The organism is Pantoea sp. X-Soil-TKNS-1211 (genome assembly GCF_059730495.1).
In genome coordinates this window covers 286,581-343,815 of the sequence record NZ_AP035957.1, presented here as the reverse complement: position 1 = coordinate 343,815, position 57,235 = coordinate 286,581, and the positions used below count along the sequence as shown (strand labels likewise).

Sequence of the window (57,235 nt, the reverse complement as noted above, 5' to 3'; positions counted from 1 at the left end):
GAAAACAACCTGAGCGCCATTCAACGCATGGTGGATAACGCTCGTCAGGCGGGAACTTATGTGATTGTGAACCCGGCCCCGTGGCAAAAAGTGAGCGATACCTTTCTGTGTCAGGTTGACCTGCTTACACCGAACAGCACGGAAGCCGGTCAACTGACCAACACCAACGTCACCGACCTGGTTTCCGCTCAGGTCGCGGCGCAGATTCTGCATAACAAAGGGGTGCGTCAGCTGATCATCACCCTCGGTATTCAGGGCGCGCTGCTCTCGACCGGTGAACGTATGTTGCTGGTGCCGGTTTATCCGGCGCAACCGGTGGACAGTACCGGCGCGGGAGATTCGTTTAACGGCGCACTGGCGGCGCGTCTGGCGGCCGGTGAGCCGCTGGAGCAGGCGGCGTTATTCGCTTCGGCGTATGCCTCGGTGTGCGTCGAACGTGCCGGGGCAGCGAACTCCATGCCGCGTTATGACGACGCCGTAAAACGGATGCAGCAATACCCGGAGCTGGCGATCAGCGAGATCGGTGTTTCTGCTGCCGCTACACCGTAGAACCCGCATCGATGGGCAGAAGATTGTGAATGATATTGTGCGGGTGATAGTGGGGTGAGAGGAGGGGGCGTATACCCCCCGGTGAAGTTGCTAAAACGGGCTGTATCAGACATGCGTTTCCATAAGTGCATAATGCTGTGTAAACTACACATGTATCGATGTAGACGGAGGTGCAGCATGCCAAACATTTCACAAAAAACACGCAAGCAGAACGTCACCCTGACTCTGGAACCGTTGCTTCTCCAGCAAGCCAAAGAAGCCGGGTTTAGTTTGTCTCAACTGTTAACCAATGCGATTGCCGAGAAGCTGCGTGAAAATGCGGTTGAAGAATGGCAGCGGGAAAATGCAGAGGCCATTTCAGACTTGAACCGGCACATGGCAGAAAACGGTGTATTTTCAGACATGCACAGGAAATTTTAACTGATGCAGTATCGGGTATATAAAAACAAAAATGCGTCTAAGTTTTATCCGCTGCTGCTGGATGTGCAGAGCGATATTATTGAAAGTATTGATTCGCGCATCGTGATCCCACTTACCCCAATTGAACTCTATCAGGGAAAAGTTGTGCAGCGTCTAAACCCAACTCTACATGTTGAAGGTAATGATTATCTGATGATGACGCATGAGCTGGCAGGTGTTCAACTCACTATACTGGGTACAGAAGTCTGTAGCCTTGCCAGCCAGCGTGAAACGATCAGGACCGCTCTGGATTTCATTATTGACGGATTCTGAACCGCCCGAATTACGGTGTTCCCGGCTGCCACGTCCCCACATCCTGCGCATCAACCTGCTTCGGCAGCAGAATCTTCCACACAGCCAGGGAAAGGCACCAGTCAGCTTCTCCCGATCAAAAGCAACTATTTTCCCGGTATAACGAACACGCCCAATCGTTCTGCAAGATTTAGTACTTCATTATAGGTTGTTGTGTCGTTAATCAGGCTCACTGAATGACCAACAGGACGAAGCGTTTTAGTCGATATACGATCACCAAAAAGAACAACTGCTCGTGCAGAGTCGTCTTGCCTCGAAATCCAGGAAAGTCCTTGTGCATTATGACAGCAATGATGCAATTCTTTTGTCCATAGATGAGTTAAAGGGTACTGATCTTTTTCGGTATCAATAAGTTGCTTACGCGTGATGCCTAACTGACGTAAAGCGATACTGCTTAAGTCAACAAGTTCCAAATCTTGTGTAAGTTCAACTTTCGAGTGGACTTGCCCCTCAAACTTGTTTTTGTCGAGTGTTTTGAGTCCGGGTGACCAGGGCACATCGTGGAAAATTGTTTCCATTAATGCGCAATCTTTGGTCGCGCCACCATAGAGCGTAGGTATGGGCTCACCTTTATTATTTTGTATAGGGCTAAAACGCGCATTGCCTCGCGTTCCAGGATTGAACTGGTCGGCATCATACTTTTGATTATGAATACGATGCAGGATCGTTCCTGACTTTATGGTGATCGTGGAGGTCTTCAGGGGATGATGGGGGACGGGGGTGATTGCTACCCCTACCGCAACTGCGGACAGGGGGGATGCGGTAGTTTTATGATTTTCATCCATGTGTAATCCCTTCTGCTTCATCTTTGGCAGCAGCAATGACGCGAGCAGGTTCCGTCAGCAGAAGATCCTGAGGGCGTTTACCACCCAGGAAGCTATTACTCGACAGAAACCAGAATGCCATCCCCCAGCCATCCTTATGTCCTTGCAGTACGTTGATCACCTCACTCATGGACTTCAGGGGACGGAAATTGATGCTTCTGTCCAATCCATAATCCGGAAAGTAATCAATGCCATTGTGGTTGATGGCAAAGATTTGACGGTTTTTTTTCCATTTATTGGGTTGAGCACTGGGGTTATTGGTACTCAACCCAGCCAGTTGCGCGACCTCGGCTGCGGTAAGCCAATTTCCACTGTCCAAGACAGCTTTGCGCGCTTGCAACAGCATCACGGCCTCTTTGAGCAGATGCGGGGAGGCTGGGAGACGAGGTAGCATTGCACCCACTAAATGTTCCAGCGTCTCACGCTTCTGTCGCTCTTTAATAAGTTCAAACATTGATGAGGCAATTGTCGATAGGTTCTCAGTCAATGCGTTCAGAACCGATTTATTACTGATGTTCTCAAAGGCCACGGCTATGACCTGGCTGGCATGAGACTCATTCAGGCGGCTCTGAACTTCTTTTGGGGTACCTATCAGTGTGGAAACCCCTGGATGCTCATGGATGGCAGTCATAAATGATCTCCTCATGGGTTATGAAGATTATCAAATATTATCATATTCCATATAACTTACAATGAACCACCTAAAACAACGTTGAAATAAGGATGATAGTGTCACCGCTCACCCGGCTGCCACGTCCCCACATCCTGCGCATCAACCCGCTTCGGCAGCAGTTTTGCATCATAAAATGCATCAGCAATTTTTTGCTGTTCTGCCAGATCGCTATTTTTCACCGGTTCAATCTGGTAGCTACGCTGGGCATTCGCCTGCTCCACAGTGGCGACCGCGAGATTCCCCCATAACGGTGACAGGATTTTTGCCGCCGCCGCAGGATGGGCTTTCACCCATATTGCTTCCTGATTCAATGTGTTAAACACCGTGTTCAGTACCTGAGAATGCGCTTTGGCGTAAGGAGTCGAGACCAGATAGTAACGCTGATAGCTCGCCAGTCCTTTACCGCTCACCAACACACGTGCGTGCTGTTCCACCTTCGCGCTGGTGACATAGGGTTCCCAGCTCACCCAGGCATCAACGCTGCCATTCTCCAGTGCCGCGCGTCCGTCAGCGGGAGTCAGCCAGGCGGCGCTAATGTCGCCGAATGTGAGTCCGGCCTTTTGCAGTGCGGCGATCAGCAAGTAATGGCTGCCTGCCGCTTTGGTCACCGCGATCTTTTTACCTTTCAGGTCCTGCAAAGTTTTGATCGGCGAGTTGGCGGGAACCAGAATCGCTTGCGCCGTGGGTGAGGGTGTTTCTCGTGCGTAATAGGTGAGATCGGCACCTGCGGCCTGAGCGAACACCGGTACGGTATCGGCAACGTCAGCGGAGAGATCGACATTGTTCAGATTGAGAGCCTCAAACAGCGGCAGACCGCTGGAGAACTCATGCCAGCTGACTTTTATCCCCTGTTCGGCCAACGTCTTGTCCAGGTCGCCACGCTGCTTAATCAGCGTCAGCAGGGTGGAGGATTTTTGGTAGCCGATACGTAAGGTTTCTTCCGCCCGGGTGGTCAAAGAGAAAAGGGCAGTGAGCAGCAGTGCTCCTGCCAGCAATGGATGTCGCGTGTGCATGGCCGTTCCTTTTAATGTTTATCATTAAAAGGAGGGTAAGATGGTGACGGCAGTGCACCAACTGCCGTGTTTGCATAAGATTTGCCGGATATCAGCAATCAGTTGCCCGCAAGTTTGTTCAGCAGGCGTTTTGCTACTTCTTCCGAGCTGGCCGGGTTTTGTCCGGTAATCAGATTGCCATCCTCAACCACAAACGGCATCCAGTCAGCGCCTTTCTGGTAGTGCGCGCCAAGAGCGATAAATTCGTCTTCGATCAGGAACGGCACCACGTCAGTCAATTCCACGGCGGCTTCTTCACTATTGGTAAAGCCGGTGACTTGTTTACCTTTGATCAGCGGTTCGCCGCTGGTGGCTTTGACATGACGCAGCGCCCCCGGCGCATGGCAGACAAAACCAATCGGTTTCGCGGCGCGATCAAATGACTCAATCAGGTTAATCGACTGGGCGGACTCAGCCAAATCCCACAACGGACCATGGCCGCCGGGATAGAACACGGTATCGAAAGTAGCTTGATCAACGCTATCCAGTTTCACCGTAGTTGCCAGAGCCTGTTGCGCGGCAGGGTCGGTTTTAAAGCGCTCGGTCATCGCGGTCTGAAAATCAGGCAGATCGCTTTTCGGATCAAGCGGGGGCTGCCCGCCTGCCGGCGAAGCCAGCACGATCTCTGCTCCCGCGTCCTTGAACACATAGTAAGGTGCGGCAAACTCTTCCAGCCAGAATCCGGTTTTCTTGCCGGTATTACCCAGCGTTTCGTGGGAAGTCAGTACCATTAACACTTTCATGATAAATCCTCTTTTTACACAGTAAGTTACTGTTGTTGAGTAAGCAGTGATGTCAGTAACGCCATCTTGTCCTGATAAGGGGCGCGCAGTCGCAGGTTGGTGGTGCCTGCTTCGTCCTGAACGACGACGGGTTTGGCATGGCTGAAGCGGCGGAAACCGTGAATGCCATGGTAAGCGCCGATACCCGATGCCCCGACGCCGCCGAACGGTAAGCTGTCGAGAGAAGCATGGGTCATGACGTCATTAATCACCAATGCGCCCGAGGTGGTGCGCTGTGTTATCTGCTGCTGACGCTGCGGGTCGTTACCAAAATAGTAGGCCGCCAGCGGGCGAGGATGCGCGTTGATATAATCAATCGCTTCAGTCACCGAGCTTGACCAGGTTTTGATGGGCAACAGCGGACCAAAGATCTCCTCCTGCATGACTGCCATCTCTTCCGTCACCGCGAGAATCAAATGCGGGGCGATTTTTCTGCTGTGAGCATCGAAAGCCGGTTCACCTTCGGGGGCCAGACTGATAATGCGTGCGCCTTTGTTTTTCGCATCCTCCAGCAGATTGATCAGCCGTTGATAATGACGATCGCTGATGATGGCGGTGTAATCCGGGTTTGACTGCACGGTAGGGAACGCCTGATGCATAAAGCTGCGCGCGGCGCTGACAAAGGCTGCTTCAGCACCTTCAGGCAGCAGCAGATAATCGGGAGAGATACAGATCTGCCCGGCATTAAAGGTTTTGATGGTCAACGTTCTCGCTGCGGCCAGTGCCGGATCGGCATCCACATCAACCACCACCGGCGACTTACCCCCCAGTTCCAGCGTGACCGGCACGAGGTTTTCCGCCGCAGCACGCATCACGTGTTTGCCCACATTGGTGCTACCGGTAAATACCAGATGGTCGAAAGGCAGACGGCTAAAGGCCTGACCGACGTCAGCATCACCCAGCACCACGGTAAGCTCCTGAGGATCAAAGTAGCGGGCGACCAGTTCCGCCAGCAGTTCGGAGGTTTTGGGCGTCAGTTCCGAAGGTTTCAACATCGCGGTGTTACCGGCGGCAAACACGCCTGCCAGCGGTCCAAAGGCGAGGTTAATCGGGAAATTCCACGGGCTGATAATGCCAACCACGCCGAGCGGCTGGGGTGTAATCCACGCCTGCATGCCTGCAACCGGCACTTCCGCGTTTTCCGCTGCCATCCAGCTTTCAAGATTATCAGCGGAATGTTGCAGCATATTGATGGTGGTAACCAGGTCTGCCGCCATCGTCTGATAAGCGCTGCGATGGCCGAAATCGGCGTTAATCGCGGCCGCAATCGCCGCATGGTTGTCGCGAATCAGCGCGATGCTGCGCAGCAGGCGATCACGACGTAATGCCGCAGAGGCTGGCCCCGCCTGTAAATGGGTGTTTTTCATGCTGTGCAGGATGTGCAGCAACTGCTGATCGTGTTGGGTCGGGTTCATCATATTGTCCTGTCGAATTGGGTCACTGATTAAGATGCGACGAGCTTACCCGTGCTGGATTTTGCTGGCTAACAAGGCTATTTTCGTGGGGGTATAAATTTATTTATGGGGTCTTATGTCACTGGTCCGTTTGCGTACCTTTATGGAGGTCTACCGTCAGCGTTCGATATCTGGTGCTGCCAGAGCGCTCAACCTGACGCAACCTGCGGTTTCTCAGCACATCAGTGGGCTGGAGGTCGCTATCGGGCGACCGTTGTTTGAACGCCAACCGCAAGGGGTCATACCCACGCCTGCGGCGGAGGATCTGGCCGCGGATATCGGCAGCAGTCTGGATACGGCTGAGTCGGCGCTGGCGTCGGCGAGGGCGCGATCAATGGATGTCAGTGGTACGTTGCAAATTATCGGCCACGCCGATTTTATGGCAGATAAGCTGGCCGGTGAGTTGCTGCCACTGCTGGAGAGCGGCATCCGGGTGCATATGCATACCGGAGATGGGCCGATGGTGACGCAGATGGTGGTGGAGGGGCATTGTGATTTAGGCATCACCGCCCATCCGGTGACGGATAGCCGGTTAAAAGGCGAGGTGATTTTTCGCGATAAGGTGCTGGCAGTCGCTTCACCGGGCGTGGCGTCACGGCTGAATGCCAGCACCAACTTTGCCACTGATTTACTGCAAGAGCCGTTGCTGGCGTATAACCTGGAACTGTCGTTGATCGACCACTGGCTGGAAAAAAATCGCATCAACTACAAGACGCTGTTACCCGCAATGGTCGGCCAGGATTTACGCGGCCAGCGCAGTTTGTTGGTTCAGGGATTTGGCTGGTCGGTGATGCCGTTGTTTCTGTGCCAGCAGCAAATTGAAAAGGGCGATCTGGTCGCTCTTCAGGCTCCGGTGGGGGACACCGAAATCCGTTATAACCTCGTATGGTTAGCCAGCGCGTTGCGCCAGCCCAGAATTGCCCATGCTCGCCAGACGCTGGTGTGGCGGCTGAACCGGGCAGAGTGACAGCTCACCCGCTCGGTCAGGAGATCATTATGGCTGAATCTCCAACTTGCCGCCTTTGGCGACATAGTTCTGTTGATTATTGGGGCCAATAAAATCGCTGGCCGGTTTGCCCACCACCAGATTGTCATAGGCCGCCGATTTCACCGCCACATAATTCTCCGCCTGATCGACTGAGCCTTTCCCGCTATATTGCGCAATATACGGATAAGGGAATACCGGTCGGGTGGCTTTTAATGGCGGCATGATTGCTGCCACCGGTGAACTGGTACGTTGTACACCGTGGAAATGTGCTTCAGCCCCCGCCTCGCCAGCGGGCATTTTCCCTTGTGGTGGCATCGGCGGCATGCCCGCATTGGCCTGTTGAGCTGACTTACCTGCAATCAGCGCTTGCGGCGCAACCTGTTGCTCGGTCCAGGCCATCAGCGGTGTCAGCAAATCGATCTGATCTAACCCCTCGCCACCACCACAGTGGGCCACGCCTGGTAGCAGAAACAGGCGGATAAATTTCTCTGTGGCTTGCTTACCGAGATAAGCCTCAACGCCACGGTAGTAAGCGATGGAGAACGCCGGGCTGACAGAATCATCCGCCAGGCCGTGCCACATAATCAGCTTACCGCCGCGTTCCATGTAGCGACGCAGATTGGTGTTGGCGGCGTTATACAGCGGTGCCAGCTGTGCGACAGCCGTGAAGTTCTGTTTGTTCAGTTGGAAATCACGCATGGTAGTGATGTTCTGTTTGCCTCCCGGCAACAATACCGATTGCAGCGCAGGTAGCGCCATCATCTCCGACATTGAATGACCGTCTGCGGTCGCTGGCACTGGCCAGCGTAGCTCTGACCCCAGAGGCAAACCCGCCACCACAAATTGATTGCCTGCGCTGTCGTAAGCACCGCGGTAGAGTTTTTCCGCCACGCCAATTTCCTCGGCGGTCAGGCAATCTGATTTATCGCTCTGGTTGGCGGCACAAGTTTTCACCCAGTTGGCGGAGAAGGTGCAGGCATAGGGGTTAGCCAGCAGGCCATCATTGACACCCGACAGGGTAGGACAGTGAGCCAGCACGGCACGATGCAGAATTTGCAGACGGTCTTTCAGCAGGATAGCGCTGCCATCTGCGCGCTGATTGGCGACCACGTTCCAGCCGTGGAAAAAGGAGTTTTGGAACTGGAAAAACGCCGCCGGTGCTCCGGCGCTGATGCCATCAAAATCATCCGGGAAGCGTTGTGCTTCCATCAGCGCCTCACGCCCGCCATCAGAGCAACCCATAAAGTAGGCGTATTTTTGCGCCTGACCGTAATACGCCTGGATCAGGGTTTTTGCCAGCTGCGCGGTGAGATGATTGGCGCGATAAGCAAAATCAATGCGTTTTTGTGGGTCTTCCGCCCAGCTGGCATCCATCATGCCGCCGCTGTGGCCCATATCGGTGGCAGCGACGACAAATTCGCCCTGAGTGGCCGGTGCACAGCCGTTGGCATTCGCCGGGCTGAGGTTGATCTGGCCGCATAACCCGCCGCATCCCACTTGCAGGAAACGTTGCGTCCACTGCTGTTGCGGTAGCGCCACTTCCACGCCAATGGAAGGGGCGATGGTGGCTTTAACCTGGCAGAATGTCCCTTTAGCGGTTTTCAGTGATGTCGCAGAGGTTAGGGTGACTTTCTCACCAAGTTTGTCGCTGACATTGACGGTCGTTAACTGGCTACAGTCCATTACCGGTTTTACAACGGCTAAGTTCACATTCGCACTGACCTGCGTCGCAAGCAGCATGACGCCTGCGGCGACCAGCCATCCTAATATTCTGGTTCTTATTGCATTCATTGCATCGGTTCCTGTTTTATCACCGCGTTGCTGTGGTTTTAATCTGGAAATGATAGCCAGAAGCAAAATTTTAAAGTGGATATTTTCGGTATTTTAACGAATTAATCTGCGCGCTCAGTTCTGTTCCAGCCAGCCAATAAAAAAATCACTGAACGCCGCCACCTGTAACGGCTGAAAACGCCGCTGCGGGTAGACGAACTCTAATCCTACCTGACGGCTGTCATTACGACTGAAGCCGATAAAGTGATTGCCAAACAGCACCACCAGTTTCCCTTGTTCCACATCGCGCTTCACATCCCACCACGACTTGCTGGCGATACCTGCGCCAGCCAACACCCACTCACGGAGCAGCGCGCCATCATCGGTGATCATCGCCGGGCTGATTTCCAGCGTCCTGATCTCACCCTCCACTTCAAAGCGCCACACGTTCAGTAACGAACCACGCTGTTCCATGATCAGGCAGCGATGTTGGGGCAGTTCCAGCGGGTGGCCCGGCGTTCCCTGGGTGGAGAGATATTCCGGCGAGGCCACTAATACCCGGTGATTAGGTTTGATGTCGCGTTTGATCAGATTACTGTCGGGCAAATTGCCAAAGCGAATGCTCATATCCAGCCGTTGAGCAATCAGGTCTTCGATGTCCTCGCTCAGCAGCAAGGTGCTTTTGACGCCGGGGTGCAGGCGGGAAAACGCCAGCAATGCCGGGGAAAGGTACTGACGACCAAAATCCGACGGTGCCGATATGCGCAAAGTCCCGCTCAACACGCCCTCCTGTTGCGCCAGTTTTGCCTCGGCCTGCTCCATTTCTTCCAGCACGCGCAACGCCGATTGATAGAATTCCTCACCCACCCGGGTGAGAGAGATTGCGCGGGTCGAACGATGGAAAAAACGTGTCTGATAACGCTCCTCCAGCGCTTTCAGGCGTGCGCTCATGGTTGCCGGTGACAGGTTCATACGGCGGCCAGCCGCCGCCAGTCCTCCCGCCTCAACCACCTGCACCAGCAAGGTCAGGTCTTCCAGTTTGCCCATATTATTCAGCTTTTCCGAACAGAGATTCAGTTTTAATCGTTATTATCAAAATACCCGCAAAGGCTTAGTGTCAACGTTTTCTATTAACGAGGAACGTAGGGATGGCAGAGAAAATGTTGTTACAGCCAACTCAACTGGGCGGTATGACATTGGCAAATCGTATCGTCATGGCCCCAATGACACGGGCGCGCACCGCGCAACCGGGTAATATTCCGACGGCTCTGATGGCGGAATATTATCAGCAGCGTGCCACGGCAGGGTTGATCATCACCGAAGCGACGCAAATCTCACCGCAGGCGCAGGGTTACTCCTGGACACCCGGTATGCATACAGCGGAACAGTTGGTCGGTTGGCGTCTGGTTACGGATGCGGTGCACCACGTCGGTGGCAAAATTGTCTCGCAATTATGGCATGTCGGACGCATGTCCCATCCCTCCTTCCATCCTGATGGGCAGCCGCTTGCACCGTCGGCCATCCCGTTTGACGGCCAGGTATGGATCGTTAACGAACATGGAGAGGGGCAGATGATTGACTGTCCTGTGCCGCGTGAGATGACGCAGCAGGATATTCAAACGGCGATTAGTCAATATCGCCAGGCGGCGCTTAACGCTATCAATGCCGGTTTCGATGGTATCGAGGTACACGGTGGCAATGGTTACCTGGTGGATCAGTTTCTGCGTCGCACCTCAAACCAGCGCACCGATCAATACGGTGGCCCGGTGAGCAACCGTATCCGCTTTGCTCAGGAGGTGCTGATGGCCATCAGCGATGCGATCGGTGTGGAGCGCACCGGTATCCGTCTCGCTCCGTTTATTACTCAACGTGGTATGGATGATCCTGAAGCGGTGGATGCCATCCTCGCCCTGGCGCAATGGTGCGAGGAAAAAGGCATTGCCTTTATCCACCTGGCAGAAGCCGATTGGGATGATGCGCCCACCATCCCGGATAGCTTCCGCAAGTCGCTGCGTGCGGCGTTCAGCGGAACGTTAATCGTCGCCGGAAACTATACGGTGGAAAAAGCAGAAACCTATCTGCGGGCGGGGTGGGTAGATCTGGTGGCTTTTGGTCGTCCCTTTATTGCCAACCCTGATCTGCCCGCGCGTATTGCCAAGGGTCTGCCACGGGCGTCCGTCACCGATCCATCCACGCTCTTTGGTGGTTCGGCGGTTGGTTACACCGACTATCCGCGCTATGACACCGCAGCGGTTATGCAGTGAATATCTGACATGGTGTCAGATACAACAAAAGCGCCATCCGGCGCTTTTGTTGTAAGGATAAACACCCTACTTATTTCAGGTACCTAACCTTTTAGGCATATGTATTATGTTCAAAACAGGGAATATCATACGCGTTCGTTGCGAGAAACTTTATCAGTGGAGAATCAATCTTGCAAGATCAGACGACCGCCGCCATAGAAAAGTCCATTTCCCCTCCACGTTTACACTCTTATCAGCAATTGACCGGAAGTAAGAACCCCGAAAGGAATATTGGTGCGTATATCTGGAATAAACGCGTAGGTGCCGCACTTTACCCTCTGATTCAATGTCTGGAGGTGACATTGCGTAATGCAATTCATGGCGCTGCTACCGACCATTTCAATACAACCGATTGGTTTGACAGTGTTATACGACGAGCAGGTGATGATTACTTTCAGACAGAGCTGAAAAGAAATCCTGGAACAGATAATCATTTTTACCGTAAAGGTATCTCGACGGGCCCCCGATTGAATAGACGACGCTGGACTTCACGTCACGAGAACATGGTGGAACAAGCGCGAGACAAACTGACTAACCAAGGTAAGAAAGTCATTGCAGATGCAGTAGTGGCTGAATTGATGTTTGGTTTTTGGGTTGGTCTATTTGAGAAGAAATACAACAATATCAACAACACTGATCGCTTGTGGCCTCATCTTGAGTCGGCAGTATTTCCGTATTTTCAGCGGCATGAGCGTAGAGCGACCAGGGTATTTAAGCAGCTCACAGACATTAAAGATTTGCGTAACCGTATGGCACATCATGAGCCGGTGTGGAAGCATCCGACAGTTGGATGTGCGAGTACCGCAGTTGCGATGCTCAATAATCGTATTGATGGCATTAGGGCATAAGCCCTGAGCGAGCGGGTATGCTTTATGAATCCGGCATCGAGGGTATGGCGAAAGGCATCTGTAACCCAAATACGCTGGCATATTACCTCAAAGGACAAACCCACCGTGATGTCCCGATGAGAAGAATGCGGCGTGATGTTAAGCGCTATTTGCAGGGACATAAACTCGTACCATTTCGGGTTAGCACAGTAGGTAGAGAAATGGTGTTCATCGATCTTTGGTTACTGAGGCAAGGATAATGGGTTCGACTGCGCATTACGGCTGGCTAAACAATAAATTTTCAGGCGATACCCAGGCATTAAGCGCCAGCCTTTAGCTAAATCTAAGTTAACGAACGCAGCCAATCCGCCAGTACTTCGGCATGATTCTGTGCCGTATTCTTCGTTGCATATAACAGCGTGACATTACCTCTCGCTAGCAACTGACACCCTTTATCCCGAAGTCCGGCAAGCTCCTGTATATACCCTTCACGAAACGCGGTGAAATCGATCAATTCAGCGTGGAACGCTTTACGCAATTCTGTCGACGGTGCCAGGGTTTTGTTCCATTCATCGTATTGCAGGTCAGTTTTCTTCATTCCGCGCGGCCAGAGTCGATCGACCAACACCCGATAGCCATCCTCGGGAGAGGCGGGCTCATAAACGCGTTTACATTGGATCACGCTGATTGCTCCCTTTCTTTTTCGTATCTCCTTATTTTATCCATAATTTTAATAGTCCGGCGATTATCATCAGGATTGAGATAAAGGACGTAACCTAATGCGATTAGGTGTGTCAGTTTATTTCGGTTATGTCAAAAACAAGAATGATTATGATAATTATTCGCATGCTCATTTATGGGCGTGGAAAATAATAACTGGACGTAACAAAATGTCTCACTTAATTGGAAAAAGGAAAACGACCCTGTCATTACTGATTGGGCTGGTCATCCACAGTGGCTACTCTCTGGCAGTCGAAACACCATCGAATGTTTTATCGTTACAGGAGCAGGGGACGGTAACAAATACGGCATCTGACACCGCAAAGAAAACTACCACTGAACCGACGGTCAATCCGACCAACGAAGATACCATGGTGGTGTCGGCCAAAGCGGAAGAGAAACTCAAGCAGCAGCCCGGTGCATCGCTGATCACCAAAGACGATCTGGAACGCAACCCGCCGGTTAACGACCTGTCCGAAATCATTCGCAAGATGCCGGGCGTGAATTTAACCGGCAACAGCGCGACCGGCAGCCGGGGTAACAACCGCCAGATTGATATTCGTGGTATGGGGCCAGAAAACACCCTGATACTGATTGATGGTGTGCCGGTTTCTTCGCGAAGTTCTGTGCGTTACAGCCGTACCGGCGAGCGTGACACCCGTGGCGACAGCAACTGGGTGCCACCGGAGATGGTGGATCATATCGATGTGTTACGTGGCCCGGCCGCTGCGCATTACGGTTCCGGTGCAATGGGCGGGGTGGTGAATATCGTCACCAAACGCCCGACCAATGACTGGCATGGCTCATTGTCGCTGTACACCAACCAACCGGAAGACAAGGATGAAGGCGCGACTAAACGCATGAACTTCAGCCTGAGCGGCCCGCTGGTGGATGATGTGCTAACCATGCGCCTGTATGGCAACATCAACAAGACTGACGCTGACGCCTATGATATCAATACCAACGAAAACGGTTCCTATGCGGCAGGTCGCGAAGGCGTGCGCAACCGCGATATCAACACCGCGGTACAGTGGAAGATCAATCCGCAGCAATATATGGATTTCAACTACGCCTACAGCCGCCAGGGCAACATCTACGCGGGTGATACTCAGTACAGCAACAGCAACCTCAGTACCCTGGTGCCGACCTTATACGGTCAGGAAACCAATCGCATGTACCGCCAGTCCTACAGCGTAACCCATAACGGTATCTGGGACTGGGGCCAGTCAAAACTGACCCTGAGCTATGAAGACACCCACAACACCCGCCTGGACGAAGGATCCACCGGGAAAGTGGAAGGGATGATCAATAGCGACACCTATAACACCAGTCGTTATAAAACCTGGCGCGTCAATAACGAGTACACCATTCCCTTCACCCTGTTGGTGGATAACACCCTGACGCTCGGGGGTGAATGGAATAAGGAACAGTTGAACGATCCGGCATCGATGCAGGAAACGGACGCGACGGGTATCGACATCAACGGTGTATCCGGCGATCCTTCTCAGCGCAGCAGCAAAAACAGCCAGGAGCTGAGCGCCATTTATCTGGAAGACACCATTGATGCCTTCGACTCCACCACGCTGATTCCGGGGCTGCGTTTTGACTACAGCGATCGCTTCGGTAGTAACTGGAGTCCAAGCCTCAATATTCAGCAGGAATTGGGTGATCACCTCACGCTGAAAGCCGGTATCGCGCGTGTGTTTAAAGCGCCGAATCTCTATCAGTCCAGCGAAGGCTACCTGCTGGCGAGTAGCGGTAACGGTTGTAACATTGGGGGCAGCAACGGCTGTTACTTGATGGGCAACGCTGACCTCAAACCCGAAATCAGCGTCAACAAAGAGATCGGACTGCAATGGACGGATGAAGGTTACAGCGCAGGCCTGACGTATTTCCGCAACGATTATCAGAACAAAATCGTGGCTGGCGACAGCTCGCTGGGTACGGTAGAGGTTGCCAGTGCGCGTTACTCATCTGAGTACGACATTTATCAGTGGCAGAATGGAGGCAAGGCGCTGACCCAGGGCCTGGAAGCTAACCTGACCATCCCTTTGGTGGAAGACACCCTGAACTGGCGCACCAACGCCACCTATATGTTCACCTCGAAATATAAATCGACCGGGAATCCACTGTCTCTGATCCCGAAATACACGGTAAACAGCTGGCTGGACTGGCAGATGACCGATGCCCTTTCCGCCACCTTAAGCTGGACCATGTATGGTCGCCAGCATCCGCGTACCACGGCTGAAATTCGTAAGGAAGCCAGCGGGTTGTCGGAAAATGAGGTGGGGGCTTACGCCATCTTTGGTGCCGGGGTGAATTATCAGTACAACAAAAACCTGCGTTTCAACGTTGGTATCAGCAACCTGCTGAACAAGCAAATCTATCGTGAAAACGAAGGGGCTTCGACCTATAACGAACCAGGCCGGGCGTATTATGCGGGTGTGACAACCTCGTTCTGATTGCTTAAAGAACGTTTTAACAGTCTGTAAAAATTCGTAGCGGCGCGATTTATCGCGCTCATTTCCAGAAAACCCACGCGATAAATCGCGTCGCTACGATACATGCGCTAATCGATCTTCGGGGGTTAGCTTTTACGTTGCACTGCTACCAGCCAGTCGAGGGTTTTTTCCATGGTCTGGCGTTCCTGATCGGCCTGCATAATAAAAGCCGGTAACAGATTGGCACCTGGCGCGGATTGCGCCAGCACGGTCAGACTGTCCCCGATCCCATAGCCACCATGCGTGATAAAGGGAACAATCGTTATGCCTGACCAATCATGGCGCGTTAAAAAAGAGCGAACGATGGAAGGCAAACTCGTTCCCCAAATTGGGTAGCCGAGGTAGAGCGTTTTGTACGGTTTTATCTCTGCCAGATCATGCAGCAAGGGCGGATTAAATCCGCTTTTACGTTCATCGCTAGCCTGTGCAACCATCTGCAGATAATCAGCCGGGTAGGGTGTCTGTGGCAGGATTTCATGCAGATCGGCTTGCAGGGCGCGTTGAAGAATCCCGGCAATCACCCGCGTGTTGCCACTGCGTGAGTGATAGGCCACCAGCGTATCCGACTGACCGTCGATGATAGCCGCCGTTACAGGCTGTGCCAGCAGGGAAATACCCGCAAGGAAAGGCAGTAATTCCCTACGTGACAGATTAATTTTATCTTCCATACGGCCCCATCCAATTTGCTCAGTTCAGAACAACCTTAATGGTTAAGCTGCACGGATAATTACACGTTTTGCGGCATTATTGATGAACGGAGGTCATAGGCCTTATTTCATATTTGATGGTGAGCGAGCGGATGGGGGAAAAATGGCAGCACGCGGCTGCCATTTTTTTAATCAGAGAATGGAGAACGGATATTCAACAAATACGCGCACTTCATTTCCGCCGACATTATAATCAGCCGCGTCAGAAGAGACGCGCAGCGAGGAGAATCGCAGTTTAACTTTCAGGTCTTTAGCGGCACCATCAGGCACTTTGTACTGCACCTGATTAAAGAACTCATGCTCGTGCCCATTATCGGTTGCTGCGGTTTTGATATTGTCACCCCGCACATAAGCAACGTCATAGCTCAGTCCATCAATGCCGACACCGCTCAGGTCGATCGAATACGCAACCTGCCATGAACGCTCGTCTTCACCGTTAAAATCAGACCAGTAAGAGTTCGCCAGCCAGATAGTGCTGCCGCCATCCCCGACGCCGCCCTGGTTGCGATAGCCGCCATAATGGTAACCGGTGCTGCCACTGCTTTGCTGATATGCCACCTTGAAGGTATGAATATCAAAGGTATAGCTTGCCGCCAGACTCCAGATGGTATTGCTGCGACCGGTGTCGAGTTGGTTGGCGTATTCCTGATTCAGACGCGAATTGTAGCCATTGAAGTCGAGGCCAAAGGACTGATTGTCTGCCAGCGGAGTTTTGTAATTCAGCCCAAGGTATTGCTTATTAATCACGTCTTCAACATTCGAAGCGTAAAAAGCGCCGCTCAACTGATCGGTAAACTGATAACTGGCACCGGCAAAACTCAGTGACTTAAGACCGGTGTCATGGCTGTCGTCGCTTTTCTGCTGCTCATCGGTAAAGTAACCGGCGGTGACGTTTAACCCGGCGACTTCCTGCGAGTTCAGCATAAAGCCGGTATAAGTTTCATCAAGCAGACGTGAATCATCCGCCGTCAGAATAGGCAGCATCGGACGCTGAGTACCGTAGCTGAGTACGGTATTGGAAAAGCGCATTTTAGCGGTTGCGCCGAATTTCGCCAGATCAGATTTGGCTTTGCCATCGTTATCCTGGGCAAAGAAATCGATACCACCTGCACCGCTGCGGCCACGGCCGCCATCCAGTCTGACCGCATACTGCGCAAGACCGTCAACACCAAAACCTACTGGCCCTTGAGTAAACCCGGAAGAAAAGTTGGCGATGATGCCCTGGCCCCACTCGCGGCGCGTACGAATGCCATCGTCTTTGTAATCCCTGTTGATATAGGCATTACGTAAAAGTACATCAAGGTGACTGTCTTCCAGAAATCCGTTTGATTCCTGTGCCGCAGCGGCCGTTCCAGAGAGTCCAATTAATGATGCCACCAGTGAAAGTTTGAATATCTTTTTCACGTTATGTCTGCCTTATAATTTCGATATTATTTTGTTAATGCTGAAAGTGCGCGCGGGATATTAACATTTTACGCTTAACGAAAATGGGGTCTTTTTTATCGATTTATGCGGTTTTATTACGGTCAGATAATGACGGGACGTAATGATATTATTGCAGGCACCGCTGCCTGTTTGCGAATATAAAGCGAGCAGGCAGAAAATTATTTGGATTGTCAGTCGCGGCCAGACCTTGCCAGCGCATCGGAGGCAAGGACCACCATACCGTTGGTGGTGGGGAGGGTGTTGACCAGCGCCCGAGCCACGGCACGTGCCGATACCGGGCGATAAGCACCGGGCAGCAGTGGCGCGAGGAGCCTGGCAATCGGGCTGGCAATGATTTCACCAACGCGTCGTGGTTGTTGCAGGTGTTCCCGTGAGCCGAGCAGTAGCGAAGGTTGGGCAATCACCAACGCATCGAGATCCATCGCTTTGAGCGCCTGCTCCAGTTCTCCCTTCACGCGGTTATAGAAAACGCCGGATTGGGTATTGGCGCCAGCGGCGCTGACCAATCCCACCCGCCGTGCACCGGCCGCCCTGGCGACCGCGAGGTTGGCCTCGAAATCAACCGCACGAAACGCCGCCTGGCTGCCTGCCACCTTAATCGTGGTGCCGAGTGCCAGATAGACTTCATCCGTCTGTGGTAAAGCGGGAAGATGGTTGAAATCCACAATATGGACCTGAAGTTTCGGGTGCTGAAGCGCGAGTGGCCGACGGCTCAAAGCATGCACTGCCGAGACGTTTTGGTCTGCCAGCAGGGCTTCGAGGATCAGTCCCCCCACCAGGCCGGTGGCACCAGCCAATAACACCGTTCTTGTGGACATCGTGTATTTCTCCATTAGCCGCGAAACTGTATAAGTTCCTCATAATTGATAGTCAATTTCCGGTCATCCCGGAAGGCGTTCAGCAGGTAATCCACCACAACCTTTACGCGTGGGGCAATCAGTGCGCGGTGTGGGTACTGGATCACCATCTCGTAATCACCAGGGTCATGCTGACCATAAAGCACAATTTTTAGCTTGCCGGATTGCAAATGTTCGAAGGCATTATGTACCCCAACCTGAGCAATGCCGTAATCCAGTAACGCAGCGTCTACCAGGGCTTCGGGGGCGGATACCGTTAAGATGTTACCCTCCGGCTCTAAGATTGACTGGCTGCCATCAGGGTTTCTGAAGCCCCAGGGGGAAATACGCCCTCCCAGGAAGCGCCGGGTGATCAACCTGTGATTGCTTAACATTTGCGGATTGGCAGGCACGCCATAACGCGCGAGATAAGCGGGAGAGGCGACCAAAATCATGTTCATACGGCAGACGGAACGAGAAACCAGTGAAGAATCAACGATCCTGCCGCCCCTGACCGCCAGGTCATAGCCCTCTTTAATGAGGTCGGTCACTCTGTCATCAAAATCCATTTCAACCGTTAACGCAGGATATTGCTCCGTCATAGCGGGCAACACCGGCAAAATGTGGATGCGCCCAAAAGCGGAACTGGTCGAGATCCTGACATGCCCGCTGATTTGCGCCTTACGCGCTACAAGCGTATCAACGGCCCCTTCAAGCGCATTCAGGGCTATGCGGGCCTGATGAATAAACGCGCTACCTTCTTCGGTAAGCGTCAACCGCCGCGTGGTTCTGTTAAGCAAACGCACCCCAAGAGCCTGCTCCAGACCCGCAATATTTTTACTGACAGCCGCAGTGCTGATTCCGAGCTGCCGGGCGCAGGCGGCAAAACTTCCTTTATCTACGGTTTCGACAAAGGTGAGAATGGCGCGGACATGGCGTGAAATCTCCAACGTCCTCTCCTGTAGATGTAATTAATAACCTTAGGTTAACTCAAGTTCAACCATGGGTGTAGTTCAGGTTAATAATATTATTTTTTATACTTCCCTCGTTGTACTGCCTTTCACCTAAATATGCGTGATATCTGGAGTGTTCCTATGAAACCCGCCTTCATAATTTTTAATTTCACCGTGACCGATCCTGAGGGAATGAAACCCTATCTGGCAAAGGTGGCAGAAACACTAAAAACATTTAATGCACAACTGCTAGTGCAGGGAGCCGAAAGTTTCTGCCTGGAGGGTACAGCTCCGCAGGGGAAGACTGTGATTTTGCGTTTCGACGATCTTGAGACCGCCAAAGCCTGGTATTACTCGCCTGCCTATCAGGCGATTCTTCCTTATCGACTGACTTCAGCGATTACCGATAGCTGGGTTGTTGAAGGGGTGTAATTTCACGATCAGCAAATACGTTGATAGATTTTGACCGTAAGAGATAACCAATGAAGACATTAATTATCGTTTCACATCCTTATAAACAACGATCTCATGTGATTAAAGCACTTCAACATACCGCTGAAGCGCAACACAATGTCGTCGTACGCAATTTAGAAGATATTTACGGTGATGATGTCACCGGTTTTGATATTTCACTGGAACAATCTTTCTATGCTGATGCTGAAAGAGTGGTATTTATTTTCCCTATTCACTGGTTCAATCTTACGCCAATGCTCAAGGCATATTTAAACGAAGTGTGGACTTATGGCTGGGCATTTGGACCGGAAGGTGATGCCCTAAAAAACAAACAATTACTGGTTGTTGCTTCGGCGGGTGCCAGTGAATTTACCTATTCTCATGAGGGTTTGATTAACAGCACCGTCGAAGAAGTGATGACGCCAATGAAAGCGACAGCATTATATTGTGGTATGAACTACCAATCGCCCCTTTCCTTCCATGGGGTGGCGGGTGCAAGCCCCGATAAAATTGCTGAATATCAGGATGCGTTAGCAGAGAAATTGCGTGCGTGAGTGATACACATGATAAGGGCCGGAGCTGTCGTCCGCCCTTATCGTAGCGCGTTAAGCAGGTAAGCGCGCTCTGCTGATCCCCCACCAAATAAGCGACATCAGCATCGCTGTCGCGGCAACCCGTTTCAGTCCGGTAATCAGGTTCGCATCGCCGGTGTAACTGATAATCAGACCAAAGACCGCCACCCCCATCACCCCGCCCATCTGGCGTGCGCAGGAGAGCAGTGCCGAGGCCGATCCGGCTTCTTCGTGTGTCGCCTGCGAAAAGATCAGATTTGCCACACCCGGCATCGCCAGGGAAGTTCCGGCACCTAACAACATCATCGGAATAAACAACGACCAGGTGCTCCAGTCCGGTTTAATCAATAACAGCAGCGCGAATCCGACACAGCTCACCAGGCTGCCGAGGCATGACAGCCAGCGCAGGCGAAAGTGTCTGCCCAGTCTACTGCTGCTGAAATTCACCACGGCGGTAAACAACATCATAGGCAGAAAGGCCAGACCGGTCTGTAATGCAGTTAGCTTAAGCTCGCTCTGGAAAAAAATGCTGAAAATGAAAACCGCACCGTAAAATACCATGTTGCAGAGAAAGCCAATGGTCACACTGCTGACGATCAGTTTATTGCGCGGCACGGATGCTATCACCACCGGATCGGCTGATTTTCTCTCGCGCAGCATAAACCCCAGCAGCGCGACTAGCCCGACCAACAACGTGGATAGCGTAATCTGGCTTCCCCAGCCAAAGCGCGCGGATTCTGTCAGGGCGAAGGTGAGCAGTCCGAGTGCGAGAACAATCAAAACCTGACTGGCGATGTTTATTTTCCGCTGAAAACGCGGGCTAATCGGAGCAAAACGTAACGTGAAAAACACGCTCAGCAGACCCACAGGCACGTTGATCAGGAAAATGCTTTTCCACCCCAACAAATTAATCAACAAGCCGCCGACGACGGGACCCGCCGCCAGCGCGAAACTGCCAGCCGCAGCCCACATGGCAATCGCTCCGGCACGCGCGTGGCTGTCTGAAAAATACTGGCGCAACAGCGTCAGTGAACTGGGGACCAGCAACGCCGCGCCAACGCCCTGAATGCCGCGTGCGATGTCCAGCCAATATATCGTGGGTGCAAAAGCACAGCTGAGCGAAGCCACAATGAAAATCACAATCCCGCCGACGAAAACGTTTCTGACCCCAAAGCGATCGCCAAGGGTGCCAGCACCCAACAGCAATGAAGCAAAGAGCAGGGAATAGGTGTTCATCACCCATTCGAGATCGGCGATTCCCGCATGAAAATGCTGCCGGAGGACCTCCAGACCGACGTTAACGATACTGACATCCAGTTGAACCAGAACAAAACCCAGACACACGGCGGCGGTAAACAGCCTGTCCCGACTTGTTTTATTGATATGCATGATAATCCCATCGATAAGCAGACCAACAAGGGGTTGGTCTCTGGGACGAAATGTTATCGCGCGCAGTTGGGATTATTAATAATCAAAAATCCATATTTGTTTTGTGAAAATCTCATTTTTGATCTTCAGATGCTGAACCTCTTTCCCTGAAGGTGGCCAGTCGGTACAGCGGGCCATCCCGCCCTTCAGCCCGATGCGCGGAAGGGGATGTGCCGTAGACCCGGCGGAAGACGGTGCTGAAGGTGCTTTCGGAGGCATAGCCCAGGCGGAACGCCAGATGCTTGATCGGTTCAGCGCTGAGCCGCAGGGCTTTGCTGGCGATCTGCATTCTCCAATGAGTGACATAATTCAGTGGTGACGTACCGGTGGTTTCACTGAAGCGACGTGCAAACCCGGCGCGCGACAGACCGGCAATAACGGCCAGTTCCATCAATTGCCAGCTTTTTGCCGGTTCGGCATGAATGGAGGTGACTGCACGCATAATACGCGCGTCGCGCAAGGCACCTATCCATCCATGCAATTGCGCTTCCTCAGAGAGTACCCAGCTGCGGAAGCCTTCAATCATCACCAGATGCATCAGGTGATTTCCCGCCAATGCCGAACCGGGACGGTTAGACAGGCTTTCATCATGCAGTCTGCTCATCAGCCAGCTGAGCGTGGAGGAGGATTCCGAATCCGAGTGCAGGGGAATCACCACCGGTAGAACATTGAGGAGTTGTTCTGCGGAAACCGGGTCGATCTCCATTTTACCTGCCAACAACAGACTGTCTTCGCCACCGTAATCGGCCAGACCATTTTTTCGGATGTAAGGCACACTTTCAGCGGCTACCGGGGGCAGCGCAGGGTCAGAAGCCATGATAAAAGGGGCCGAGCGGGTAATAATCACCCCGTCGCCGGGTAACAACGCCCGCCAGTTGTCGTCTGCCTCAAGGCGGAACCAGATTTTGCCCTGACGGACAGCCATAAATTTCATGCCGGAGAAGCCCGGATAGCGCATCGACCAGCATGTCCCGGTGGTTTGCCCGGTGGTGACGTAACTTTGTGCCGACAGGAGCTGAAGCACATCAGATAACAGGTCCATGAGACTCTCACAAAACAATTAAGCAGTTCAGATGCTCAAAAGACTAATTGGCTGCTTTGAAATCGGCAAGTGGTTCGCCATTGATGATTTTATTTCATAACACCATTGGTATTTAACAGGTTAATTCTACGATGGATTTTTGCTAAAAAGGCCGTTGGCCGCTGAATCCCGGCCCCCACTTAGCGATCTGAAGGAGAAAGCGTGACCCAACTGGCCCCCTCTGCGAGAATGTCCCAAAGCCTGACCCTGCTGTTCTCTGTTGCCGGAGGGATGGCGGTAGGTAACCTGTATTGGGTTCAACCGTTACTGCATGACATTGGTGATGCCTTTCAGATCTTGCCGGGCCATGCCGGTTTATTGGTGACGCTGACCCAGATTGGCTATGCAATCGGCGTGTTGTTGATTGTTCCCCTTGGCGATAGCCAGGATCGTCGCCGGCTGATCCCTGCCATGATGTCGGTTTCAGCTCTGGCACTGGTGGCCAGCGCTTTCGCGCCCACTTTTGGTTTCCTGCTCGCCTCGTTGTTTTTGGTTGGCCTCACCACAGTGACCGGACAGCTACTGATTCCGTTAGCGGGAGACCTGGCGTCCGACAACCAGCGGGGCAGGATTGTTGGGACAGTGGTTTCGGGCGTGCTGACGGGGATCCTTGCTTCACGCACGGTCAGTGGTCTGGTGGCGGATGCATTCGGCTGGCGGGCTATTTATCTCTTCGCTGCGGTGATGACGCTGGTTCTGGCGGTGATTTTGTGGCGTGCTCTGCCAGCCGATCGATCACGTCAGGCAAGTTCATACCTGCAACTTTTGGCCTCCGTGGTCACGGTGGTGCGTCAGCATCCCACCGTGCAGGTTACGTTGGTGTTAGGCGCCCTCGGTTTTTCAGTTTTTACCCTGTTCTGGACGGGACTGACGTTCTTGCTAAGCTCGCCCCCCTATGGATATAGCGCCAGTCAGATTGGCCTGGTCGGTCTTGTTGGTTTGGCCGGGGCGCTGGCAGCACGACGTGCCGGTCGTTTGCATGATCGTGGCTGGTCGGTCGGCGCGACCGGGGCTGCGTTGCTGCTGGTGATGGTTTCACTCATCATTGCCCGGGCCGGTGCGACCTCCATCATCGCGATTCTGGCGGCGGTGTTATTGCTGGATGTGGCGATACAGGCGATCAACGTACTGAATCAAACCCGGTTGTTCGCGGTGGATGCGCAGGCCCGCAGTCGTCTGAATACGGCGTTTGTGGTCAGCAATTTTATCGGTGGGGCGATCGGTTCTGCGTTCGCCGGTTCGCTGTGGCAACGTGGCGGTTGGTCAGGCATCACCATCGGTGAGATGGTGTTGACCGCTTGTGCCTTGCTGATATGGCTAACGCAGCGCAAGCGGCTCAGGGTGTAGGGCGACGCTTGATCAACGCCGCGTTTGCTCCAACACCCGGCAAGTAATCACTGCGCCTGCGGCGCACAGCAGGGCGGGAACAAAATAGTCATGGTTCATATGGGTAAACTCCATCACCAGCGTCACGGCGGTCAGCGGCATTTGCATCGACGCAGCGAGAAATGCCGCGCCCCCAACCAGCGCAAAGCTGCCGGTGTCACCACCGGGGAAAAACAGCTGCCAGAGCGCGCAGAGCAGCAGGCTCAACAGCCCACCGACGGTCAATCCAGGGGTCAGTAACCCGCCTTCAGCACCACCGCGTAGCACCGCCAGAATCACCACCATTTTCAAACCTAACAGCAGTGCCGCATGGTGAAAATTGATGTTGTCGTTCAGCGCCAGCTGCATCGGTCCTTTGCCGTTACCTGGCAGTTCCGGGAACCAGAGACTGAGAACGGCAAGCAGGGCGAATGCCAGCAAACAGAACACGGGCATCTGCCAGTTTTCTTTTACTCCGGCGCGCGCAGCACCGGTGGTTTTACGGAATAACCACGCGCCGCTCCCCAACACCGGGCCAGCAACAATCGCCCACCCCAGGAAGTTGTGAGAAAGGGGACCCGAGGCAAAGTGATATTGCGATTCATTGCCCAGCCCCAGTGTCGCGGTCCAGGCGGCAATGGCCGAGGTGATGATCGCCGCCAGTGCTTTTTCCCAACTGAACGACAACAACAATACCTCAAGGGTAAACAGCGCACCGGCCAGAGGAACGTTATAGACGGCAGCCAGACCGGCACCGGCACCACAGGCAATCAGGATGCGGGTCTCATCGGCTTCCAGACCGATACGACGTGCCATAAAACCACCCGCCAGCGCACCCATTTCCCGTGGAGCGACTTCACGCCCCAGCGGCGATCCCAGCGCAACGGTCACGATTTGCAGCAGCGCATGCAGGGTGGTGGTGCCGGTTGGCATCGGTGTGGCGCTCGGGGCAACGGCGGCTTTGATCGACACCCGCTTGCGTCCGTAGCGTCCCAGTAACCACCAGCCACAGCCCGCGACGATACCACCAGTGACAATCGCCAGCATACGACGCCGTCGATCGGAGTCCGTCACGCCCTGTAAAAAGGATTCGGGGCTGATGATGCGGTCCATGCTATAGCCAAAAGCAACATGCTGAATACTGTGCAAAATCATGGCGAGTATCATCCCCGCCACACCGGCGAGAAATCCGGTCATCACCACCGCGACCAGGCGGAGCAGTGCTTGCTTTGCACTAACGGAAGGGGTCATTACCAGGCGTCCATGAAGAAATGAAGACGCAAAGATAACAGGTACTTAGTAAACATTCAGTCTATCAGGACCAATCTGATAGGCCTGAATGAGAAATGAAAAAGGCGTGATGCTCAGGGATCGAGGGATTCAGGAATGCTGATTTTCTTGAGTTTTATCATAAATCGATTGCCCTCTTTTTTAATTTTGGCTCCTCGCTCACACCAATAATCAGAGAGAGCAAAGAAGTCATCACTGCTGATATCAAAATCGATGATGACTTCCTTATGCTCACCGCTCAATAACTTGTCGTTGACGTCATGAATTGAGGTGGCTGTTACGCTTTTCATCTCGTTCCCCGGATTAATAAATCGGCTTTTAACCCTGTTTTTTTAGCACAGTTTTCTCGCCGCTTCGGAAAATTCGGAGTAAACCACGCGAAATGGTAAGCGCTCCGGCACTTACCTGCTTCGCGTATCGGTTATTTTTGGTACTGTTCGTCGGTGACTTTTTCCATCCAGTCAACCGGGCTGCCGTTCAGGGATTCGGCGATGGCGACATGCGTCATCGCATTATCCGGCGTTGCGCCATGCCAGTGCTTCACGCCTTCCGGGATAAAGACGATGTCGCCCTGATTCATTACCACCGTTTCTTCGCCCTCGCACTGAATCCAACCCTGGCCGTGGGTGATAATCAGCGTTTGTCCCAGTGGATGGGTGTGCCAGGCGGTGCGTGCACCGGGTTCGAAGGTGACGGTTGCGCCACCGACCCGCGCTGACTCAGTACCGCTGAAGGGGGCATCGATCCTGACCGTACCGGTGAAATAGTCTTCCGGGCCTTTACGTGAGGGGACGGAGCCGTTAGCGATAATTTTCAACATGTGATGTTCCTCTTTTTGTCGTTCACGAGTGATGCAACCACTGTAGCAAACGCGGTGTTAAGTAATTAGATAGCCTCATGCGATTGGAGTTATGAGCATTGCTCATGAGTTGCGAGCGCCCAGCCAGTGACACTGGCTGGGCGAGGTGATTACACGAGGATGTCGTCGTCGTCCTCATCATCGCGGGCCTTGCCACCAAAGCGATTACGTACCACCACAAAGAACACCGGGACAAAATAGATCGCCAACAACGTTGCTGCCACCATGCCGCCGATCACCCCGGTGCCGACGGCGTTTTGTGCACCGGAACCGGCACCGGAACTCAGCGCCAGCGGCAGAACGCCGAGGATAAACGCCAGCGAGGTCATCAGAATCGGGCGCAGGCGCATACGCGCCGCTTCCAGCGTGGCTTCCACCACGCCTTTGCCTTCTTTCTCGATCTGGTCTTTGGCGAATTCGACAATCAGGATGGCGTTCTTCGCCGACAGACCGATGGTAGTCAGCAGGCCCACCACGAAGTAGACATCGTTGTTCAGCCCGCGCAACATGGTGGCGACCAGCGCACCAAACACGCCAAGTGGCACCACCAGCATCACCGAGAACGGAATCGACCAGCTCTCGTACAACGCCGCCAGACAGAGGAACACCACAATCAGCGACAGGGCATACAACGCCGGTGCCTGTTCGCCGGTCATGCGTTCCTGGTATGACATACCTGTCCAGTCATAACCGACGCCGGGTGGCAGCTGCTTCGCCAGTTGTTCCATCAACGCCATTGCCTCGCCCGAGCTTTTACCCGGTGCAGGCTGACCGAGAATTTCCAGAGACGACAGACCGTTATAACGTTCCAGACGTGGCGAGCCATAGACCCACTCGGCAGTCGAGAAGCTGGCAAAAGGCACCATCTTGCCGTTGCTGGCGCGCACGTACCAGTTGTCGAGATCCTTCGGCATCATGCGATACGGCGCATCGCTCATCACGTAGACCTTCTTCACCCTGCCGTGGTCAACGAAGTCGTTAACATAACTGCCGCCCCAGGCACTGCTCAGGGTGGTATTGATGTCGGACAGATCCACGCCCAGCGCGGTGGCCTTCTCCTGGTCGATATTCAGCTTGTACTGCGGGCTGTCTTCCATGCCGTTAGGGCGCACTGCCACCAGCGTGTCGGGATGCTGACGCGCCAGATCCAGCAGTTTGTTACGCGCTTCCACCAGCTTGTCGTGACCGAGGCTGCCCTGGTCAATCAACTCAAAGTCAAAGCCGGTGGCGTTCCCCAGCGCAATGATCGGCGGCAGGTTAAAGGCCACCACATTGCCGTCCATGATGTTGCTGAACGCTTTCGCGGCACGGCTAACGATGCCGTCAACTTTGTTCTCGTCACCCGAACGTTGTGACCAGTCTTTCAGGCCGATAAAGGCGATCCCCACGTTCTGGCCACGTCCGGCAAAACCGAAGCCGTTCACCGTCAGTACGTTTTCAACGTTGTTTTTCTCGTTGTTCAGGTAGTAATCATTCACCTGATCCAGTACCGCCTGAGTGCGCTCCTGCGTCGCACCGGCCGGGAGGATAGCCTGGGTGGCGAGCACGCCCTGGTCTTCCGATGGCAGGAACGAGGTGGGAAGGCGTACAAACAGCACCGCCATCCCCGCGACCAGTACGCCATAGATCAACAGATAACGTCCGCTGCGATGCAGCATACGGGCGACGCTGTTGGTGTAATGATGCGCGCTTTGGTCGAACTTGCGGTTAAACCAACCAAATAGCCCGCGATGCTGGCCGTGACTGCCGGGTTTGACCGGTTTCAGGATAGTGACGCATAGCGCTGGGGTGAGGATCAGCGCCACCAGCACCGACAACACCATCGCCGACACAATGGTGATGGAGAACTGGCGATAGATCACACCGGTACTGCCACCAAAGAACGCCATCGGCACAAACACCGCCGACAGCACCAGCGCAATGCCGACCAGCGCCCCCTGAATCTGCCCCATCGATCTACGCGTGGCGGCTTTTGGCTTCAGGCCTTCTTCAGCCATCACACGTTCGACGTTTTCCACTACCACGATGGCGTCGTCCACCAGCAAGCCAATTGCCAGCACCATCCCGAACATGGTCAGGGTGTTAATCGAATACCCAAAGGCGGCAAGGATGCCGAAGGTGCCGAGCAGCACCACTGGCACGGCGATGGTCGGAATCAGCGTGGCGCGGAAACTCTGCAAAAACAGGTACATCACCAGGAACACCAGCACGATGGCTTCAAACAGCGTTTTTACCACCTCGTGGATGGAGATGCTGATGAATGGCGTGGTGTCGTAGGGATAGACCACCTTCAGTCCCTGCGGGAAGTACGGTTTCAGTTCATCAATTTTCGCGCGGATGGCATTGGCGGTATCCAGCGCGTTAGCGCCTGCCGCCAGCTGAATACCCAATGCTGATGCCGGTTTGCCGTTAATTTTGACGACAAAATTATAGTTCTCACCGCCACGCTCGATACGCGCCACGTCGTGCAGCCGTACCTGCGAGCCATCGCTGTTCACTTTCAGCAGAATGTTGCCGAACTCTTCCGGCGAGGTGAGGCGGGTCTGGGCAATGATCGAGGCGTTAAGCTGCTGACCTTTTACCGGCGGTGCACCACCCAACTGACCCGCGGCGATCTGCGCGTTCTGGGTTTCGATCATGTTCATCACATCAACCGGCGTCAGCTGGTAGTTGTTCAGCTTGTTGGGATCGAGCCAGATGCGCATCGCGTACTGCGAACCAAACAGCGTGGTATCACCCACGCCATTGATACGGCTGATGGGATCTTTCAGGTTAGCCGCCACGTAGTCGGCAATATCTTCCATGCTCATGCGACCGGTGTCATCGACAAAGCCCGGCACCAGGAAGAACACGCTGGAGGATTTGCGCACCGTGATGCCTTGCTGCTGGACTTCCTGCGGCAGCAAAGGGGTGGCGAGTTGCAATTTGTTCTGCACCTGTACCTGGGCAATATCCGGGTCGGTGCCGTTCTCGAACGACAACGTTAGTTGAAGTGTGCCGGATGAATCGCTGGTGGAGGACATATACATCAGGCCATCCAGCCCGCTCATGTTCTGCTCAATTACCTGGGTTACGCTGTTTTGCAGCGTCGTGGCATCGGCCCCTGGATAGGTGGCACGGATTTGTACTGAGGTCGGCGCAACGTCAGGGTACTGTTCCACCGGCAGTTTCAGGATCGATATTCCCCCGGCCAGCATGACGATAATCGCCAGCACCCAGGCAAAAATCGGGCGGTCAATAAAGAATCTGGACATCAGTCAGCGGTTCCTGTGGAGGTAGAGGCGGTGATGGGGTTAACGGTCATACCGGGCTGGGCGCGCTGGACGCCGGAGACAATCACACGTTCACCGGATTGCAGCCCGCCAGTGACTCGCCATTTGTCGCCTGCGGTCTGCGAGACGTTAATAGTGCGGACTTCCACCTTGTTATCGCTGCCAACCACCAGCGCCGTGGCGTCACCACGCGGCGTACGGGTCACCGCTTGCTGCGGGATCAACAGGGCATTGGGATCGGTGCCTTCATCCAGCCGGGCGCGCACAAACATGCCGGGCAGCAGCGTGTGGTCGGGGTTAGGGACAATGGCACGCAGGGTGATGGAGCCGGTGGTCTGGTCGACGGTGACATCAGAAAACGCCAGCGTGCCGCTATGGGGATAGACCGAGCCATCGCCGAGGATCACGCTGACCAGCGCCTTCCCGGCATTCTGGTGCAATCGGCCGGAGGCCAGTTCCTGTTGCAGACGCAGAAAATCCTGGCTCGACTGCGTGACATCGACGTACAAGGGATCCAGTTGCTGAACCGTTGCCAGCGCATCGCTTTGCGCATCCTGCACCAATGCACCTTCGGTGACCGATGAGCGCCCGATACGGCCACTGATTGGCGAGGTGATGGTGCTCCAGGCGAGGTTGATGCGGGCGGTTTCCAGCGCGGCATTGGCAGCATCCACCGCCGCCCGTGACTGGGCGGCGGTCGCCTGCGCCTGGTCATAATCCTGACGGCTGATGTAATTTGTCCCGCTCAGCGAGCGATAGCGATTCAGGGTAACCTGCGCCATGCGCGCGTTGGCTTCCGCTTCATTCACGGCTGCCCTGGCATTGTTATAGTTGGCGCGGAAAGGGGCAGGATCGATCTGGTACAGCGTCTGGCCTGCCACCACGTCACTGCCTTCGGTGAAGGTGCGTTTTAAAATAATGCCGGAAACCTGCGGTCGCACCTCTGCCACGCGAAAGGCAGAAGTGCGACCAGGGAGTTCTGTGGTCACGGGCAGTGACTGGGTTGCCAGAGTCAGCACCTGTACCTTGGGTGCGCTCTGCACTTCAGCGGCTTGTCCTGATGAATCATCACATCCTGTTAAATTTAAAATGACGAACGCGCATAGCAAAGCCAGAGGCTTAATTGCCACGTTATGGGGCATTGTTATTTTCTCCCGGAAACCGGTAATGATGATGAGTTAAACCAGAAAAGTTAAATTATGTGTTTTTAATCGCCGCCAGGTCGCGGGGGGCACATGGTATTTTCTGGCAAAAGAGCGGGTAAATGACTGCTGGGAGTCGTAACCATATTTAACGGAAATATCAATGACGGTCTCACGGCCTTCGATTAAATCATGTGCGGCCATTTCCAGCTTTTTATCCCGAATATAATTTCCCAGGCTGATATTCATGATGCGTTGGAACATCCTTTGCAGATGCCATTTTGAATAACCGGATCGCAGAGCAACTTCTTCTATCTTCAGGGGGCGGCGAATGTTTTCATCAATCCATGCAATTAAGTCATGGATGATAATTTCGTGTCGATCCATTTCTGCACCTTATTAATCACATTAAGATTAGAGATGAAGAAAGACGAAATAAAGTACAAGCGGAACGGATAACCAACGCACCAGGGAATTATGCGCAACAAAACTAAGAGAATCTGGCAGTGAGCTTGTTCAGAGATATTTCGTCCTCAGAAGGGCGATTACTTATAAATTTCCGCCACACCGTAAAGTTTATTTTCACCGCCTGCGGCGATGATTTTCATCGAAGTGGCACCTTCGGCTTCGGCTTTGTCAGCCAGTTTATTGGTCAGACCGTCGAGGGAATAAGCCCCGGAAGCGGACACCACACCTACTTTTTGTTTGCCCGCTGTGTCGTGGATGACATCGACGGCAAAGGCACTGTTAACCGCAAAGAGGCTGGTCAGAGCAAGGGTGGAAGCAATTAACGTTTTCATGGAAACCTCACATAATCATAAAGGGAGTAACGAACTACGGAATAATAGTATCATTACAAATTACACTTTATTAGCGGCCCGGAATTTATAGCCGTTATGAGGTAAATTCATCAATAACGCTTCAAAAGGTTAAGCGTCGCGTTGAAACATAGTTTAGAACATGACGCCGGTCACATGGGACAAGTTTTATCTGGTCAACTTGTGAGTAACTCACATATATTTCAGTTTATGTATAGCCGTTAAGGCTGGAGTCTGACAAAAGATGACAAAGGGGCGCACTGATGCTCAGGGAAAATTTTAACGACCTCATCTATCTGGTGATGGTGGCGCGTGAGCAGAGCTTCACCCGTGCTGCCGCCAAGCTTGGGGTTTCGCAATCTGCCTTAAGCCACTCGATTCGGGGACTGGAGGAGCGACTCAACACCCGATTATTAACCCGGACCACCCGCAGCGTGGCACCAACGGAAGCCGGTGAGCGGTTAATAAAGAATGTCGCTCCCATGATAAGCGATATCGAAAAAGCCTTGCTGCAATTGTCCGACGAACAGGGAAAACCCTCCGGTAATATTCGCATCACGGCTGGGGAACATGCCCTCGCGTCGACGCTCTGGCCGCTGTTAAAGCCCTTTTTACAAGCCTATCCTGAAGTCAATGTTGAATTGTCTGTCGACAATACGCTGACGGATATTGTCAGTGGCCGGTTTGATGCCGGGGTACGCCTGGGTGAACAGGTTGAAAAAGATATGGTGGCGGTGCGTATCGGCCCTGACTGGCGCATGGTGGTGGTGGCTGCACCGGAATATTTCGCGCAACACGGTTTGCCTGAAACCCCCTATGAATTGCAGAATCATAATTGCATCAATATGCGTTTGCCCACCCTCGGCGGAATATACAGCTGGGAATTCCACAAGGATGGCAAAGAGATTCGGGTGAAAGTGGAAGGGCAGTTGATTTTTAATAACCTTGCCTCGCGCGTTGATGCCGCTTTAACCGGGATGGGCGTCGCCTATGTGCCGGAAGATTGCGTACGAAAATATATTGACGAGGGAAGGCTCCAGATTGCGCTGGATGACTGGTGTGCACCTTTTGCTGGATATTATCTTTACTACCCCAGCCGTAAACAACACACGGCGGCGTTTTCGAAATTGATTGAAGCCGTGCGTTATCAGACGTGATGCGTAACAGCAGTGGGTTGGCCACTGCCGTTATTTTTTATGCCTTCAGTGATGCAATATCGATAACAAAACGATACTTCACATCGCTTTTTAACATGCGTTGCCACGCAGTATTAATATCCTGCATGTTGATCATTTCAACGTCTGACGTGATGCCATGTTCACCGCAGAAATCCATCATTTCCTGGGTTTCTGCGATGCCACCAATCACCGAACCGGCGACAGATTTACGGCCCAGCACCAGCGGAGCGCTGTTCAGCACCGGATCCAGATCGCCCAGATAGCCCACCAGCACCAGCGTACCGTTCAACGCCAGGGTTGGAATATAGGGTTTCAGATCATGAACATAGGGAACGGTGTCGATAATCAGGTCAAACTGGTTATACACCGCCTTCATCTGCGTATCGTCAGTGGAAATCACGATATGCTCCGCCCCCAGGCGTCGAGCATCGTCAGATTTATTCGGTGAGCGGCTGAACAAGGTTACATCTGCACCCAGCGCTTTAGCCAATTTCAGCGCCATATGCCCCAGACCGCCAAGGCCGATCACGGCAACTTTGCTGCCCGGACCCACGTTCCAGTGACGCAGCGGAGACCAGGTGGTGATCCCGGCACACAGCAGTGGCGCGGCGCTTTTCAGGTCCAACCCATCCGGCACCTTAACCACGAATTTCTCGGTGACCACGATTTTGTCAGAATAGCCGCCATACGTCGGCATATGGTCATGGCGATCGATGTCGTTATAGGTGAGGGTATTCCCTTCTTCGCAATACTGCTCAAGGCCTTGTTCACAGGCGCTGCAATGCTGGCAAGAATCCACCATACAACCCACGCCGACATGGTCACCAACGCTGAATTTTGTCACCGCTTTACCGACATGGGTGACGCGACCAATAATTTCGTGGCCGGGCACCATGGGATATTTGGCACCGCCCCAGTCGTTGTAAGCGTTGTGAATATCGGAGTGGCAAACACCGCTGTAAAGGATCTCAATGACAACGTCATTGTCACGCGGATCACGGCGCACAAAACTATGCGGTACCAGGTCTTCTTTGGCGGCCAAAGCGGCATAGCCTTTTACATTTAAAGTCATGGTATTTCTCCTGAGGAAATTCAATTAACGCGGACGGCTGACCATCACGTCATCTAATAGCTGCATACCACGTTGGGCTTCGCTGCTATTAACGGTGTGGTCATAGACCGCAAACAGGCTTTTAATTTGCTGTTCGCTCAGCCCGACATTAAGGCCGCCGCCAATGTGTGCTTTCAGTTGGGATTCGACCCCGCCAAGGCCGGTGAGTGCGGCAATGGTGGCGATTTCTCGATCAGGTAAACTGAGGTTGTCACGGGCGATGACGTCGGCAAAAAGATGCTCTTGCAGGAAGCGATTAATTTCCGGCAGAAATTCGATGAAATTTCCTTTCTCAGCCTTTAATACGCGTCCGGCAATTAACGTCTGAATCTCTTCCCCTATTGCTGCGCGCGATTTATCCTGCGGCGCCGGGGAAGGGGCTTTACCGACAGGGTCGTTGATGCCCTGTTCAACACGCTGATTAATCACGCTCATAAAGGTAGTAATACCATTCAGACTTCTCGGGAAGCCGGTGTAGGCATACATTTGCAACAACACTTCTTTTATTTCATTAATGGTCAGACCGGCGTCTAACCCTGAGTTAAGAGCCTGAGAAAGCGCGGGTAAATCACCTTTGGCAGTCCAGGCTGCAATAGGGATAATGGCTCGCTGGCTGGCATTGAGTGGTGCTGTCGTATTCATATTGAAGTGGCCTTTAACCTGACGCATAGATAAGTCGTGGCGTCGCTATCAGCAGCAACGCGCCCTTCACCTTAGAATAAAAATCAGCAGGATTCAGCCCTTTATTACGGGTTTAAATTGCATGACTTTATGAATTGAACTCATCATTAATGCCGCAAAATGCTAATCCATTCATACTCAATTTCCGCAATTCTACCGTAGCGGCGCGATTTATCGCGCTATTAATTTTCGCGATAAATCGTGCCGCTACGAATTCGCGTAAACATTATGCACTTTAAAATATCTTCTGTTGAAATATGACCTTTGGGTGACGATGAATGCGTTTCGATAAATATTATCAATTTTTAAATGTCAGGCCGAAAGAACTGAAAACGCTGGCATGGTCGATGTTGTATGTCTTTTCTTTATTTGTTGCTTATTATCTTTTGCGTCCGGTACGTGACGAGTTAGGTGTGGCGGGAGGGGTTAATAATCTTCCCTGGTTGTTCAGCGGTACGCTCGCTGCTATGTTGCTATTGACGCCGTTATTTTCGTTTTTGGTAAAACGCTATCAGCGAATAACCGTCATCAGGCTCAGCTACCATTTTTTTGCCAGCAATTTGTTGCTGTTCTTTGTGTTGCTGCTCCCGGCATTCAGTGAATATCGTATCTGGACTGGCCGGTTTTTCTTTATCTGGCTATCGGTATTCAACCTGTTTGTCGTTTCTCTGTTTTGGTCATTGATCGTTGATATTTTTACCTCCGAACAGGGGATGCGGCTATTTGGTATCCTTTCCGCCGGGGCGACCCTGGGGGCGCTAATCGGGTCTTCTCTGACCCTGATTGCAGTGGAGCGTATTGACCAGCGTGGCCTGGTGTTGCTGGCGTTTCTGCTGTTGGAAATCAGTCTGCTATCGGCGCAGCGGGCTGCTGCGCACAGTACAAATTTTGCCGGGACAACAACGGAACGCCCGGTTGGGGGATCGGTACTGGCCGGGATCACCCACACGCTGCGTTCGCCTTACCTCTCCGGTATCGCCCTGTTTATGATGCTATACAGTGTGACCTCCACCTTTCTCTATTTTGAGCAGGCGTCGATTGCGGCAAATGCCTTTTCTGACCGTGCGTCGCGCACCGCGTTTTTCGCCACCATCGATTTGTGGGTCAATCTGTTCACCTTCATCGCGCAGATCTTTTTCACCTCCCGGGCGCTGAAAGGATTAGGTGTCTCCCTGACCCTCGCCATTTTACCACTGGTTACACTCGCCGGATTTTCGCTGCTGCTGGCATTTCCTTCCCTGATTATTTTTGTCGTATTCCAGGTTGCACGCCGTATCAGTAACTTCGCTTTCGCCCGACCCGGCAGAGAAATTTTATTTACCCGTGTGGCGCAAGAAGAACGCTATAAGGCGAAAAATTTCATCGATACGGTGGTGTATCGTCTCGGCGATCAGATGGGAAGCTGGAGTTATGCCGGGCTGATGGGATTTGCCGGGAGTAGCGGCCTGCTGGCGTATATTGCGATCCCGTTGTCTCTCGTCTGGCTGGCGCTGTCGGTCTGGCTGGGCCGCCAATCACCGTTAATTTCCCTCAACTCAGGAGCTGACTAATGTCCTTCTCACGACGTCAATTAATGAAGTTAGCCGCACTCACAGGAGCAATGAGTATGTTAGGTAACGCGATTGCCCAGCCGGGCGCTACGGGTACGGGCCAGCCGCTGAAAATTGGCGTGATCGGCGCGGGTTGGCTGGGAGGGACGGTGGCAAAGCTGTGGGTTAAAGCCGGGCACCAGGTGATGTTTTCCACCCGGCATCTGGATGAGTTGCAACGCGAGATCGCGCCCTTAGGTGCCAATGCCAGCGTAGGGACACCCGCAGAGGCCGCGGCATTTGGTGACATCCTGCTATTTGCCGTGCCCTATGATGCCTTGCCGCAACTCGGCCAGCAGCTCGCCCCGGCGATGCAGGGTAAAATCGTGCTGGATGCCTGTAATCCTTCAGGTTGGCAGCCGAGTGCACTCGCTCGTGAGGCCAACCAAAACGGCGTGGCGGAGACCAGTCAAAGATTATTGCCCGGCACTCGTTATGTGCGCGCATTCAGTGCCGTTGATGCCACTGCCATTGAGGCGTCAGCCAGTGCCAGCGCCGCGAACAAGTTGGGTGTGCCGATCGCCAGTGACGATGCTGAGGCATTAAAGGTTGTCGCGAAGCTGGTTGAGGATACTGGTTCTGTTCCGGTGATCACCGGAAATCTGGCGAGTGCCCGAAGTTTCCAACGCGGTGGCCCCGGTTTTCGGGCGAATACCAACGCCCCGGCGCTACGCGCTATTCTCCACACGGCAACCTGACGGCACAGATTTATGATCGCCACTCATAAACTCATGCTGATTATCCCTAAAGTCATATCACGCCGGAATGATTATATTTTCCCCATCGATATTACGGGTGAAAAATAACTGACCTTCGGAGTGAATATGAAAGACGTGATTGTGGTGATTGGTGCGGGTTCTATTGGGCAGGCGATTGCCCGTCGGGTCAGCCAGGGCAAAACGGTGTTGCTGGCGGACCTGCGTGCTGAAAACACCGAAGCGGCAGCGAAAGTGCTACGCGATGCCGGTTTTGTGGTAGCCACCAGCCAGGTGGATGTTTCATCGCGGGAGTCAATCCAGGCGCTGGTGAAAACCGCCACCGCGCTTGGCGCGGTAAAAGGGGTGATTAACGCAGCCGGGGTGTCGCCCTCTCAGGCATCATCAACAACGATTTTGCACGTCGATCTCTATGGCACGGCGGTGATCCTCGAAGAGTTTGGTCAGGTCATCGCTGAAGGCGGCTCCGGAATTATTATTGCCTCTCAATCCGGCCATCGCCTGCCGCCGCTGAGCGTGGAACAGAATGAAGCACTGGCTACCACGCCCACGGAAGACCTATTGGCGCTGCCGTTTTTGCAGGAAGACACCATCACCGATTCGCTGCTGGCGTACCAATACTCAAAACGCGGTAATGCGTTACGTGTGATGGCAGAAGCGGTGAAATGGGGCAAACGTGGCGCGCGCGTCAATACCATCAGCCCGGGCATCATCTATACCCCGCTGGCGAATGATGAGCTGTCCGGCCCGCGTGGTGCAGGATACCGTAATATGCTGGAGCGCTCCCCGGTCGGTCGTGGCGGCACCCCTGATGAAGTGGGTGCGTTGGCGGCTTTATTAATGGGACCGGAAGGCACCTTTATTACTGGCAGTGATTTCCTGATGGACGGTGGCGTGACAGCGTCCTATTGGTATGGCGATTTAAAACCGTCGAACTAATCAGTGTTGTAAGCGGCTGATATGAATACTGAGCCAGGTGAGTTCTTCCTTCGGTAACGACAGCTGATATTTCTCCTGAATATAGTCGCGAACTGTCCAGGCAACGGACATGGATTCAGGGTGGAATTTCAGTAATTCCTGATAGAAGTCTTCCCCTGCACCGGTGCTGATCTTCCCGGCCAGTATGCGCTCGGCAAAGTAGCGCAAATGCGTAATAAAACGGTTGTAGTTAATCGACGTCATATCAATCGACACGTTTAATTTGTAACGCACAATCTCGGCGATGCGATTCACCAGTTGTACCTGCTGGTGAGCCGTATCCTGACCGGCATTACCCGACGCATTGATCAGATGGAAAGCTATGTGCACCGCCTCATCATCACCCAGTTCCACCCTGAAGCGCGCTTCCACCATCGCTTTGGCCTGCAAACCGATGGCGTACTCTTTCTGATAATAACGCTGCACTTCCCAACTCAGTTTATTCGTGATGATCTGCCCTGCACGAGCGCGCTCGACGGCAAACCACAGATGCTCCGTCAGGGTGAAAAACAGCACCGAGTGCAGCTTTTCAGCGTACTGGGCCTGCGCCAGAGTGATGATGTCATGAGTGATATCAAACCAGGCAACGGGTATCGTGTTGGTCAGCGAGAAATAGTGGCGCGACTTGAGGTGTTCCAGCGGAATAAACACCTGCTCAATCCCGGCCGCGTTGACCTGAGCGCCGGGTCTGGCACCAAAGCCAATCCCCTTACCGAACAGAATCATCTCCTGCTGATCATGTTCCACCAGCAGCATGCTGTTATTCAGCGATTTCTTCACTGTAATCACGTCGATACCCGTCCCTGCATCGTTAACTCATGTCGCTGCCGTTGGTGGCGATGACTTTCTGATACCACCAGAAGGAGTCTTTGCGCAGGCGTGCCAGTGTGCCGTTGCCTTCATCATCCTGATCGACATAGATAAAACCATAGCGTTTAGACATTTGTGAGGTGCCCGCGCTGATGATATCGATGGTGCCCCAACTGGTGTACCCCATCAGATCGACACCGGCATGCACCGCTGCCAGCATTTGTTCAAAGTGAGAGCGGAAATAATCGATGCGGTAGCTGTCGTGAATTTTCCCATCTTCAACCACATCTTTGCAGCCAAGGCCATTTTCCACAATAAACAGCGGCTTGCGATAGCGATCGTACAACTCCAGCAGCGAAATCTTCAGCCCCACTGGATCAATCTGCCATCCCCAATCTGAGGCCGGTAAGTAAGGGTTTTTCACCCCCAGCACGGTGTTACCTGCGGTGCGCTCGGCATCCGGCTGGGTTGATTCGGTCATCGACATGTAATAACTGAAGGAGACGAAATCGACGGTGTGTTGCCGCAGGATATCGAGGTCATCAGCGGCCATCACCAGCTCAATGCCGCGCAGTTCCAGGTCACGCTTGATCAGCGGCGGGTAGCTGCCGAACACCTGGACATCAGCATAGAACAGGTTTTCGAGGTTTTTCTTCTGCGTGGCTTCCACGTCATCAGGATGGCAGGTGCGCGGATAGGTGGTGAGCTTAGTGAGCATACAACCCACTTGGCTGCCGGGGATTTTGGCGTGACAATCACGCGTCACCATGGCAGAAGCAACAAACTGGTGGTGCAACGCCTGATAGATATCCTGCTTTTCCTGACCCGGAACCGATTTATCCTCACGAATACCTGCGGTGGTAAACGGGTGGCGATGGATGCTGTCGATCTCATTAAACGTCAACCAGTAGCGCACCAAATCTTTATAACGGTCGAAGCAGACGTTGCTGAAACGCACGAAGGCATCGACCACATTGCGGTGCACCCAACCGTTATAACGTTCGCTGAGTTTGAGCGGCATTTCATAATGTGACAACGTGACCAAAGGTTCGATGTTTAACCGCCGCATTTCACTAAACAGGCGGTCATAAAACGCTAAACCGGCTTCGTTTGGCGCAGACTCTTCGCCATCGGGAAAGAGACGGGACCAGGCAATGGAAACACGTAACACTTTAATCCCCATCTCGGCGAATAACGCCAGGTCCTGCGGGTAGTGATGGTAAAAATCGATACCACGACGTTTCGGGTAGAAAGCATCATGAGTGCCATTGAGCGCATCCGCCACATTCTCATCAGTCACCGCCATATGCGCAGTGAAATCCTTGAGATCCAGATTGGGTTTCCAGTTGATGGCGTCAGCCACGGATGGCCCTTTGCCGTCCACATTCCAGGCGCCTTCGGCCTGATTAGCCGCAATCGCGGCACCCCATAAAAATCCTCGTGGAAAGGTGGCTTTCGTTACCGTCATACAGACTCCTTTAACGTCATGATCGGGGAATGAAGGGTGAGCGGGGTGTCAGTAGCGTTGGTGGTGAGTGAAAAACGTTCGCTATTGGTAATGACCATCACGACGACGGGATCAAAACCCGCCGCCTGAACAGCATCGAGGTCGAACTCCACCAGCAGTTCACCGGCCTGTACCGCTTGTCCCGCAGTGACGAGTGGCTGAAAACCGTTGCCATTGAGTTTGATGGTGTCGATACCAATATGCAGGATCACTTCTGCCCCCTGAGTCGTCAGTAGGCTTACGGCATGCCCGCTGTCAAAAACGTTACTGATTACCCCGTTGGCCGGTGCGAACAGTTTGCCGCTGGCCGGTATCACCGCGATGCCGTCACCCATGATCCCGGCAGAGAACACATCGTCCTGCACCTCGGTCAGCGGGATCAGTTGCCCTTCAGCCGGGGTAACAAAGTGGTTAAGATCGGTTGCCTGAGCGGCCTTTTCCCGCCAGGAAAACAACGTGGCAACAAATGAGATGGCAAATGCCAGCCCGGCACCCAGCAAGGCGTACAGAATATTCCACGGACTGGTGGGCGAGATAAACATCGAGATACTGGCAAGACTGGGGCTGACCAGCGCAAAGGCTTCCACCGCCATCCAGCCCAAAAAGCCGCCGCCGATCACGCTGGCCGCAATCACCGCGTACAGCGCGGTTTTATTCAACAGGGTAATGCCGTACAGCGCAGGCTCGGTGATGCCGCATAAGGCAGAGATCCCGGCCGAGAGCGCGGTAGACTTCATCACCTTGTCTTTACTGCGCAACGCAATCGCCAGGCAGGCACCCGCCTCGGCAATGTTATGTGCCAGCGAGGCGGGCAGATAGAGCATCTCGCGCGAGAACTGCCCCATAGATGCCACCACATAAGGGATCATTGGTTTATGCATGCCTGCCGCGACCATAAAGGGTAATACCCCGGCCAGCAGAGCGGTGGCGACAAATCCCAGCTTGCTGTACAGCCACAGGATCACCGTCGCCAGCCCGGAACCCAGCTCAAAACCGAGTGGCCCGAGGATCAACAGCGTCACTGGCACGGTGACCAGCAGAGATAACATCGGTGACAGGAAAATGCGTAACGCCGAGGGGGAGTAACGATTGAAGAACCGCTCCGCGCGGGAATAAAACAGTACGCACAGAATGGCGGGGAACACCTGTGAGGCATAGGCGATATTCTTCAGATCGAAGGAAAACAGCGCAATACCTTCCGCCAGCTGATTTGACATCATCGGCAGTACCATCACCGACACGGCGGATACCGCGACCAGCACATTCACTTTAAGTTTGTTGGCAGTGGTGATGGCGACCAGAATGGGCAGAAAATAGAGTGGGGCGGAGCCAATATTGTCCAGTATTTTGTAGGTATCGCTGCTGCGTGGCAGCCAACCGAGTAAATCCAGCAGGATCAGCAGTGACTTCAGTACCCCGCCCCCCGCGATGGCAGGCACCAGTGGCTGAAAGACGCTAATCACAAAATCTACACTGCGCGCTGCCCAACTGACCTTACTGCTTGCGTCACTGGCTGCCTGCCCGGTCATCAGCGTTTTTACCGCGTCATAGACGTCCACCACATCCTTGCCAATGATGATCTGGCACTGCACATTGACGCGCACTCCCAACACGCCGGGAATGGCAGCGAGGGCGGGTTGGTCGATATGCGTATTGTCGCGCAGGGTCAGACGCAGTCGGGTGGAGCAGTGTTCAATGTGGTCGATATTTCCGGCACCGCCGACATGGGCGATGACGGCTTTCGCTGTGGCTTGATAATCCATATACCACCCTCTTTTTTTGCCAAAAAAAAACCTGAAGCCAGCTTCCAGTTTGGAAACGAGCTTCAGGTCTTGCCTGGTTACCCAGTTACACGCCTGACGACAGTTCTAACGTCAGCGGCAAAGTTCTGTCAAAACAATCCCGAACGGTTAATGATGAATTGTGATGCGCACGACGTTTTACTTAAGTATAGGGGCCATCACAGACGGATTGTCGATGAATCAATTCGCCACACATCAGGGGCAGCGCGGCAACCTCTTCACCATCCAGCATTTTTGACAGTTGCGTTAGGGCGCTGGAGACCATTTCTGCCATCGGGACATGCACCGATGTCAGCGCCGGAATGGTGTAGGAGGCCATCGGAATATCATCGAAACTAAGCAGGGAAACATCCTGCGGCATCCGCTTGCCAGCATTGTGCAGGGCAGAGGCGGCACCGATGGCCATATCGTCGTTACTGGCGACAATGGCGGAGAATGTCACCTTGCGTGCCAGCAACTCTTCAGCGGCTTGTTTGCCGCTTGCCATGGTCCAGCAACCATCCAGCATTAACGCCGGTGCCATCGGCAGATTATTCAGGGTCATCGCGGCCTGAAACCCCTTTAACCGACTGAGACCGGTGTGTGAGCTGCCCATCCCTTTGATAAACGCGATATCGCGATGCCCACGGTGAATTAAATAATTCACCGCATCAAAGGTGTCTTTCTCATGGTCGGCACAGACGGAGTATTGGGGAAACTTTTTCAGTCGACGGTTCAGGATGATCAGGGGTTTGCTCAGGGTGGGGATCAGCGCGTCGATTTCTTCCACGCTCAGATAGCGCGGGTAAATGATCACCGCATCGCAACGGCTGTCGATGAGGAAGTGGATCGCGTCACGTTCTTGCTGTGCGTTGTGTTTACCATCGGCCAATATCAACTGGGAGCCAAGTTGCTCGGTCAGCGTCGCCACCTGAAACATCAGTTCGCTGAAAAACGGCCCATGATAGAGGGTGTTGGGCACCATCAGGCCAATGCTATGCGAACGGTTGGTCGCCAGGTTACGCGCCACCAGATTGGGGCGATATCCCATCTCGTCGACTGCCTGCATCACTTTGTCGCGCACCGTTTTGGACACATAACTGTGTCCGGCCAGCACGCGGGATACGGTTGCCTTCGAAACGCCTGCGCGTTGGGCAACATCAAGCATGGTAATCATTCATGTTCCTTGTTAGCTCACCTGCCTATTGTAACCAATAATCCCGCTAACAGTAAAAGCTCGCCTGAAAATAACATTTTATCTATGCCACTAAAATTAAACATATTGATGATGGAATAATCTGAAACCGGTTGCAGATTATTTTAACTTCATCACAAAATAACCGAATACTTCGTTTGAGTTATAGATCACAAAAAAGATAAATTGAATCTGTAACCGGTTGCAGATGTGGCGAGTGACGCGTAAGAATTTAGAAAAAAAGGAGGGTGTCATGGTTAAAATCTTATTGTGTTGCTCGGCAGGAATGTCCACCAGCATGGTGGTTCAGAGAATGGAAAAGGCTGCGGTGCAGCTGAATCTGGAGGCCCGTATCGAGGCGGTTGGCATGGAGGAGTTCAGGGATAAAATCGCCGATTACGACTGCTGTCTGCTCGGTCCTCAAATCAAATACAAGCTCACGGATTTCCAACAACGCGCCGCAGAATTTAATAAACCCGTCACCGTAATTAATACTATGGATTACGGTATGCTGAATGGTGAAAAAATTCTGAAATCTGCCCTTTCCCTGATTGATTCCCACAAGGGGGTTTAATGAGCACACTGGCTGATTCATTATTTGGGGTGATCGAGAATCGTATCAGCCCGATTGCCGCGCGGCTCTCCTCGCAGCGGCATGTGGTGGCGATTAAAGACGGTTTTATTGCGTCGATGCCATTTTTAATTGTTGGCTCTTTTATGCTGCTGTTCTCGCATCCTCCATTCAGTGAAACCAGCCAGTGGGGGTTTGCTCAGTGGTGGCTGGGCATCGTCAAGCAATACAACGATCAACTGATGATGCCCTACAACATGACCATGGGCATTATGGCGGTGTTTATCACCGGCGCGATTGCCTACAACCTGGCGCAAAGCTACAAAATGAACGGACTGATGGCGGCGCTGCTCTCGTTGATGACGTTTCTGGTGGTGGCTGCTCCCGCGAAGGATGGGACACTTTCCGTCGCTTCACTTGGGGGGGAGGGGATTTTTACCGCCATTCTGATCAGCCTGTACTGCACCGAAGTGATGCACCTGCTGGTCAAGTACAACATCGGTTTTAAACTGCCGGAGCAGGTGCCGCCGAAAATCCGCCAGTCCTTCGATCTGCTGATCCCGATTGTGGTGATCTTCCTGACGCTCTATCCGCTGAATCTGTTTATGCAGAGTCATTTCGGATTGTTAATTCCACAGGCGATTATGGCGGTGTTTGCCCCGATTATCTCGGCAGCAGATTCCCTGCCGGCGGTACTTATCGCCGTGCTGCTGTGCCATTTGCTGTGGTTCGCCGGTATCCATGGTGCGGCGATTGTTGGTGGTATTTTGCAGGCGTTCTGGCTGAGTAATCTGGGTCTCAACCAGGAAGCATTAACTGCCGGAGAGCCGATTCCGAAGATCTTTATCGAACCGTTCTGGCAATTCTTTATTACCGTCGGGGGTTCTGGTGCGACCATGGGACTGGTCATTCTTTACCTGCGCAGTCGCTCTGCGCATCTGCGTTCTATCGGGCGTCTCGGCCTGGTGCCCGGTATGTTCAATATTAACGAACCGATTATCTTCGGCTCGCCGGTGGTGATGAACCCGCTGCTGTTTATCCCGTTTATTACCACGCCGCTGCTGAATGCCATCATCGCCTGGACGGCCACGCGCACCAATCTGATCAACCATGTGATTTCCCTCGCCCCCTGGACCACGCCCGGACCGATTGGCGCGGCCTGGTCCACCGGTTGGGACTGGCGTGCGGTGGTGCTGGTGATCTTCCTGATTGGCTTGTCCACTCTGATTTATTACCCCTTCTTCAAAATGTATGAACGCCAGCTGCTGCAACAGGAAGCGGAGATGGCCCATGAAACCCTGGCAGAGGAGATGAAGTGATGAACGATATGGAAACCACGGTGATGGAACTGATTATCCATGCCGGAGAAGCACGATCATCAGCGATGCAGGCTTTGCAGGAGGCACGGAAACACAACTGGAGCGTGGTGGATGCCATGCTGGAAAATGCCAGCCAGGCCGCGCGCGAAGCGCACAAAATTCAAACTTCACTGATTGGCGCGGATGAAGGCTGCGGCAAAATTCCGGTCAATCTGATCATGGTGCATGCGCAGGATCATCTGATGAACGCCATGCTGTGCCGTGACCTGGTAGAAGAACTGATTTATCTGCACCGCGCGGTGCAGGAATTGAGCAAAACCCAAACACATTAATGTCGCAAGACGTCGTTAATCTACATAAAGGAAGGATTATGTCTGACAAATTACCCGCAGGTTTCTTATGGGGCGGTGCTGTGGCGGCCCATCAGGTGGAAGGTGGCTGGAACGAGGGTGGGAAAGGCCCGAGCATCGTCGATGTGCTGACCGGTGGCGCACACGGGGTGGATCGCGAAATCACCGACGGTGTGATCGCGGGGAAACACTACCCCAATCATCTGGCGACTGATTTTTATCATCGCTACAAAGAAGATATCGCGCTGTTTGCCGAGATGGGTTTCAAATGCTTCCGTACCTCGATTGCCTGGACGCGCATCTTCCCCAAAGGAGATGAACTCACCCCGAACGAAGCAGGTTTGCAGTTCTACGACGCGATGTTCGATGAACTGCTGAAACACGGCATCGAACCGGTGATCACCTTGTCGCACTTTGAGATGCCACTGCACCTGGTGAAGCAGTACGGCGGCTGGTTGAACCGTGAATTGATCGACCTGTTTGTGCGTTACAGCGAAGTGGTGCTGAAGCGCTATAAACACAAAGTGAAGTACTGGATGACCTTCAACGAGATCAACAATCAGCGCAACTGGCGCCGACCGTTGTACGGTTACAGCAATTCCGGGGTGATTTTCACTGACCATGAGAAGCCGGAGGAGGTGATGTATCAGGTGCTGCATCATCAGTTTGTCGCCAGCGCCAGGGTGGTGAAACTCGGTCATGCCATCAACCCGGATTTCAAAATCGGCTGCATGCTGGCGATGGTGCCGCTCTATCCCTGGTCCTGTAACCCGGATGATGTGATGTACGCGCAAAAGGCGATGCAGGAGCGTTATCTGTTCGGTGATGTGCATATGCGTGGTGCTTACCCTTCATATATTAAGAAGGAGTGGGAACGCCGTGGTTTCCACATTGAAATGGCACCCGGTGATGAGCAGACGCTGCGTGAGGGCTGCACCGATTACCTAGGCTTCAGTTACTACATGAGCAATGCGGTGGAATATGCGACCGCGACGCAAACCGCACATACCCCACTGGAAGCCTTCCCCGGCAGTCGCAAAAACCCGCATGTGCAGGCGTCTGACTGGGGCTGGCAGATCGATCCGGTCGGATTGCGCTACACCCTTAACGCGTTATATGAGCGCTATCAGAAACCGCTGTTTATCGTGGAAAACGGCTTTGGTGCCATCGATAAAGTGGCCGCCAATGGCGAGATCAATGATGACTATCGCATCAGCTATCTGCGTGCTCACATTGAACAGATGAAGAAAGCGGTGCTGGAGGATGGCGTTGACCTGATGGGCTTTACCCCGTGGGGCTGTCTGGATTGCGTATCATTCGGCACCGGTCAGTACAGCAAACGCTACGGTTTTATTTATGTCGATCGAAACGATGATGAAACCGGCGACTTCTCCCGCAGCAGAAAGAAAAGTTTTGACTGGTATAAAACGGTTATCGCCAGCAATGGTGAAGAACTTTAAGGCTGTCTGTTAACGCGTAGCGGCGCGATTTATCGCGCGTCTTTTACAGGAGCGTGATAAATCGCGTCGCTACGGAATATGTTCTGGAATATTATTGTGATTAAATTAATTATCAGCGATCTGGATGGCACCTTTCTGAATAGTCAGGGCGATTATGATCGACAATTATATGCAGAAGTCCGCCAGCTCATGCAGGAAAAAGGCGTCCACTTTGCGGCCTGTACCGGTAAACAATGTGAACGGGTGGAAGAATTATTTGGCGATAATTCGCGTGATATATGGATTATGGGAGACAGCGCCACCCGTATTAAACGCAACGGCGAATTTAAGTATCAGTCGCTGATTGATAATCATCTGGGGCAGAAAATTATCACCACCCTGCATCGGGCGAACCCGCATCATGTGGTGATTGCCTGTACCCCCTCCGGGGCGGTGATCCGTGAAGATACCCCCGCGCATCTGGCCGAGCGTGTTCGACTGTCCTATGCCCATTTGCGCAAGGTGGAGGATCTCAGCAGCCTGACTGAAGATTTTGTCAAAATCACGGTTTATGACGAAGCCGGGAGTTGCCCGCAAACGCGCCCGCATCTGACCCCTTTTGAGCATCAGGTTTATATCGTGGTAGCCGAGGCTGCGTGGATCGATATTGCCAATGAGGGAGTCCACAAAGGCACCACCATCCAACGGCTCCAGCAGATGTTGAATATCGGTCGTCATGAAACCATGGCGTTCGGCGACGGTTACAACGATATCGAGTTGTTGGCGGAAGCGGAATACAGCTTCGCCATGCGCAATGCATTTGATGAGACCAAAAAAGTGGCAAATTTTATTACGCGTTCCAATGATGAGAATGCGGTGTTAATGACCATTAAACGGTTTTTATCGCTGCAAAATTAATAAGACCCATAACCTTATTCTCCATAAAAATATTCAGTCTCCAGGAAAAATATCATCCACGAGGTGAGGGCGAATGCTGGTCATTATCAGGCTGGCACGCTATTGCCTGACCTGTAACCTGACGGAGTGCTGTCCCATGCAAAATAAGATAAAAATTGTCACTATCGGTGGAGGTTCAAGTTATACCCCTGAATTGATCGAAGGGTTGATTGTGCGGCAGGCGCAGTTGCCGATAGCGGAATTATGGCTGGTCGATATTGATGCGGGCGCGGAGAAGATGGAGATCGTCGGCAACATGGCAAAACGCATGATTGCCGCCGCAAAACTGGACTGGCAGGTGCATCTGACCCTCGACCGACGTGAAGCGCTGCAAGACGCTGATTATGTCACCACCCAATTCCGCGTTGGTTTACTGGATGCCCGACTGAAAGACGAAGTGATCCCGCTGGCAAACGGGCTGCTCGGTCAGGAAACCAACGGCCCAGGCGGTATCTTTAAAGCCTTCCGTACCATTCCGGTGATTCTCGATATCATCAAGGATATGCGCGAACTCTGTCCGAATGCATGGCTGGTGGACTTCACCAACCCAGCCGGAATGGTGACGGAAGCGGCGATTAAACAGGGCAAGTGGGAGAAGACCGTTGGCCTGTGTAATGTGCCGTTCGGCCATATCAACCAGGCGTGTGAGGTGCTGGGGCTACAGGAGAAAGATCTCTTCTTTAAATTTGCTGGCCTCAACCATTTTCATTGGCATCGCGTGTGGGACCAACAGGGCAACGAACGCACTGCCGAGTTAATTGACAAAATCTATGCGCCGGAGCACCGGGCGAAAAGTGATGAAGGGCTGAAGAACATTCACCAGATCCCCTTCCACTATGAACAGGTGAAGCATCTTGGCGTGCTGCCGTGTGGTTATCATCGCTATTACTACTTGCAGGAACCGATGCTGGCCCATGCGGTTGAGGAATTTGAACGCTATGAAACCCGTGCTGAGGTGGTGAAAAAAACCGAAGCGCGGCTGTTTGAACTGTATAAAGACGTTAACCTGAACTACAAACCGGAAGAACTCAGCCAGCGCGGCGGGGCGCATTATAGCGATGCGGCCTGTGACCTGATCGCTTCGATTCATAACAACAGCGGCAAACTGATGGTGGTCTCCACCCGCAATAACGGGGCGATTGCCGACCTGCCGTTTGACTGTATCGTAGAGGTGACGGCGTCCATTACGTCGCACGGCCCTGAACCGTTACGCTGGGGCGCATTGCCGCCTGCCGCACGCGGCATGATCCAGCTGATGAAAGCGATGGAAGAGACGGTGATCGAAGCGGCAGTCACCGGCGATTACGGCGCGGCGTTACATGCTTTCACCATCAATCCGCTGATTCCGGCGGGTGATACGGCGATCAAGGTGCTGGATGAACTGTTGTATGCCCATAAAGCCTATTTGCTAAAATTCGCTGATAAAATCGCCGAAATAGAAAGAAATAAACCGGAAGTCGTGAAGTTTGTGGATCAACTTTTGGCTGACAGAAAGGCGCATGCATAAGCGCGTAGAGTAACCGCAGTTAAAAACAACAGGTAAACTTGCAAGTTTACCTGTTGTTCTCTATATTCATTGCTATGAATATATCCTCTGAAGAAATGCCAGCAATCGATATTGTGATCACCGAGCTCTCCCAGGCTGTCGGGCAGTTGTTGCGTCGTTTGCGTAGTGAAACCAACATTGATGGCCTTAGCTGGTCACAAACCTCGGTACTGGCCTGGCTGGATCGCGACGGAGCGATGACCACGGCTGAATTGGCACGTAAGGAAGCCGTTCGCCCCCAGTCGATGGGGGCCACCCTTGCCGAACTGACGGAACGAGGATTTATCACACGTCATCCGCACCCTACTGATGGTCGGCAGATTCTGTTTTCGCTGACGGCATCGGGGCTTGAAGCGAGACATCTGCGCACAGCGGCTAAACAGGCATGGCTACTGACCGCGATGACAGAACTTCAACCTGAGGAATTGCGCACCTTGCACGAAGCTTCAGAACTTTTGCGACGCATCAGCGGACCTTCCTCATAGCCACAAAGGAATCTCGTATATGCATGTCATCCACGATCTGGCGTACTTTTTTGGCGGTCTATTTCTCGCTAATGCCGTGCCGCATTTTGTCAGTGGCATGATGGGGCGCTCATTCCAGAGTCCATTCGCCAATCCCCCGGGCAAAGGGTTGTCATCATCACGCGTTAACGTGATATGGGGTTTTGTGAATTTCCTGCTGGCTTATTTACTGCTCGCGCAGGTGGGCCACTTCAACCTGCGTAGTGCTGAACAGGCTTTCAGCGCCGGATTGGGTATTCTGCTGATGGGGCTCTACTCGGCGTATTCTTTTGGCCATTTCCACGGTGGAAATCTGTCAACCCAGCACGAACGCTAAGCCAATGCGATCCTTTGTTCCGCCATCCCCCGGGCAGGGATGACGGAGGTATGATTATGCTGCCTTATCTTTCATCGCCACTTGAGAACCCAGCTCATCCGGGGTTTTCAGGAACGGTGTCAGCACTGCGCTTAGAATATACAGTCCGGCATAGATACCCAGTACACCGCCAGCACCTAAAGAGGTATAGAACAGCGCGGTGATTGCCGGGGCGATAAAAGCACCCAATCCGGCACCGAGGTTGAGCACTGACATGGCGGCACCTTTACTCTCAGGAGCCAGCATCGGGAACAGGGCGGAAAGCGGTACATAGCCTGCCATCGTGACCCCGCACAGGCAAAGGACAAAGGCCATGACGTAGAAGTTATGGCCCAGCAACTGAGGCACCAGCCAGACCAGCACTAACACAATGGCATAGCCCACGCCACCGACCCAAAGGATGGTATTACGCCAGCCAAATTTGTCACCGAAGAAGCCAAAAAAGAGATTGGCAAATATCGCCACCACGAATACGGATGACCACATATGCAGCCACTCGGTTTTGCTGTAGCCAAAGCTGATCAGGTACAGCGGCAGGAAGGTGGCCAACCCATATTGCGCAACGCCATTAATCGATTTCACCACCAGACCCATCGCAATCACCGGGCGTTGCAGGATAGTGATCCCCTTAATCAGCTCAGCCGCACTAAACGGATGGATTTCGGATGCCGGAACTTTGTCACGGTTCACCCAGATCGCCAACGCTGCGCCAACAATCACAAATCCCATCCCGGTCCACAACACATGGATCTCGCCCATTACCGGTAGCGCCAGCGAGGAGAAAAAAGGTCCAATGACACTCAAGCCAAGAGAGAAGGTAAACCAAAACCAACCGACCGCAGTTGAACGGCGCTCCACCGGCGTGCTGTAGTTAATCCACACAAGGAAGGAGTAAGCAAACAACGGATAGCCAATACCGCGAATGGCATAGAAAGGCAGCATCACAGCCATATGCATCGAGCTTAAACCGATACCAATAAAGCCAATGCTACCCACCACAAAGGCAATCAAACCATACAACATCACTTTGCGCGGCCCTAATGTCTGCACAAAGACACCGGTAACCCAGGCGGCCAGCGTGACCGCAATGCCGTAGGCGGTAATCAGGAAGGAGGCTTCGGCAACGGATAGCCCTTTCTCAACTAACCAGATAGATATCCATGCCTGCTCGACACCGTCGCCAATCATGAATATTGTCAGACCAATATAACCCCACAACAGATTTTTAGGTAAACCCAGTAGATTAAACATAGTTCCCCCCAGTGCAGGACACTGTATGGATAAAGAGACGAGGTAAGATGAATATATTTTTATTAGTTAATCAGTTTTAGCAGCAGAGACTGCACTTTAATCGCATCCTGATCTCTGATAAGACACTCCATTTCTTCCAGACCAATTTGATCAATAAAATTCGCCAGTTTTTTATACATGCGAATATTTTGCGCGCACTCAGCCACTGGATCTTCACGGCTGGGGAAGGTGTCAAAATAAACCAGTCCGTCAAACTTCACGCGTTTCGCATAATAGATATATTCCAGCGTCTGCATCAGGTGGACGGAACCCAGCATCAATCCATCATCAAAATGGCCATAGCCGTCATTCAGATGAAATCCGACTAACTTGTTTTTGCGCGCCGACAGGAACAATGAAAAAGCCGGGTTCTCTTTTTTCATGATCATATGACAGAAATCAAGGGTAATGCCGAAGTTTGGCGAACCCACATCATCGATCAACATTAATGTTGACGAGACGTCCCCGATAAAGGAAAACGTCCGTGGCTCATAGGGCTTGTACTCAAAGCTGAATTGCATATCAGGGTGAGCTTGTGTCACCTGTTGTAATGCGCTCACCAGTAATTCATAGGCTCTGAAATAATCCTGTTGGAAAGGGTAATCATAGCCATCATAGCCGAACCACAATGTGACCGTATTACCACCAAGGAATTTACACATCTCCGCCGCTTCAAGCGTAATATGGATGGCTTTGTTTCTCAATTCTTCATCTGGATTGGTAAACTCGCCATTAATAAACTCTTTATTGTAACGGAGTGCGATGCCGCCCACTTGCAAACCGTTATCGGCGATGCATGACTTGATAGCGGATTTATCCTGACCGATAAAATGCTCAGGATAGTTTAATTCGATATGGGTCAATCCTTCAGCTTTCCCCATGCGGGTAATAAGATCACAGGTATCCATATTATTCTTTGCTGAGAATAACTCCGGGCGAGAACGAAATGAATTGATACGTGATGAGAATTTCATAGCCTTTACCTTTAATGGAACATCGGCAGAGTTATAAGGCAACCAGGTCGCAGGGTAAATGCTATGTTTGAAATAATACTGAAAGTAAAATCATAATCTTGAATTGCCGGTTAAGATTTTACTCAGAGTAAAATGCAAAAATAAAACATTTCACAACCTGTGATGCAGTTAACATTTTCACGTTGAGACCACATGCTAACCTTTTTAGCAGAAGGTTATTCTGGCGGGTGAGATGTATGCATAATCGTTTAAAAGGAAACGAAATATTTTTACTGGCGCGCACGCTGGCACCGGAGTTGGGTAGAAAAGAGAGATCGATTGCACGGTTTATAGATGATAACCCGGAAACGCTGTCCTCCATGTCTATTACCGATATTGCCGATTATCTCGATGTCAGTGTAGCCAGTATTACCAAAGTGGCAAAAAAGCTGGGATTCACTGGCTTCCACGATTTAAAAATGAATATCGGGAAAAACATCACTGTTTCGGAGGAGTTAATTGACGTTCCTCCCGTCTCGGGTGGTGAGTTTTATACTGAGAAAGTTGTGGAAAGTACGCTGTATAATTCAATCCTTGCGCTACAGGAAGCATTAAAGGCGATAGATATTGCGGTGGTGAAGTCAGTTGCCGCACTGTTTATTCAACGCAGTGAAAACGCACGGATAGTGATTGCTGGTTGTGGTGGGTCTGGATCAATATGTGAAGACTTTAATCACAAGCTGCTTAAGATTGGGATTTTCTCATCGGTATTTAGTGATAGCCACAAGCAACTGATGACCGCATCGTTGATGCGACCTGGTGATATTTTACTGACGGTGTCTCATTCCGGCCAGACAACCGATATTATCAATATGACGAAAATGGCGAATGAGAAGGGTGCGGAGACAATTTGCCTGACCAATTATCCCAACAGTCCATTAAGTCATATCTCGCGCCATGCGATTATTTCTTCAGTGAAAAATAATCCGATTACCGGTGAGAACGCAACAACGCGCATTGTCCATCTGAATATTCTGGATGCAATCTTCACCATCATCGCCAGCAAGACCAGTGAATTCAGTCAGGAAAGTTTACACAATACCAGAAACGCTGTGGCTTCTAAACGCACGGTCAGTTAAGGACTTTATTATGAAAGTTGATGTGGTGGTTATAGGCAGTTTGAACTATGACATTCTGGTTCAACAGGATCGCCTGCCTGATATTGGTGAGACCTTTACTGGTAATGAATTAATGTTGATGCCAGGTGGGAAAGGGGCGAATCAAGCGGTTCAGTGCGCCAAACTTGGGCTAAACGTTAGCATGGTAGGTTGCGTCGGCAATGATATCTATGGCAAAGAGTTGATTTCATCGCTCGCTGAAAACAATGTTGTTGTCAGTCATATTGCTGCACGGGGTAATAACTCAGGAATTGGCATTGTTCAGATATTAGAATCGGGTGATTATTGCAGTACAATCATCAAAGGGGCCAACTATCTGATCACCGAAGAGGATATTACCGACACATTGTTCGAAAATAAGCCGCTGGTTATTTTCCAGTCGGAAATCCCGTTAGCTATCGTAGAATACGCCATTCAAAAAGCCCACCGGTTGGGCAGCAGAATTCTGGTCAATAACGCCCCGGCTCGCCATATTCCCGATGAAACCCTCAAGCTAGTCGATTATCTGGTGGTCAATGAGACCGAGGCAGGCTTTATGCACGCAGCGCCGGTTAACTCGGTTGAGGAAGCTCAGGCCTGCGCCATGCATCTGAAGAGACGCATTGCGGGGGAAGTTATCGTCACGTTGGGTGAAAAGGGTGCGGTCATTTCCAGCAACGCCAGCGCACAACATTTCCCTGCGGTGTTCTGTCCGGATGTTGTGGATACCACCGGGGCGGGGGATTCCTTTATTGGTGGCATTGCCTACTGCCTTGTGAAGGGGATTACGTTAGCGGAAGCGGTGCCTTTTGCCGCTGAGATCAGTTCCTGCTCGATTCAGAAATACGGTGGACAAAGTTCTTTTCCGATGTTGCCTGATGTGGCGCATGCGCTGCAAATTAAGCAGTCCGAACTGAGTCACTGAACGTCATGCTGGCGCGGAACGGTGATTAGGCGATGTAACGTGCAGCCCGCGAAGCCAGGGTGATCGACGTCTCCACGCTTGCAGCATCCGTAATAAATACACCGTGAACGACGCCCACGACACCCCGACAGTCTGACTGTCAGGGTGTTTAGCGTTAACCTCTATTACGGGTTTCGTTTCTGGCAGTGAGCACAACCTCTCTGACATTCGGATTGGCGTGAGCGCGTAAACAGCGTGCCGGATTTTTCCCTGGCCCGGAGTGTGTTGCAGTCGGCGATCAACTGTTTATCTGACGGGTTGATTAGCATAGCGATGGCTGAGATCTGGTTGATTCTGTCCGGGGTTAGATAGAAATCAGCAGCAAGTCGCTCCCGTTCTTTTCCTCTGAATGAGAGAATTCTTACCTCTGACTCAATCCCGTGCGTATTTATTGTGTCAGGTCGATCTGTCGAAAAATTATACACATGCAGTGCACCGACCCCAGGGCCTTTCCTGATAATGCCTTCTTTGCCGGATAACTGAATTCCTTCGATGGCATCCAGCAGCAGATGCATACGGTGTCTGCCGTAAATCACGCTGTAGAGCGTGGCACTCGGTTGACCGCAATGGCGTGGATTACTCTCAACAAGCAGCACGTTGTTTTCTTTCGTCAGAAAGACTTCATTATGCGTGAATCCGTTGAGCATACCCGAAGCGTCAAGGACATCAGACGTATACCGGATGACCTTTTCAGGCAGTATTGAGCTATCAGCATCATAGATTTCAATTCCCCTGAGTGTCCTGTTTTCATCATAGAGATACTGTCCGGCGCCGACCAGGTAATGTCTGCCATCTTTGCTGAGGAAATCAATAAAGAACTCGCTGCTGGTGGCTGGGATGTATTGCTGCACAGTCACTCTGGTAACCTTCCGGTCAGCATAATAGGTATTACGCTTGCCGAGGATTCTGTGCAGATAATCCTTCAATTCATTCGCGCAATACACTACTTCGACGTCAGCCATTGCGGCCGTATCTTCAGAGGGTTTAGCCAACAAGGGATACCCGATTTCCTCAAATAAAGCTTCTTTCGCTGACCATTCCGCGAGCGAAGTTATTTCGCTGCCCGGAATGGTAGATAAACCTCGGGAACTCAGGTGAGAATTGAGAGCCTGTTTGTTTAAAAAAACCGCTGCATTAGTCGCCAGAGGAGGCAGTTGCAACAAACGGCTGAGAGTATCTGAATAATCAAAGGCAGCATCCAGACCGTTAACAATACCAACTGCTTCAGCGTTGTACTCCTGAAGCAACCTGCTGATATTTAATGCATCCAGATTAACATTGCCCCCAGACTGGATCACCAGGTCAGCGTGTTGGCTGAGCCAGTGCTTATCAATACGCAATATTTCAAAGGTGGTGATGACGGAGAGGATGTAATAATTTCTGCGACGGCAGGCCTCAAAAGCATCTTCAGCCCACATCCAGGGATGGATAAAAATAATAGTTTTCTTCATAGCATATTTTCAGAGATGCTCTGCCTCCCACTGGCGGTAGCGGCAATAATTACGCGTAATTTCCCCTTCCGTTTTCCCGGTCAGGAAGAATGCCGCAGGGCAGGAGGCAACATCTGTTGTTGGCCTGAGCAATGCGCCATTGGCCGCTTTCATCACCACGCTGACAAAACCAGGGAGTGTTTCCAGAAAAGCCTGCAATGCAGCAGGGGAGAAGGGAGTCGATTTTGAGGCGATAGCATGCACACAACGCAATGGTCGTTCGAAATGGTACAGGTCAGTTGCCGAGTGGAAGGCGCTGGGGCAGGTGTAGGCATATCTCATCAGCTCAAGCTGATCACTGCCCGTAGCATGACGGATGGCCTTGGGATTGGCGGCACCGGATGCTCTGGCACCCACCTCCAGCAGCAAAGGGCCATCAGTGGTTAATATCAGTTCTGTATGACCTGCGCCTTTCACTATTCCGGTTGCTTCAAGCACTTTGAGGGTATATGCGATGCATTTCTTAGTTTCTGCATCTGATGGATTGCACAGGTCATCATAGTCATACAGATTCCTGCCATCAGTAAGCTGTTTGGATACTCGCCACACATCGGTGACTTTATGCATACCATGCAGACTCACTGTATTAACAACGTATTCCGTACCCTCAATAAATTGCTGAATAAGGGCATTATCATTGTGATTGTGCATGCTGTTTTGCTTACCCATGATGGTCAAAACAGCGGTTTCAACCTGCTGTTCATGGGTGCAGATATACACGTCATCGGAACCGGCACTGTCGAGCGGTTTGACCACAACTTTTGGCTTGCCCATTTGTCGGAACCATTTTTTTAGTACCTCGGCATCGTGACTGATAGTTTGTGGGGTGACCCTTAATCCGGCACGACCAACAGCTTCATTCATCAGATATTTATCTCTGCGCAGCGAGGTCGTATCGGGATTATTTCCACCAGGTTTGACATGCCAGGCAAGTTTCTCGGTTAGCATCACCGCTGACTCGTTACCAGGAATAATTGCCATGGGGTTGTATTGGGATATTTCATGCAAAAGATTTTTTTCCTGTGTTTTATCCCAGCGGTAAAATTTCTTGAATAAATGCTTATAAAACCGGGGGTGTGACAAGGCACCTACCGAAGCATCTGATTCAATATGAATCAGGTCAAAACGGGTGGCCATCTCTTCAGTGAGAAGTGCACCAGCGGAAACGGCATCAACAATTACAACAACAGGTCGGGTGGTTATTAATTCATCTTTCATTATAAGTCTATCTCCGTTTACCTGAGTGGATAGGTTGAACCTGTTTTTTTCTTTTTCTTCCTGAATAGGCGTTGAAAAACCCTGATCAGGATATTTCCTGAAGACGTGTTAAACTTCTTG

The 57,235-nt window shown here is 52.4% G+C and carries 55 protein-coding genes (1 of these 55 running past the window's edge); 24 read left to right on the top strand and 31 right to left on the bottom strand.

Features of this window, described 5'->3' with window-relative positions; genetic code table 11:
- The 3 genes from AC6I8W_RS28280 to AC6I8W_RS28270 form a co-directional block, all read left to right on the top strand.
- On the top strand, positions 1 to 549 hold the 3' portion of the coding sequence (locus AC6I8W_RS28280; RefSeq protein WP_497839539.1) for a ribokinase. Its footprint begins 423 nt before the window's first position; the window shows 549 of its 972 coding nt (coding positions 424-972); its start codon lies off the left edge, out of view; the stop codon is at positions 547 to 549.
- A 177-nt stretch (positions 550 to 726) separates the two neighbouring features.
- Entirely contained in the window at positions 727 to 969 is a 243-nt protein-coding gene (locus AC6I8W_RS28275) for a type II toxin-antitoxin system CcdA family antitoxin (RefSeq protein ID WP_497839538.1), read from the top strand.
- Positions 970 to 972: 3 nt separating this feature from the next.
- On the top strand, positions 973 to 1,281 hold the full coding sequence (locus AC6I8W_RS28270; protein ID WP_497839537.1) for a CcdB family protein: 309 nt from the start codon (positions 973 to 975) through the stop codon (positions 1,279 to 1,281).
- 125 nt (positions 1,282 to 1,406) lie between these two features.
- Here the strand turns inward: AC6I8W_RS28270 and AC6I8W_RS28265 are convergent, their stop codons facing one another.
- From AC6I8W_RS28265 to AC6I8W_RS28245, 5 genes are all read right to left on the bottom strand, one after another.
- Positions 1,407 to 2,105: an RES family NAD+ phosphorylase gene (locus AC6I8W_RS28265; RefSeq protein WP_497839536.1), complete on the bottom strand. Its 699-nt coding sequence runs from the start codon at positions 2,103 to 2,105 to the stop codon at positions 1,407 to 1,409.
- Positions 2,098 to 2,775 (bottom strand): hypothetical protein, encoded by a 678-nt coding sequence (locus AC6I8W_RS28260; protein WP_497839535.1) that lies wholly within the window; start codon positions 2,773 to 2,775, stop codon positions 2,098 to 2,100. Before AC6I8W_RS28260 ends, AC6I8W_RS28265 begins: the two co-directional genes overlap by 8 nt.
- A gap of 101 nt (positions 2,776 to 2,876) precedes the next feature.
- Positions 2,877 to 3,830: an aliphatic sulfonate ABC transporter substrate-binding protein gene (locus AC6I8W_RS28255; RefSeq protein ID WP_497839534.1), complete on the bottom strand. Its 954-nt coding sequence runs from the start codon at positions 3,828 to 3,830 to the stop codon at positions 2,877 to 2,879.
- A 98-nt stretch (positions 3,831 to 3,928) separates the two neighbouring features.
- Positions 3,929 to 4,612, bottom strand: coding sequence for a type 1 glutamine amidotransferase domain-containing protein (locus AC6I8W_RS28250; protein WP_497839533.1), 684 nt, complete (start codon positions 4,610 to 4,612; stop codon positions 3,929 to 3,931).
- Positions 4,613 to 4,638: 26 nt separating this feature from the next.
- Entirely contained in the window at positions 4,639 to 6,066 is a 1,428-nt protein-coding gene (locus AC6I8W_RS28245) for a coniferyl aldehyde dehydrogenase (RefSeq protein WP_497839722.1), read from the bottom strand.
- Between the two features lie 115 nt (positions 6,067 to 6,181).
- Here AC6I8W_RS28245 and AC6I8W_RS28240 point away from each other — a divergent pair, with 115 nt between their 5' ends.
- Positions 6,182 to 7,072, top strand: coding sequence for a LysR family transcriptional regulator (locus AC6I8W_RS28240; RefSeq protein ID WP_497839532.1), 891 nt, complete (start codon positions 6,182 to 6,184; stop codon positions 7,070 to 7,072).
- A gap of 27 nt (positions 7,073 to 7,099) precedes the next feature.
- Here AC6I8W_RS28240 and AC6I8W_RS28235 read toward each other — a convergent pair whose 3' ends face one another.
- The gene (locus tag AC6I8W_RS28235) at positions 7,100 to 8,884 is read right to left on the bottom strand and encodes a tannase/feruloyl esterase family alpha/beta hydrolase (RefSeq protein ID WP_497839531.1); all 1,785 of its coding nucleotides are present in this window, start codon (positions 8,882 to 8,884) and stop codon (positions 7,100 to 7,102) included.
- 114 nt (positions 8,885 to 8,998) lie between these two features.
- Positions 8,999 to 9,910 (bottom strand): LysR family transcriptional regulator, encoded by a 912-nt coding sequence (locus AC6I8W_RS28230; protein WP_497839530.1) that lies wholly within the window; start codon positions 9,908 to 9,910, stop codon positions 8,999 to 9,001.
- 101 nt (positions 9,911 to 10,011) lie between these two features.
- On the opposite strand from AC6I8W_RS28230, the gene AC6I8W_RS28225 reads away from it, so the two are divergent.
- Positions 10,012 to 11,127, top strand: a complete 1,116-nt coding sequence (locus AC6I8W_RS28225; RefSeq protein WP_497839529.1) for an alkene reductase — start codon at positions 10,012 to 10,014, stop codon at positions 11,125 to 11,127.
- Positions 11,128 to 11,297: 170 nt separating this feature from the next.
- Positions 11,298 to 12,014: an Abi family protein gene (locus tag AC6I8W_RS28220; protein WP_497839528.1), complete on the top strand. Its 717-nt coding sequence runs from the start codon at positions 11,298 to 11,300 to the stop codon at positions 12,012 to 12,014.
- A 322-nt stretch (positions 12,015 to 12,336) separates the two neighbouring features.
- Here AC6I8W_RS28220 and AC6I8W_RS28215 read toward each other — a convergent pair whose 3' ends face one another.
- The gene (locus AC6I8W_RS28215) at positions 12,337 to 12,675 is read right to left on the bottom strand and encodes a DUF488 domain-containing protein (protein WP_497839527.1); all 339 of its coding nucleotides are present in this window, start codon (positions 12,673 to 12,675) and stop codon (positions 12,337 to 12,339) included.
- A gap of 208 nt (positions 12,676 to 12,883) precedes the next feature.
- Here AC6I8W_RS28215 and AC6I8W_RS28210 point away from each other — a divergent pair, with 208 nt between their 5' ends.
- Complete coding sequence (locus AC6I8W_RS28210) at positions 12,884 to 15,175, top strand: FepA family TonB-dependent siderophore receptor (protein ID WP_497839526.1); 2,292 nt, start codon at positions 12,884 to 12,886, stop codon at positions 15,173 to 15,175.
- A gap of 125 nt (positions 15,176 to 15,300) precedes the next feature.
- On the opposite strand, the gene AC6I8W_RS28205 is transcribed toward AC6I8W_RS28210, so the two are convergent.
- The 4 genes from AC6I8W_RS28205 to AC6I8W_RS28190 all read right to left on the bottom strand — a co-directional run bounded on the left by AC6I8W_RS28205 (position 15,301) and on the right by AC6I8W_RS28190 (position 19,153).
- Positions 15,301 to 15,882 carry a flavodoxin gene (locus tag AC6I8W_RS28205; protein WP_497839525.1) on the bottom strand — a complete coding sequence of 194 codons (582 nt, stop codon included), beginning with the start codon at positions 15,880 to 15,882 and terminating at the stop codon, positions 15,301 to 15,303.
- A gap of 171 nt (positions 15,883 to 16,053) precedes the next feature.
- A complete protein-coding gene (locus AC6I8W_RS28200) occupies positions 16,054 to 17,325 on the bottom strand; it encodes an OprD family outer membrane porin (RefSeq protein ID WP_497839524.1) in 1,272 nt (423 codons plus the stop codon).
- A 212-nt stretch (positions 17,326 to 17,537) separates the two neighbouring features.
- Complete coding sequence (locus AC6I8W_RS28195; RefSeq protein ID WP_497839523.1) at positions 17,538 to 18,185, bottom strand: NAD(P)H-binding protein; 648 nt, start codon at positions 18,183 to 18,185, stop codon at positions 17,538 to 17,540.
- 14 nt (positions 18,186 to 18,199) lie between these two features.
- Positions 18,200 to 19,153 (bottom strand): LysR family transcriptional regulator, encoded by a 954-nt coding sequence (locus AC6I8W_RS28190; protein ID WP_497839522.1) that lies wholly within the window; start codon positions 19,151 to 19,153, stop codon positions 18,200 to 18,202.
- Positions 19,154 to 19,297: 144 nt separating this feature from the next.
- On the opposite strand from AC6I8W_RS28190, the gene AC6I8W_RS28185 reads away from it, so the two are divergent.
- Together AC6I8W_RS28185 and AC6I8W_RS28180 are read left to right on the top strand one after the other, a co-directional pair.
- Positions 19,298 to 19,588, top strand: a complete 291-nt coding sequence (locus tag AC6I8W_RS28185; RefSeq protein ID WP_497839521.1) for a DUF1330 domain-containing protein — start codon at positions 19,298 to 19,300, stop codon at positions 19,586 to 19,588.
- 50 nt (positions 19,589 to 19,638) lie between these two features.
- Complete coding sequence (locus tag AC6I8W_RS28180) at positions 19,639 to 20,163, top strand: NAD(P)H-dependent oxidoreductase (RefSeq protein ID WP_497839520.1); 525 nt, start codon at positions 19,639 to 19,641, stop codon at positions 20,161 to 20,163.
- Positions 20,164 to 20,214: 51 nt separating this feature from the next.
- Here the strand turns inward: AC6I8W_RS28180 and AC6I8W_RS28175 are convergent, their stop codons facing one another.
- Positions 20,215 to 21,570, bottom strand: coding sequence for an MFS transporter (locus AC6I8W_RS28175; protein WP_497839519.1), 1,356 nt, complete (start codon positions 21,568 to 21,570; stop codon positions 20,215 to 20,217).
- 112 nt (positions 21,571 to 21,682) lie between these two features.
- Positions 21,683 to 22,651 (bottom strand): AraC family transcriptional regulator, encoded by a 969-nt coding sequence (locus AC6I8W_RS28170; protein ID WP_497839518.1) that lies wholly within the window; start codon positions 22,649 to 22,651, stop codon positions 21,683 to 21,685.
- 201 nt (positions 22,652 to 22,852) lie between these two features.
- Here AC6I8W_RS28170 and AC6I8W_RS28165 point away from each other — a divergent pair, with 201 nt between their 5' ends.
- Positions 22,853 to 24,037, top strand: coding sequence for an MFS transporter (locus tag AC6I8W_RS28165; RefSeq protein WP_497839517.1), 1,185 nt, complete (start codon positions 22,853 to 22,855; stop codon positions 24,035 to 24,037).
- A 12-nt stretch (positions 24,038 to 24,049) separates the two neighbouring features.
- On the opposite strand, the gene AC6I8W_RS28160 is transcribed toward AC6I8W_RS28165, so the two are convergent.
- The 7 genes from AC6I8W_RS28160 to AC6I8W_RS28130 form a co-directional block, all read right to left on the bottom strand.
- Positions 24,050 to 25,306, bottom strand: coding sequence for a chloride channel protein (locus AC6I8W_RS28160; RefSeq protein ID WP_497839516.1), 1,257 nt, complete (start codon positions 25,304 to 25,306; stop codon positions 24,050 to 24,052).
- A 113-nt stretch (positions 25,307 to 25,419) separates the two neighbouring features.
- Positions 25,420 to 25,635, bottom strand: a complete 216-nt coding sequence (locus AC6I8W_RS28155) for a hypothetical protein (protein WP_013512619.1) — start codon at positions 25,633 to 25,635, stop codon at positions 25,420 to 25,422.
- A gap of 131 nt (positions 25,636 to 25,766) precedes the next feature.
- Entirely contained in the window at positions 25,767 to 26,165 is a 399-nt protein-coding gene (locus AC6I8W_RS28150) for a (R)-mandelonitrile lyase (RefSeq protein WP_497839515.1), read from the bottom strand.
- Between the two features lie 149 nt (positions 26,166 to 26,314).
- On the bottom strand, positions 26,315 to 29,458 hold the full coding sequence (locus AC6I8W_RS28145; protein WP_497839514.1) for an efflux RND transporter permease subunit: 3,144 nt from the start codon (positions 29,456 to 29,458) through the stop codon (positions 26,315 to 26,317).
- Positions 29,458 to 30,618 carry an efflux RND transporter periplasmic adaptor subunit gene (locus AC6I8W_RS28140; RefSeq protein WP_497839513.1) on the bottom strand — a complete coding sequence of 387 codons (1,161 nt, stop codon included), beginning with the start codon at positions 30,616 to 30,618 and terminating at the stop codon, positions 29,458 to 29,460. Before AC6I8W_RS28140 ends, AC6I8W_RS28145 begins: the two co-directional genes overlap by 1 nt.
- Before the next feature lie 36 nt (positions 30,619 to 30,654).
- Positions 30,655 to 31,005, bottom strand: coding sequence for a helix-turn-helix domain-containing protein (locus AC6I8W_RS28135; protein WP_497839512.1), 351 nt, complete (start codon positions 31,003 to 31,005; stop codon positions 30,655 to 30,657).
- A gap of 158 nt (positions 31,006 to 31,163) precedes the next feature.
- On the bottom strand, positions 31,164 to 31,418 hold the full coding sequence (locus tag AC6I8W_RS28130) for a YdgH/BhsA/McbA family protein (protein WP_497839511.1): 255 nt from the start codon (positions 31,416 to 31,418) through the stop codon (positions 31,164 to 31,166).
- Between the two features lie 281 nt (positions 31,419 to 31,699).
- On the opposite strand from AC6I8W_RS28130, the gene AC6I8W_RS28125 reads away from it, so the two are divergent.
- Positions 31,700 to 32,593: a LysR family transcriptional regulator gene (locus AC6I8W_RS28125; protein ID WP_497839510.1), complete on the top strand. Its 894-nt coding sequence runs from the start codon at positions 31,700 to 31,702 to the stop codon at positions 32,591 to 32,593.
- A gap of 37 nt (positions 32,594 to 32,630) precedes the next feature.
- Here AC6I8W_RS28125 and AC6I8W_RS28120 read toward each other — a convergent pair whose 3' ends face one another.
- Positions 32,631 to 33,686, bottom strand: coding sequence for an NAD(P)-dependent alcohol dehydrogenase (locus AC6I8W_RS28120; RefSeq protein ID WP_497839509.1), 1,056 nt, complete (start codon positions 33,684 to 33,686; stop codon positions 32,631 to 32,633).
- Between the two features lie 24 nt (positions 33,687 to 33,710).
- Entirely contained in the window at positions 33,711 to 34,394 is a 684-nt protein-coding gene (locus AC6I8W_RS28115) for a carboxymuconolactone decarboxylase family protein (protein WP_497839508.1), read from the bottom strand.
- A 290-nt stretch (positions 34,395 to 34,684) separates the two neighbouring features.
- Here AC6I8W_RS28115 and AC6I8W_RS28110 point away from each other — a divergent pair, with 290 nt between their 5' ends.
- The 3 genes from AC6I8W_RS28110 to AC6I8W_RS28100 all read left to right on the top strand — a co-directional run bounded on the left by AC6I8W_RS28110 (position 34,685) and on the right by AC6I8W_RS28100 (position 37,650).
- Positions 34,685 to 35,956, top strand: coding sequence for an NTP/NDP exchange transporter (locus AC6I8W_RS28110; RefSeq protein ID WP_497839507.1), 1,272 nt, complete (start codon positions 34,685 to 34,687; stop codon positions 35,954 to 35,956).
- Positions 35,957 to 36,006: 50 nt separating this feature from the next.
- Complete coding sequence (locus tag AC6I8W_RS28105; protein WP_497839506.1) at positions 36,007 to 36,693, top strand: NADPH-dependent F420 reductase; 687 nt, start codon at positions 36,007 to 36,009, stop codon at positions 36,691 to 36,693.
- A gap of 126 nt (positions 36,694 to 36,819) precedes the next feature.
- On the top strand, positions 36,820 to 37,650 hold the full coding sequence (locus tag AC6I8W_RS28100) for an SDR family oxidoreductase (protein WP_497839505.1): 831 nt from the start codon (positions 36,820 to 36,822) through the stop codon (positions 37,648 to 37,650).
- On the opposite strand, the gene AC6I8W_RS28095 is transcribed toward AC6I8W_RS28100, so the two are convergent.
- The 4 genes from AC6I8W_RS28095 to AC6I8W_RS28080 form a co-directional block, all read right to left on the bottom strand.
- On the bottom strand, positions 37,651 to 38,478 hold the full coding sequence (locus AC6I8W_RS28095) for a PRD domain-containing protein (protein WP_497839504.1): 828 nt from the start codon (positions 38,476 to 38,478) through the stop codon (positions 37,651 to 37,653).
- A 22-nt stretch (positions 38,479 to 38,500) separates the two neighbouring features.
- Complete coding sequence (locus AC6I8W_RS28090; protein ID WP_497839503.1) at positions 38,501 to 39,967, bottom strand: glycoside hydrolase family 1 protein; 1,467 nt, start codon at positions 39,965 to 39,967, stop codon at positions 38,501 to 38,503.
- The gene (locus AC6I8W_RS28085) at positions 39,964 to 41,769 is read right to left on the bottom strand and encodes a beta-glucoside-specific PTS transporter subunit IIABC (RefSeq protein WP_497839502.1); all 1,806 of its coding nucleotides are present in this window, start codon (positions 41,767 to 41,769) and stop codon (positions 39,964 to 39,966) included. Before AC6I8W_RS28085 ends, AC6I8W_RS28090 begins: the two co-directional genes overlap by 4 nt.
- A gap of 181 nt (positions 41,770 to 41,950) precedes the next feature.
- Positions 41,951 to 42,964, bottom strand: a complete 1,014-nt coding sequence (locus AC6I8W_RS28080; protein WP_497839501.1) for a LacI family DNA-binding transcriptional regulator — start codon at positions 42,962 to 42,964, stop codon at positions 41,951 to 41,953.
- A gap of 271 nt (positions 42,965 to 43,235) precedes the next feature.
- Here AC6I8W_RS28080 and AC6I8W_RS28075 point away from each other — a divergent pair, with 271 nt between their 5' ends.
- From AC6I8W_RS28075 to AC6I8W_RS28040, 8 genes are all read left to right on the top strand, one after another.
- Positions 43,236 to 43,556, top strand: coding sequence for a PTS sugar transporter subunit IIB (locus AC6I8W_RS28075; protein WP_497839500.1), 321 nt, complete (start codon positions 43,236 to 43,238; stop codon positions 43,554 to 43,556).
- Complete coding sequence (locus AC6I8W_RS28070) at positions 43,556 to 44,872, top strand: PTS sugar transporter subunit IIC (RefSeq protein ID WP_497839499.1); 1,317 nt, start codon at positions 43,556 to 43,558, stop codon at positions 44,870 to 44,872. Before AC6I8W_RS28075 ends, AC6I8W_RS28070 begins: the two co-directional genes overlap by 1 nt.
- The gene (locus AC6I8W_RS28065) at positions 44,872 to 45,204 is read left to right on the top strand and encodes a PTS lactose/cellobiose transporter subunit IIA (RefSeq protein WP_497839498.1); all 333 of its coding nucleotides are present in this window, start codon (positions 44,872 to 44,874) and stop codon (positions 45,202 to 45,204) included. Before AC6I8W_RS28070 ends, AC6I8W_RS28065 begins: the two co-directional genes overlap by 1 nt.
- A gap of 38 nt (positions 45,205 to 45,242) precedes the next feature.
- Positions 45,243 to 46,682, top strand: a complete 1,440-nt coding sequence (locus tag AC6I8W_RS28060; protein ID WP_497839497.1) for a 6-phospho-beta-glucosidase — start codon at positions 45,243 to 45,245, stop codon at positions 46,680 to 46,682.
- Positions 46,683 to 46,778: 96 nt separating this feature from the next.
- Complete coding sequence (locus AC6I8W_RS28055) at positions 46,779 to 47,579, top strand: Cof-type HAD-IIB family hydrolase (protein ID WP_497839496.1); 801 nt, start codon at positions 46,779 to 46,781, stop codon at positions 47,577 to 47,579.
- A 136-nt stretch (positions 47,580 to 47,715) separates the two neighbouring features.
- Entirely contained in the window at positions 47,716 to 49,125 is a 1,410-nt protein-coding gene (locus AC6I8W_RS28050) for a 6-phospho-beta-glucosidase (protein WP_497839495.1), read from the top strand.
- 74 nt (positions 49,126 to 49,199) lie between these two features.
- Positions 49,200 to 49,649: a MarR family winged helix-turn-helix transcriptional regulator gene (locus AC6I8W_RS28045; protein ID WP_497839494.1), complete on the top strand. Its 450-nt coding sequence runs from the start codon at positions 49,200 to 49,202 to the stop codon at positions 49,647 to 49,649.
- Between the two features lie 19 nt (positions 49,650 to 49,668).
- Positions 49,669 to 50,004: a hypothetical protein gene (locus AC6I8W_RS28040; RefSeq protein WP_497839493.1), complete on the top strand. Its 336-nt coding sequence runs from the start codon at positions 49,669 to 49,671 to the stop codon at positions 50,002 to 50,004.
- Between the two features lie 54 nt (positions 50,005 to 50,058).
- Here the strand turns inward: AC6I8W_RS28040 and AC6I8W_RS28035 are convergent, their stop codons facing one another.
- Together AC6I8W_RS28035 and AC6I8W_RS28030 are read right to left on the bottom strand one after the other, a co-directional pair.
- Positions 50,059 to 51,294: an MFS transporter gene (locus AC6I8W_RS28035; protein ID WP_497839492.1), complete on the bottom strand. Its 1,236-nt coding sequence runs from the start codon at positions 51,292 to 51,294 to the stop codon at positions 50,059 to 50,061.
- Between the two features lie 62 nt (positions 51,295 to 51,356).
- Positions 51,357 to 52,307: a sugar phosphate isomerase/epimerase family protein gene (locus AC6I8W_RS28030; protein ID WP_497839491.1), complete on the bottom strand. Its 951-nt coding sequence runs from the start codon at positions 52,305 to 52,307 to the stop codon at positions 51,357 to 51,359.
- A 236-nt stretch (positions 52,308 to 52,543) separates the two neighbouring features.
- Here AC6I8W_RS28030 and AC6I8W_RS28025 point away from each other — a divergent pair, with 236 nt between their 5' ends.
- Complete coding sequence (locus AC6I8W_RS28025; RefSeq protein WP_497839490.1) at positions 52,544 to 53,425, top strand: MurR/RpiR family transcriptional regulator; 882 nt, start codon at positions 52,544 to 52,546, stop codon at positions 53,423 to 53,425.
- A 10-nt stretch (positions 53,426 to 53,435) separates the two neighbouring features.
- Positions 53,436 to 54,368 (top strand): ribokinase, encoded by a 933-nt coding sequence (locus AC6I8W_RS28020; protein ID WP_497839489.1) that lies wholly within the window; start codon positions 53,436 to 53,438, stop codon positions 54,366 to 54,368.
- A 164-nt stretch (positions 54,369 to 54,532) separates the two neighbouring features.
- Here AC6I8W_RS28020 and AC6I8W_RS28015 read toward each other — a convergent pair whose 3' ends face one another.
- Together AC6I8W_RS28015 and AC6I8W_RS28010 are read right to left on the bottom strand one after the other, a co-directional pair.
- On the bottom strand, positions 54,533 to 55,858 hold the full coding sequence (locus AC6I8W_RS28015) for an ATP-grasp domain-containing protein (RefSeq protein ID WP_497839488.1): 1,326 nt from the start codon (positions 55,856 to 55,858) through the stop codon (positions 54,533 to 54,535).
- 9 nt (positions 55,859 to 55,867) lie between these two features.
- Positions 55,868 to 57,115, bottom strand: a complete 1,248-nt coding sequence (locus AC6I8W_RS28010) for an ATP-grasp domain-containing protein (RefSeq protein WP_497839487.1) — start codon at positions 57,113 to 57,115, stop codon at positions 55,868 to 55,870.
- Positions 57,116 to 57,235 lie beyond the last annotated feature (120 nt).

Coding starts and splice junctions, on each gene's coding strand:
- AC6I8W_RS28010 (WP_497839487.1), bottom strand. CDS start 57,115: ATGAAAGATGAATTAATAACCACCCGACCTGTTGTTGTAATTGTTGAT.
- AC6I8W_RS28130 (WP_497839511.1), bottom strand. CDS start 31,418: ATGAAAACGTTAATTGCTTCCACCCTTGCTCTGACCAGCCTCTTTGCG.
- AC6I8W_RS28115 (WP_497839508.1), bottom strand. CDS start 34,394: ATGCGTCAGGTTAAAGGCCACTTCAATATGAATACGACAGCACCACTC.
- AC6I8W_RS28110 (WP_497839507.1), top strand. CDS start 34,685: ATGCGTTTCGATAAATATTATCAATTTTTAAATGTCAGGCCGAAAGAA.
- AC6I8W_RS28035 (WP_497839492.1), bottom strand. CDS start 51,294: ATGTTTAATCTACTGGGTTTACCTAAAAATCTGTTGTGGGGTTATATT.
- AC6I8W_RS28050 (WP_497839495.1), top strand. CDS start 47,716: ATGCAAAATAAGATAAAAATTGTCACTATCGGTGGAGGTTCAAGTTAT.
- AC6I8W_RS28270 (WP_497839537.1), top strand. CDS start 973: ATGCAGTATCGGGTATATAAAAACAAAAATGCGTCTAAGTTTTATCCG.
- AC6I8W_RS28100 (WP_497839505.1), top strand. CDS start 36,820: ATGAAAGACGTGATTGTGGTGATTGGTGCGGGTTCTATTGGGCAGGCG.
- AC6I8W_RS28150 (WP_497839515.1), bottom strand. CDS start 26,165: ATGTTGAAAATTATCGCTAACGGCTCCGTCCCCTCACGTAAAGGCCCG.
- AC6I8W_RS28180 (WP_497839520.1), top strand. CDS start 19,639: ATGAAGACATTAATTATCGTTTCACATCCTTATAAACAACGATCTCAT.
- AC6I8W_RS28065 (WP_497839498.1), top strand. CDS start 44,872: ATGAACGATATGGAAACCACGGTGATGGAACTGATTATCCATGCCGGA.
- AC6I8W_RS28250 (WP_497839533.1), bottom strand. CDS start 4,612: ATGAAAGTGTTAATGGTACTGACTTCCCACGAAACGCTGGGTAATACC.
- AC6I8W_RS28265 (WP_497839536.1), bottom strand. CDS start 2,105: ATGGATGAAAATCATAAAACTACCGCATCCCCCCTGTCCGCAGTTGCG.
- AC6I8W_RS28040 (WP_497839493.1), top strand. CDS start 49,669: ATGCATGTCATCCACGATCTGGCGTACTTTTTTGGCGGTCTATTTCTC.
- AC6I8W_RS28120 (WP_497839509.1), bottom strand. CDS start 33,686: ATGACTTTAAATGTAAAAGGCTATGCCGCTTTGGCCGCCAAAGAAGAC.
- AC6I8W_RS28025 (WP_497839490.1), top strand. CDS start 52,544: ATGCATAATCGTTTAAAAGGAAACGAAATATTTTTACTGGCGCGCACG.
- AC6I8W_RS28205 (WP_497839525.1), bottom strand. CDS start 15,882: ATGGAAGATAAAATTAATCTGTCACGTAGGGAATTACTGCCTTTCCTT.
- AC6I8W_RS28225 (WP_497839529.1), top strand. CDS start 10,012: ATGGCAGAGAAAATGTTGTTACAGCCAACTCAACTGGGCGGTATGACA.
- AC6I8W_RS28195 (WP_497839523.1), bottom strand. CDS start 18,185: ATGTCCACAAGAACGGTGTTATTGGCTGGTGCCACCGGCCTGGTGGGG.
- AC6I8W_RS28145 (WP_497839514.1), bottom strand. CDS start 29,458: ATGTCCAGATTCTTTATTGACCGCCCGATTTTTGCCTGGGTGCTGGCG.
- AC6I8W_RS28020 (WP_497839489.1), top strand. CDS start 53,436: ATGAAAGTTGATGTGGTGGTTATAGGCAGTTTGAACTATGACATTCTG.
- AC6I8W_RS28240 (WP_497839532.1), top strand. CDS start 6,182: ATGTCACTGGTCCGTTTGCGTACCTTTATGGAGGTCTACCGTCAGCGT.
- AC6I8W_RS28260 (WP_497839535.1), bottom strand. CDS start 2,775: ATGACTGCCATCCATGAGCATCCAGGGGTTTCCACACTGATAGGTACC.
- AC6I8W_RS28105 (WP_497839506.1), top strand. CDS start 36,007: ATGAGTATGTTAGGTAACGCGATTGCCCAGCCGGGCGCTACGGGTACG.
- AC6I8W_RS28210 (WP_497839526.1), top strand. CDS start 12,884: ATGTCTCACTTAATTGGAAAAAGGAAAACGACCCTGTCATTACTGATT.
- AC6I8W_RS28160 (WP_497839516.1), bottom strand. CDS start 25,306: ATGACCCCTTCCGTTAGTGCAAAGCAAGCACTGCTCCGCCTGGTCGCG.
- AC6I8W_RS28015 (WP_497839488.1), bottom strand. CDS start 55,858: ATGAAGAAAACTATTATTTTTATCCATCCCTGGATGTGGGCTGAAGAT.
- AC6I8W_RS28135 (WP_497839512.1), bottom strand. CDS start 31,005: ATGGATCGACACGAAATTATCATCCATGACTTAATTGCATGGATTGAT.
- AC6I8W_RS28170 (WP_497839518.1), bottom strand. CDS start 22,651: ATGGACCTGTTATCTGATGTGCTTCAGCTCCTGTCGGCACAAAGTTAC.
- AC6I8W_RS28255 (WP_497839534.1), bottom strand. CDS start 3,830: ATGCACACGCGACATCCATTGCTGGCAGGAGCACTGCTGCTCACTGCC.
- AC6I8W_RS28245 (WP_497839722.1), bottom strand. CDS start 6,066: ATGAACCCGACCCAACACGATCAGCAGTTGCTGCACATCCTGCACAGC.
- AC6I8W_RS28140 (WP_497839513.1), bottom strand. CDS start 30,618: ATGCCCCATAACGTGGCAATTAAGCCTCTGGCTTTGCTATGCGCGTTC.
- AC6I8W_RS28080 (WP_497839501.1), bottom strand. CDS start 42,964: ATGATTACCATGCTTGATGTTGCCCAACGCGCAGGCGTTTCGAAGGCA.
- AC6I8W_RS28175 (WP_497839519.1), bottom strand. CDS start 21,570: ATGCATATCAATAAAACAAGTCGGGACAGGCTGTTTACCGCCGCCGTG.
- AC6I8W_RS28030 (WP_497839491.1), bottom strand. CDS start 52,307: ATGAAATTCTCATCACGTATCAATTCATTTCGTTCTCGCCCGGAGTTA.
- AC6I8W_RS28090 (WP_497839503.1), bottom strand. CDS start 39,967: ATGACGGTAACGAAAGCCACCTTTCCACGAGGATTTTTATGGGGTGCC.
- AC6I8W_RS28045 (WP_497839494.1), top strand. CDS start 49,200: ATGAATATATCCTCTGAAGAAATGCCAGCAATCGATATTGTGATCACC.
- AC6I8W_RS28060 (WP_497839497.1), top strand. CDS start 45,243: ATGTCTGACAAATTACCCGCAGGTTTCTTATGGGGCGGTGCTGTGGCG.
- AC6I8W_RS28230 (WP_497839530.1), bottom strand. CDS start 9,910: ATGGGCAAACTGGAAGACCTGACCTTGCTGGTGCAGGTGGTTGAGGCG.
- AC6I8W_RS28155 (WP_013512619.1), bottom strand. CDS start 25,635: ATGAAAAGCGTAACAGCCACCTCAATTCATGACGTCAACGACAAGTTA.
- AC6I8W_RS28075 (WP_497839500.1), top strand. CDS start 43,236: ATGGTTAAAATCTTATTGTGTTGCTCGGCAGGAATGTCCACCAGCATG.
- AC6I8W_RS28070 (WP_497839499.1), top strand. CDS start 43,556: ATGAGCACACTGGCTGATTCATTATTTGGGGTGATCGAGAATCGTATC.
- AC6I8W_RS28125 (WP_497839510.1), top strand. CDS start 31,700: ATGCTCAGGGAAAATTTTAACGACCTCATCTATCTGGTGATGGTGGCG.
- AC6I8W_RS28085 (WP_497839502.1), bottom strand. CDS start 41,769: ATGGATTATCAAGCCACAGCGAAAGCCGTCATCGCCCATGTCGGCGGT.
- AC6I8W_RS28275 (WP_497839538.1), top strand. CDS start 727: ATGCCAAACATTTCACAAAAAACACGCAAGCAGAACGTCACCCTGACT.
- AC6I8W_RS28235 (WP_497839531.1), bottom strand. CDS start 8,884: ATGAATGCAATAAGAACCAGAATATTAGGATGGCTGGTCGCCGCAGGC.
- AC6I8W_RS28185 (WP_497839521.1), top strand. CDS start 19,298: ATGAAACCCGCCTTCATAATTTTTAATTTCACCGTGACCGATCCTGAG.